Source organism: Streptococcus sp. 27098_8_91, from assembly GCF_041432385.1.
Lineage (GTDB): Bacteria > Bacillota > Bacilli > Lactobacillales > Streptococcaceae > Streptococcus.
Genome location: NZ_JAPVZN010000004.1, coordinates 112,763 through 156,612, shown reverse-complemented (window position 1 = coordinate 156,612; position 43,850 = coordinate 112,763). Strand labels below are relative to the sequence as shown.

The following is a 43,850-nucleotide window of genomic DNA, read 5'->3' as shown; positions in this document are numbered from 1 at the left end:
GACTGCTTCTGGTAACGCAGGTTGAACTTCAGGTTTACCTTTGTCTGTTATAACTGCTTCTGGCAATTCAGGTTGAACTTCCGGTTCTCCTTTATCAGTAACAACTGCTTCTGGCAAGGCGGGTTGAACTTCCGGCTCACCTTTGTCAGTTACAACCGCTTCTGGTAACTCTGGCTGAATTGCAGGCTCATCCTTATCGGTTACTACAGCCTCTGGCAGCGCGGGTTGAACTTCAGGTTCATCTTTGTCACTTACAACTGCTTTTGGCAATTCAGGTTGAACTTCAGGCTCACCTTTGGCGCTTACAACTGCTTCTGGCAATTCAGATTGATCTTCCGGTTCACCTTTGGCGCTTACAACTGCTTCGGGTAATTCTGCTTGGACTGCAGGCTCACCTTTGTCAGTTACAACCGCTTCTGGTAAGGCGGGTTGGACTGCAGGCTCACCCTTGTCACTTACAACTGCTTCTGGTAACTCTGGCTGGATCGCTGGCTCCCCCTTGTCGGTTACCAGAGTTCCAGCTTGTACATCCTTATGTTTGGCTAATTGTTCTTGAGAATCTGAAGATTGTTTCTCTTCTTTTCTTGGATTCGTTAATTCAGTAGAAAGAGGTTTTTCAACTACTTGAACTTCTGTCGGCTTAGTTGAAGAAACAGGTGTTTGTTCCTGAATAGCCTGTACTGTTGATGGATGTTCTACAAAATTTGGTGTAACACTATAATCTACCTTTTGTTGATTTTTAGGAGTAGCTACTGATTTCTCTTGATTGCTTACTTTAGATTCAGAAGTTATGTTTTCCTCTTTGATATATCCGATATATGTGTAACCAGAAATGTCTTTAGGAAGAGGTAATTTTTCTCCTGAGGTTAATTCATAGTCAGTATTGTAATTCAGTAAGAGATTATTTTCTAAAGCATGAGCTGATACTAGGACACCGTTTCCTATCCCTGCAACCAATACTAAATGTAATACTGTTTTATTCTTAACCTTTTTCTTAGAAACGGCAAAAATTAAAATCCCCAGAGCAGCTAAGCTAGCACCAGCAACCAAGGTTTGAACATCATTCTTACTTCCAGTATTTGGCAATTCTCCCAATTGATTTTGGGAATTTAATTTATAAACAAGATAATAAGTTTCATCATCATTCTCCATGTATGTCGGAATGTCATAGACAAGCTGTTTCTTTTCTTCTGATGATAACTCTGACTCTGTCACATATTTATAGTGAACACCTTTAGTCTCTTGAGCTTCTATAGATGAACTAGCTAATACAGACATAAAAAATAAACTTGAAATCGTTGCAGATACAAGTCCTACTGATAATTTTCTAAATGAAAAACGCTGCTGTTTTTCACCAAAATACTTTTCCATGATTCCTCCTTGAAATAAAATTTTAAAAATATGCAAGCTAAAATTTATTATATTAGCTTGTTATTTTATAAAAAGGTAACACACTTTAATTATACTCTTAATTTACAAAAAAGTCTTAAAATTGCGTTACGTTTTCATACTTTGTTTTATATATAAAATACGAAGGAGCAGGGTTTGAATTTCTTATATTCTTTTTGGATAAAAAAATAGGCTCTCCGAAAACTCGGAAAGCCTTATTTTATGCTACTTCTAGCTTCCTCACCTTTACATTTACATTTCAAGGCTCGGGATAAAAAGGTTCACTGGACCTTTTTATTTTGCGATTGGGTAAACAGAAACTTGTTTTTTATCGCGACCTTTACGTTCAAAGCGTACTACGCCCTCAACTTTAGCGAACAAAGTATCGTCTCCACCACGTCCAACGTTTACACCTGGATAGATGTGTGTACCACGTTGACGGTAAAGGATAGATCCACCTGTTACAGTTTGTCCGTCAGCTGCTTTAGCTCCAAGACGTTTCGCTTGTGAATCACGTCCGTTTGATGTAGAACCTCCACCTTTTTTGTGGGCGAAAAGTTGCATGTTAGTAAGAGTCATTTTTAACATAATGTTTTCCTCCGTGTTAGTTTTCTGTGATAACTCTGGTTTGGACGAACTCAGAAGAGTCCTCCGATAAGTTTGCCATTCCTAAGAAAAATGATTCAAAGAATAACTGAGTCATTTCTCTCTGATGTGAAGGGATATCTTTAGGAATTTCCACCATTAGATAACCATCTTCATCTTCGTTTAATTGTAAGATTGGTTCATAGCCTGCAAATTTCTCAATAGAATTGACAAAGTTAGTGGCAAGCGTAGAAACCGATGCACACACGACGTCAAAGCCGTTTTCGCCAATTTTGGCGTGTCCAGTAATCTCCGCACTCCTCAGCTCGCCATCTTCGGCTCTCTCAAAGACTGCTTGTATCATGTGTTCTCCTTAAAATTAAGCGTTGATTGCGTTGATGACAACTTTAGTATATGGTTGACGGTGACCTTGTTTACGGTGGCTACCTTTTTTAGGTTTGTACTTGTAAGTAACAACTTTCTTTTGTTTTCCTTGTTTTTCAACAGTTCCAACTACAGTAGCTCCAGCAACAAGTGGAGTTCCGACAACAGTGTTTTCACCACCAACAAGAACAACTTCGTTAAAAGTAACTTCTTGACCAGCTTCAACGTTCAATTTTTCAACGTAAACTGCTTGACCAACTTCAACTTTAACTTGTTTTCCGCCAGTTTTGATAATTGCGTATGTGCTCATTATGCACCTCCTATGATTTTTTGGGTTTCCCCGTATTTTTGTGAAGACTCGCCTAGCATCGTGGGACGAACCACTTAAAAGAAGAGCTCTAAGTATAACAAAGAATAAACTAGGAATTGAGCCGAAGCCGAAGACATAACTTATGTTAGGCAAGGCGATAATGACGAAGTTTAAATTTGTTATACGACGAGCAACGATGTTCGTGCGGTTGCACAGGATCGTGCATAGTCAACTCTTCAAGTATAGCATGATTCCTAGTTTTTGACAAGTATTTATCATCGAATTTAAACTTTTTCTCTTATTTTTTTCCTCCAAGACGCAAAAAGCATACTTAGATAAAAAATACTCATCATGATTGGAATCCCTAAAATTGTTTTTTCTTCATAAAAAATACTCAGATAAGCTGATACAACAACCCCAAGCACAAAACTCGACAGCAAGCTAACAAAGATGAGACCTTCTCTTAAAAAAGGTGTATGTTTTGTGCGAACATATTCACCAAATGCTAACATGGTTCGTTTGATATTTCCGGTCATAAATGCATTGTTGTATGCAATTCCTGAAACTTCTCCGAAAGCTGTTGTTACAAGTCCCATACAAAATGCTAACGGTGGTACTATATATATATTATCAACCGTCAAGGGAACAAATCCTATAATCAAAGATAAAATTGCTAGTGGGATAAGAGACAGAATTGGTTTTCTTACAATCCTCAACTTTTCTTTATAGACTGTCAAGAGGAAGACACCCACCATGAAAGAAATCAAGGTCATTACCTTGGCGCTGGCATCTGAAACATTGTCCTGAATGAGACCGACGGAAAGGAAAACGACATTCCCTGTTTGACCTGCAACTAGAGTATTCCCACGTATGATAAAGGTATAGGCATCTACATAACCCGCACAAAAAGTCAAAAAAAGCGCCAATCTTTTTGAATGACGAGAAATTTTTCTCATAGGTAATAATCTCATACTACACTCCTATTTTTTCTGAATCTATTGTACCATTTTTTGAGGAAAATTCGAAGTGTCAAATAAAAGAATTGTCTCCCTTTGGCTAGTTTAGTCTATCTGTGATATAATGAAAGCAGTCATTACTTGTAGAAAAGGAGATTTCATGCTTAAACTTGGTATTATCGGCACTGGTGCAATCAGTCACCACTTTATAGAAGCTGCTCACGCTAGTCAGGAATTCCAGTTAGTGGCTGTTTATTCAAGAAAGCTCACGACTGCTCAGCAATTTGCTAGTTCCTATACAGATGTTAGTCTATTTGATAATTTAGAGGATTTCTTCCAGTCTGAATTTAATGTTGTCTATATCGCAAGTCCCAATTCTCTGCATTATACTCAAGCCAAGGCCGCTTTATCTGCTGGCAAACATGTTATCCTTGAAAAACCAGCGGTGACTCAACCACAAGAATGGCAGAATTTAGTTGAAATAGCTCAAGAAAATCAATGTTTTATCTTTGAAGCAGCAAGAAACTATCATGAGGAAGCCTTCACTGTTATTAAAAACTTTTTAGCAGATAAGCAAGTTTTAGGTGCAGATTTTAACTATGCCAAGTATTCTTCTAAGATGCCTGACCTTCTTTCTGGAAACACTCCGAATGTATTTTCAGACCGTTTTGCTGGTGGGGCTCTCATGGACTTGGGAATTTATCCGATCTATGCTGCGGTTCGCTTGTTTGGAAAGGCACTTGATGCGACCTATCAAGCTCAGCAACTTGACAACACTATTGATCTAAACGGAGACGGAGTCTTATCATATCCTGAATATCAAGTTCATATCAAGGCTGGTAAAAACATTACTTCTAATCTGCCTTGCGAAATATATACAACAGATGGAACCTTGACACTCAACACTATTGAACATGTTCTCTCAGCTATTTTTACAGATCATCAAGGTAATGAAACACATCTACCTATTCAGCAGGCACCTCATACCATGACTGAGGAGGTCGCTGCTTTCGCGATCATGATCAAACAGCCAAACCTAGAACTTTACCAAGCTTGGTTGGATGATGCAACACACGTCCATAAGCTACTCTACACCATGCGCCAGACTGCTGGCATTAGATTTGAGGCAGAAAAATGAAAACCAAACTACCTAAAGAATGGCAAGAGCTAACCGAACAACTCGGCTTTCAAGAATTCACCCCCATTCAAACTCAGCTTTTTGATCCGATTTTAGACGGTCAAACCCTCCTTGGAGTCAGTCCAACAGGAACTGGTAAGACCCTTGCTTATCTCCTACCAAGTCTTCTTCGTCTCCAAAAGAAAAAAGCGCAACAACTATTGATTTTAGCACCAAATACTGAACTGGCTGGTCAGATTTTTGAGGTAACTAAAACCTGGGGTGAAGCTATTGGCTTGACTGCTCAGCTCTTCCTGTCAGGTTCGAGTCAGAAACGCCAAATTGAACGACTAAAAAAAGGACCAGAAATTCTAATTGGAACTCCTGGTCGTATCTTTGAACTGATTAAATTGAAGAAGATCAAGATGATGAACGTGGAAACGATTATTCTTGATGAGTTTGACCAGTTGCTAGATGATTCTCAGATTCACTTTGTAGAAAAGATTACTCACTACGCACCTCGCGACCACCAACTCATCTATATGAGTGCCACTACCAAGTTTGACCAAGATAAGATTGCGCCTAACACGCGCACCATCGACCTCTCTGATCAAAAGTTGGACAACATTCAACACTTCTACATGCAAGTAGATCAACGTCATCGAGTAGATATGCTTCGTAAACTGGCACAGGTTGAAGACTTCCGTGGACTCGTCTTCTTTAATAGCTTATCAGACCTTGGAAGTTCCGAGGAAAAATTACAGTATCGCGATGTTTTAGCTGTTTCTCTAGCTAGCGATGTCAACGTTAAGTTCAGAAAAGTTATCTTAGAAAAATTCAAAGATAATCAGCTAACACTGCTTCTTGCAACAGACCTTCTAGCTCGTGGTATCGACATTGATAGCTTGGAATGCGTGGTTAACTTTGACGTTCCTAGAGATATGGAAACCTACACTCACCGCGCTGGACGTACGGGTCGTATGGGCAAAGAGGGCTATGTAATCACACTTGTAACGCATCCAGAAGACCTCAAAAAACTGAAGAAATTTGCAAGTGTACGTGAAATCGTCTTGAAAAATCAAGAACTCTATATCAAATAGAGGCTGGGACAAAAATCCCAACCTCATTTTTTATTAGCAAAAAAACTTTGACCTGCTAGCTGATTTAGAACTAGGAAATCGAAACTTTATCCACTGATTTCTCCTCCACTTTTTATCCCCAAGTAATTTCTAAGCGATAGTCCGCAAATGGATTTCCTTCTTTGTTTTGTAGTTGATAGGCTAGTTCAATCTTTTGTTGTTCAACTTGATAATGGCTTGTTTGGATGATAAACTCCTGTATCCCCATTGGTGTAGGAATATAGGCTAAACTATCAGCTTCCTTCAGAAAACGCATGATGGTCTTAGGATTGGAAAATCGAGACATCACCAACTCTGTATCATTAAACTTGAGTACCACTTTTTCTTTCTCTTCATTGTAAAAAAGGAGATAGGAAAAATCACCTTTCTCACGTAACTCAACGTCATAAAGTTGGTCGATCACTTCCAATTGTTCATCAAATTGGATGGTATTTCTCATTCGAATCTTCACTTCAAGTCCTCTTTCTTCACTCTTATCCTACTATTTTACCAAAAACTGTAGCTTTTTGCTATAATGGTTTTATGAATGAAAAAGTATTTCGTGACCCTGTTCACAATTATATCCATGTTGATAATCAGATTATCTATGACTTAATCAATACCAAAGAATTTCAACGGCTTCGTCGTATCAAGCAGCTCGGAACATCCAGTTATACCTTTCATGGTGGAGAACATAGTCGTTTCTCTCACTGTCTGGGTGTTTACGAGATTGCACGACGCATCACCGAGATTTTTGAGGAAAAGTATCCTAAAGAATGGGATCCTTCGGAGTCCCTCCTAACCATGACTGCAGCACTCCTTCATGACCTAGGACATGGTGCCTATTCGCATACTTTTGAAAATCTCTTTGATACCGATCATGAGGCGATTACGCAGGAAATTATCCAAAGCCCCGAAACAGAGATTCACCAGGTTCTTTTACAGGTAGCTCCAGATTTCCCCAAAAAGGTAGCTAGTGTTATAGACCATACTTATCCAAATAAACAGGTGGTCCAGCTGATTTCGAGTCAAATCGATGCAGATCGCATGGACTATCTCTTACGTGACTCCTATTTTACAGGGGCTTCTTATGGGGAATTTGACCTAACACGTATCTTACGAGTTATTCGCCCTATCGAGAACGGAATTGCCTTTCAACGAAACGGCATGCATGCCATCGAAGACTATGTTCTAAGTCGCTATCAAATGTATATGCAGGTTTATTTCCATCCTGCCACACGTGCTATGGAAGTCCTTCTGCAGAATCTTTTGAAACGTGCTAAAGAACTTTATCCAGACAACAAAGAATTCTTTGCTCGAACTTCTCCTCATCTACTCCCATTTTTCGAAAAGAATGTTAGCTTGGCTGACTATCTGTCCTTGGATGACGGAGTTATGAATACCTATTTCCAACTATGGATGACCAGTTCTGACAAGATTTTAGCTGACCTGTCACAACGCTTTGTCAATCGCAAGGTCTTTAAATCCATCACCTTTTCACAAGAAGATCAAGAACAGCTTGCATCTATGAGAAAACTGGTAGAAGATATCGGCTTTGATCCTGACTATTACACAGCTATTCATAAGAACTTTGACCTTCCTTATGATATCTATCGTCCTGAATCTGAAAATCCACGAACGCAGATTGAGATTATACAAAAAAATGGAGAACTAGCAGAACTCTCTAGCCTGTCTCCTATCGTTCAATCCCTTGCTGGTAGTCGCCACGGAGATAATCGTTTTTATTTTCCGAAAGAAATGTTAGACCAAAACAGCATCTTCGCAAGTATTACCCAGCAATTTCTACACTTGATTGAGAACGATCATTTTACCCCAAATAAAAACTAAAAGAGGAAATTTATGAGTATTAAACTAATCGCTGTCGATATCGACGGAACCCTTGTCAACAGTCAAAAGGAAATCACTCCTGAAGTATTTGCCGCTATTCAAGATGCCAAACAAGCTGGTGTCAAAGTTATGATTGCAACTGGACGTCCTATCGCAGGGGTTGCCAAACTTCTAGATGACTTGAAATTAAGAGATGAAGGTGACTATGTAGTGACCTTCAACGGTGCTCTTGTCCAAGAAACTGCTACTGGCCATGAGATTATCAGCGAATCCTTGACCTATGAGGATTATCTGGATATGGAATTTCTCAGTCGCAAACTCGGTGTCCACATGCATGCTATTACCAAGGATGGCATCTACACAGCCAATCGTAATATAGGAAAATACACTGTTCACGAATCAACCCTTGTCAACATGCCGATTTTCTACCGTACACCTGAAGAAATGGCTGGCAAGGAAATCGTCAAGTGTATGTTTATCGATGAACCAGAGATTCTCGATGCTGCGATTGAAAAGATTCCAGCCGAATTTTACGAACGCTACTCCATCAACAAATCCGCTCCTTTCTACCTCGAACTCCTTAAAAAGAATGTAGATAAGGGTTCAGCCATCACTCACTTGGCTGAAAAACTAGGATTGACCAAAGATGAAACCATGGCTATCGGTGACGAAGAAAATGACCGTGCCATGCTGGAAGTCGTTGGTAACCCTGTTGTCATGGAAAATGGAAATCCAGAAATCAAAAAAATCGCCAAATACATCACTAAATCTAATGACGAATCTGGCGTAGCCCATGCCATTCGAACTTGGGTACTGTAGGAAGATACGGATACATGAAAACCGCTCACCAGAGCGGTTTTTACTATGTTAGAACTCAATTTCCAGTATTGGTTGTACAGTTACTTAAATCTTTATTTTGGTCAAGTTTTGGTCAAAAAATGTAAATATACTATCCTATTTTAAAAAAATAAATTGTGATGATTGCCTATAAATAAACACTTTGAATATTCTTTATGCTTCTTTACGCTTCCCAAAATGCCCCCTGCAGGAATCGAACCTGCAACTACTCCTTAGGAGGGAGTTGTTATATCCATTGAACTAAGGGAGCTAGAGAAAAACTCTGCCGAATAAGCAGAGTTTTTTTGTCGAATTAACGACGGATTTCTTTGATACGAGCTGCTTTACCTTGAAGAGCACGCAAGTAGTACAATTTCGCACGACGTACTTTACCGTAACGAACAACTTCGATCTTCTCAACACGTGGAGTGTGGATTGGGAAGATACGTTCAACACCTACACCGTTAGAGATTTTACGAACTGTGTAGTTTTCTGAGATGCCCGCACCTTTACGTGCAATAACAACACCTTCAAAAATCTGGATACGTTCACGGTTACCTTCGACAACTTTCGCGTGTACACGAACAGTGTCACCAGGACGGAATGATGGGATATCAGTACGAAGTTGACCTTCTGTCAAGCTTTGGATTAATGGATTCATTTTATTCTCCTATCTTTGTCAATCTTGAGGAATCTTCCTCAGCGGATAAACTGTATTTTTGTGCGTCCATTACACACAAGATACAGTTTACCAAATTTCTTAAAAAAAGTAAAGAAATTTACAGTAAAATTCCTAAAAAAATAACAAGCAAACCACCTAAGTAGGTCAAGAGAAAATAACTGTAAAAGACCTTCTTATCAGCCAAGAGTTTTTGGAGTTCATCATTCAAGGTTGAAAAAGTGGTTAGACCTCCACAAAATCCTGTGGCAAGGATAAGATAGACTTCTTTAGACTCCACATGGTTGTAAAATAAGCCAATCAAAAAACAGCCCAGTAGATTAGCTATGAGAGTTCCTAGAGGCAGTACTGAACCCTGATTATAACGTGAAAAGAAATAACGCACAAGAGCACCTAGTCCACAAGCAAGCGCTAGATATAATACTACCATTTCTTCCTCCCTAAACAATAAGCCAATAAAAGACCTCCACCAATGCTTAGAACTAGATAGATTACTAGACTTAGGTAAGAACCTGTATCCAGCAATTTCACGCCATCTAACATGAGGCTTGAAAAAGTCGTTAAACCTCCACAGAAGCCAGTTCCAAGTGCTAAAATGACACCTTTACTGCTACCCTTATAAACTAGATAACCTTTTACTAGATAGACTAAGCAGAAAATTCCTAGATAGTTAGCAAAGAGAGTTCCCCAAGGAAAATCTGGGCTAGCTGGCAACCATCTCGAAATCTGATATCGGACAAGTCCTCCTAGCATGGCAGCTAGAAAGATTCCTAATGGGTAAAATTGTTCTTTTTTCATTTGATGTTTTTATCCTGATAATCGCGCGAACGTTTGAGAATATCTGAAAAAGTCTCAACGATTGTCTCTTCGTATTTTGTATTGCTGACATGACTTCTGACCTTCTCAAAGATAGCTTCTTCTCTTTTAGTATCTAGAATAGCTTTTCCTGAAGCTTTTTTATAAGCAACTACACCCTCAACTAGATGCATTCTTTCTTCTAAGAGTTTTACGATTTGATCATCAATTTGATCGATTTCTTGTCTAATAATATCTAAATCCATAGAGTCTCCTTCTTAATTTGAATCAATTTATAAAAAGCTTCTAAATGGGCTAGTTCATTCCTAGGGACAACTAACAAAAACTGCACTGACAACTTTCATCAGTGCAACTTCATGCTTATCCTACTTTAGCAGCCAATTCTTCTGCAAATTGTTCCAAGCGTTCGATATCTTCTTCTTCTGCAGAGAGGTCCACTTTGACACACTCTGATCCCTTTTCAGCTCCTGTTGCCACAAATACACGATCAAAGTCATCAACAGCTTTACAGAACTCATCGTAGAAAGTATCGCCTGATCCTACCACACCGTAGATTTTGCCACTCAAGTTAAGATCTGCTAGGTCTTCGTAGAAGTCCATCATCTCATCCGGTAACTCTCCATCACCGTAAGTGTAGGTTGCAACGATCGCGATATCTGCTTCAAGAAAGTCAGATGCGTCAACAGTTGTACACTCATCAACATCCACCTCTAAGCCCAATTCACGCAATTTATCTGCTACAATATCTGCAATTTCTTCGGTATTACCGGTCATACTGGCAAATACAATTTTTGCTAATGCCATATCGTCCTCCTCCATTTATCTTTCTCCATTATATCACATCTTTTTCATTTTAAAAATAAAAACTCTTGTGCTACAATGAAATAAGAAAGAATTGAGGTTACTTATGGAAATTTGCCATCAAATTTTAGAAAAAATTAAAGCATATGATACCATTATCATTCACCGTCACATGAAACCAGATCCTGATGCCTTAGGAAGTCAGGTTGGACTCAAAGCACTTCTGGAACACCATTTCCCAGAAAAAAATATCAGGGTAGTCGGTTATGATGAGCCAACCTTAACATGGCTTACAAAGATGGATCAGGTAGAAGACAAGGATTATCAAGGTGCGCTTGCTATCATCTGTGATACAGCAAATACCGCTCGTATCGATGATAAACGTTATACTAATGCTGAAACCATTATTAAAATTGATCACCATCCAAATGACGAAGTCTATGGAGATCTTGTTTGGGTAGATACCAACTCTAGCAGTGCCAGTGAGATGATTGCTCTCTTTGCTGAAGCAACTAACCTAGAATTATCCGACTACGCTGCTAAAATGCTCTGTGCTGGAATTATTGGTGATACCGGCCGTTTCCTTTATCCGTCTACTTCTGCTCGTACCCTTCGAATTGCTAGTAAACTAAGAGAACATAACTTTGACTATGCTGAATTAACACGTAAAATGGACACTATGAGCTTTAAAATTGCTAAACTTCAAGGTTATGTCTATGATCACCTAGAAGTTGATGAAAATGGTGTCGCACGTGTCATACTGACTCAAGAAATTCTAAAAACATATCAAGTAACAGATTCTGAAACAGCAGCCATTGTTGGAGCTCCAGGCCGTATCGATACAGTTAATCTTTGGGGAATATTTGTGGAACAAGCAGATGGCCACTATCGCGTTCGACTTCGCAGTAAATTCGTTCCAATCAATGGTGTTGCAAAAGAACATGATGGTGGAGGTCACCCACTTGCAAGTGGTGCTAACTCCTATAGCCTAGAGGAAAATGAAGTCATCTACCAAAAATTAAAAAACTTACTGAAAAAATAGATAAAAAGCTTGCCAAACTTATCAGAATCTGATAGACTAGTATGGTAACAATCTATGGCTCGCAAAGAGACCATGGCAGAAAGGAAATATTGCAAAATGAAAAAAGATATCCATCCAGAATATCGCCCAGTTGTCTTCATGGACACAACTACTGGTTACCAATTCCTTAGCGGTTCAACAAAACGCTCTAACGAAACTGTTGAGTTCGAAGGCGAAACTTACCCATTGATCCGTGTGGAAATTTCATCAGACTCACACCCATTCTACACTGGACGTCAAAAGTTCACTCAAGCAGATGGACGCGTGGATCGTTTCAACAAAAAATACGGTCTCAAATAATCATAAAAAGAACAGTTCCGACTGTTCTTTTTTTGTTTCTTCAAATTAGGAGTCAACCACAACTGCTGTACCACTACAAGTGACCATTAGCATACCATTTTCAGCACCTAAAGTTTCATAGTCCATTTTTATACCTATAATAGCATTTGCTCCACGTTCACTTGCACGCTCCATCATTTCCGCTAGAGCTTCTTCTCTTGCTTGAGTCAACTCGCCTTCATAACTACCAGCTCGTCCTCCAAAAACATTACGGAAGCCAGCAGCCATATCTTTGAACATATTAACGCCAGCAACCACTTCACCAAAGACGATTCCTTTGTAGGCTAGGATTTTCTTCCCTTCAATTCCCGTAGTTGAAATAATCATCTTCCTTTCCTCCTAACTTCTTTTATTTAATTGTAAACCCTCTCACTAACTCTGTCAAGAAATTCTATAAAGGAATCAGTGGTTGAAAGGAAACTCTTCTCACCATCCTTTTTTGCTATCCATTTAGTGACAATTGTATGGATGGTGGCCTAAATCTTTTCTTTGCAAGTCAAACTTGAGATAGGCTTCTCAGCCTCACTATTCTTACCAATAGTAGAGCTTAAAATCTATGACTGGTATAGAAAATACTGTTCTTTCCTGCCCCTTTTTTGCCCCAAAACTACAAAAAAAGCCTATTGACCAAGCTAGAAAGCTTGATACAATAGGCTTTTTCTAAATTCATTATTTAACAGCGTCTTTAAGAGCTTTACCAGCTTTGAATGCTGGAACTTTTGAAGCTGCGATAGTGATTTCTTTACCAGTTTGCGGGTTGCGACCTTTACGTGCTGCACGCTCACGAACTTCGAAATTACCAAAACCGATCAATTGAACTTTTTCACCAGCTGCAAGGTAATCAGCTACTGCTGCAAATACAGCATCAACTGCTGCTGCTGAGTCTTTCTTTGTCAATTCTGTAGCTTCTGCTACTTTAGCGATCAAATCTTGTTTGTTTGCCATGTTAATAATTCCTCCAAATATTTTCTAATTAACAATTACAATCATATCCTAAATTCTCTTGTAGGTCAAGTCAAAAACGCTATTTCTTGCTATTTTCTTTATTTTTTTAGGACTCGTATCTGACCAAAATAGCCCAAGCATTTTCACCTGTATGGGTCTGGATAATAGAACCTGTTTCAAGTACAGAGATTGGTTTTTCAACGAATGGTTGTAGGATTTCTTTCATCTCTTCTGCCCAGTCCCGAGTTCCAGAATAGGAAATACCAATTTCTGCAACAGAACGCTCTGACAGTTTTGCAACTAGTTCATCCAACCATTTCTTAAAAGTTTTAGCTCCACGTCCTTTAACGATTGGTTGCAATTCATCATCTTTCATCTGCATGACTACTCGGATATTTAATAGAGAGCTTAAAAGACCTGTCACTCGGCCAATACGACCACCTTTAACAAGGTTTTCCAAGGTAGAAACACCAATATAGAGCTCTGTGTTCTTCTTCACTTCTTCAACATGAGCCACAATTGTCTCAATATCTTGTCCTTCTTGAGCTAACTTAGCTGCTTCAACCACTTGAAATTTTAGGGCTTGATCAGTAAAGGAACTATCCAATACGGTCACATTAGCCGTTGACAAACTTGCACCCTGACGAGCTGCTTCGACAGTTCCTGATAAGGCATGAGACATATGAATGGCTAAAATTTGACTACCGTCTTTACTCAACTCATCAAAAATCTCAGCAAAGAGTCCAACAGGAGGTTGACTTGTTTTAGGCAGATTTTTACTCTCTTTCATCAAGCGAAGAAATTCCCCTTCTTCAAGATCAGCATCCGAATAAAGAACACTATCAATCATTACAGAGAGCGGAACGACGGTAATATTTAATTCTTTGACCACTTCTGGTTCAATAGTAACAGAAGAATCTGTTACGATTTTTACTTGTGTCATAATTCAAATCTTTCTATGTTTCACTTTTTGAGTGAGTTTTTTCAATTTAACTATAACAATTATATCAAAAAAAAGCTAAAAATTCATACTGTATCTATTCATTTTTATGATGGAATTTATAGATTTTTAAATCTTTATTTTTATAAAAATAGTCGCCTGCTAAGACGACTACTGTTCATTTATCATAAACGTTCATACAAATCTTGCATTTGTATGTCATCAGGAACCAACTTGAGATAGTGTTGAATCTGTTCTCTTGCTTCTTCAAACCTTCCAAGTTCGCGTAATAGATGAATGTATTGCTCTAAAAACTCAGGATTTTCCTTGAGTTCTGGAACCAATGCCTGATAAGATTCATAGGCAGCATCCAAATCTTCAGTTTCTTGGTAACTCCGTGCAATCATCCACTTAGTCAAGAGATTTTCTGGCTCATATACTTCTAAGGCTAGAATATCCTCATACCGTTCTTGCTCCTGATACATGGTTGCTAGTCGCAAGAGGATTTCTTCTTGGTCTTCCGCATCTTCTTGGGCTTGAAGAAGATAAGCCTCTGCCTGTTCAGGTTGATGCAATTCGTAAGATAATTGTGAAGCAAGGAGTAGTAAACGTGTCTCGAATGGGTTTTTTTCCAAACCTTGTTGAGCAATCAGTAAGGCTTGCTCAGTCTGATGTTCCTTATGTAGAGCCTGACTATAACCATATTCATACCCTTCAAAATCTGGAGATATAGTATCCAGCTGTTTAAAATATAAAACTGCCTTTTGAAATTCCTCTTGATCAAAGTAAAGACTTGCTAATTCAAATGCAGTCTGATCTTCATACTCTAACTCTAAAGCTTTTTCTAAAAACTCTATGGCTGATTCAAACTTTCCAAGTCGAGCATAGGCAGTGCCAATTCGTTGATAGGTCGAAATCCCTGTCTGCTCATATATTTCACGATTATCCAGTTGAGCATAGCCCTTAATCGCTTCTAAATCATTTCCAAGTTCACTATCTAATTCTGCTAGCCCAAAAATCAATAAAGGATCATCAGAGTAATTAAGAGCTTCTAAGAGCTTCTCTCGAGCTACATCCGTCAATCCTTCCATTTGATAGAAATCAGCCTTTAAAACAAGCGCAGATACATAAGAATCGCTATTGGGTTGAATTTCTTCTAGATAGGCAAACGCTTCTTCAATTTGTCCGTCTTCGCTTGCGATACTAGCTAGATTGAGATTAACTTCTGGAAATATTGGAGCTAGTTTTTCATAGATTTGACGAGCTTGTGGATAAAAACCAATACCTTCTAGATAATAAGCCAGTTCCAGAAGAAGATCATCCGAGTCTTCTACCAAGGCTTTTTGAAAATAGTGATCAGCTCTTGTTAAATCTTGCTGATCCAAAGCTTCAAGCATTTCTTGACTATTGCTCACCTTCAACCTCCTCTTCTAACTCATACAGACCACTAACTTTTTTATACCATTCAAAAATCGCTGAAATAACAACTTTTGCTGAAGCATAAACAGGAATTCCTAGTAGGACTCCCCAAACACCAAACATAGAACCAGACGTCAACAAAACAAATAGAATAGTGATTGGATGGATGTTTAATTGACTACCTAAAATCAATGGAGATACAAAACGACCTTCAATTGTCTGCTCTACGATAAAAACGATAATAACTTTCAAGAGCATAACTGGTCCAGCAATTAAACCTAAGACCAGAGCTGGTAGCATGGCAAGGAAACTTCCAAGATAAGGGATAAGATTTAAAACCCCAGCAGTAATTCCAAGAGTCACTGCATATCTCAAACCAATAATCTTAAAGAAGATGATAAACATAATTGCTACGATAACAGCAACAGTAATTTGTCCTCTAACATAGTTAGAAAGTTGTTGGTTCACATCCGTTAGAACCTTACCTACTGGTTCTCTCAATTTATTTGGTAAGAATTGAGTGATATGATCTCTCAAACCTTTTCCATCTCTAAGGAGATAAAAGAGCATAAAGGGCATGATAATCAAAGCAACAATAACTTGTGACGTTCCACTAATAAGAGCACTCACCCAGTTCACAGCTTTTGATGAAATATTACTTGCCCAAGCAGTTGCTTGTGTTGAGAATTGAGCCAGAACCTGTTCTAGTTGAGGTCTAAAGTCATCTGGTAACCGCTTAGTTACAAGATCATCAATAACTCTGTCAGCATCTTCGAGATAATTTGGTACATTTTTCGCAAAAATAACTACTTGACGTTGAAGATTTGGAATCGCAACGGCCAGACCAATAATCAAGAGTATGGCAATAATGACAAAGATAATACTAATGGCTAAGACACGATTTATCTTATACTTCTCCATCAAATCCACCAGTGGATTTAAGAGATAAAAAAGTAATCCTGATAAAATAACAGGCAACATAACCACTGATAAAAAATCAACGACAGGGATAAATAAAAAACTAATCTTACTTAAAATAAAAATATTCAGACCTAGTAACAAGGCTACCAAAAAAACTGTAACAGCCTTATTATCTAAAAACCATTTAAAAAACCAAGATAAATTAAAATGTTTCTCTTTTTGTTCCATATCTACTTCCTTTCCTTTGTCCTTTCATTATACCATTTTTATAGGGAATAAACTGTTTTTAAAGTGTTGAGGTGACGATTGAGAACTTTAACAAAGCGACCTTGCTTTTTACTAATTTTATACTTAGATGTTTCATACTTTTTTCACTATTTTCTTCAGGTCTCCCAATTTATGATATAATAGAAACATCTTTATTTAGAGGTATAGCTATGATTGAAACAATTTATTTCGGAACTTACACACGTCGTTTATCCCAAGGGATTTATCAAGCTGATTTTGATACAGAAACTGGGCAACTATCCAATCTTAAACTATTTGCTGCTGAGCCGAGTCCGACCTATCTTGCATTTGATCAAAAAAATCACCTCTATTCAGTAGGTAGTAAAGACGGGAAAGGTGGTATCGCTGCTTATCAGACTGATGGTACTTTACTAAATCATGTAGTCGAAGAAGGTGCCCCTCACTGTTATGTTGCTGTCGATGAGAAACGTGGCCTAGTATATGGTGCCAACTACCACAAGGGACAAGTTTTGGTCTATAAACGAAAAGAGGATGGCAGTCTTGTATTGACTGACATGGACCAACATAGTGGCCATGGTCCTCATGCAAATCAAACTTCTCCACATGTACACTTTACAGATTTAACACCAGATCAATATTTAGTCACTTGCGACTTAGGTACTGATGAGGTTACTACTTATGATGTCAATCCAGAAGGAAAACTAAATAAGCTAACTACCTACAATTGTAGTCCCGGTGCTGGTGCACGTCACCTTGTTTTTCACAACCACTACAAGATTGCTTATCTCATCTGTGAACTCAATAGTACAATTGAAGTATTGATTTATGATGGTGTTGGTGCATTTGAAAAAATGCAAGTTATTTCTACTCTTCCTGAAGGATTTAATGACTTTAATGGAACTGCTGCCATTCGTCTCTCACAAGATGGAAAATATCTGTATGCATCAAACCGTGGTCACGATTCTATTGTAGTTTACACTATTCTCGCTGATGGTAGTTTAGAATTGTTGGAATTCGTTCCTACAAACGGAAAAACTCCTCGTGACTTTATTCTCTCACCAGACCAAGAATTCCTCATCGCCGTTCACCAGGATTCTGATAATACAACTGTCTTTAAACGTAATCCAGAGACTGGTCGTCTTGCAGAACTTTCCAATGATTTCCACGTTCCCGAAGCGGTTTGCGTCACATTTTAAACATAAAAAATGAACTTGATTTGAGAATCAAGTTCATTTTTTTATAATTTATTTCCGACATTGATTCGGTTAATAGCACGTTGTAATGCAATCTTAGCACGACGCTCTTGGTCAATCAAGTGTTTGTCTTGCGCTTCTTCGATTTCACGTTCTGCACGAAGTTTGGCACGTTCTGCACGGCTAATATCGATATCACGAGCACGCTCAGCTGAGTCTGCAATAATGGTAATGACATCATTAGCAATCTCAATGATTCCTCCGTTTACTGCTATCCAGTTGACATGAGAATCATCATCAATACGTTTGACTTTAACTTCATCAACTGCTAATACCGCAATCATATTTTGATGTCGTGGCAAGATCCCCATCTCACCATCCAGAGTTCGAACCGATACAAAGCTGGCATGGTGATCATAGACGAGGCCATCTGGTGTCACGATCTGGACAGTTAACTGAGCCATAGATCACCTCTTAAAATCCCATTTTTTCAGCCTTAGCAATAACATCTTCGATTGAACCTACTCCACGGAAGGCATCTTCTGGGAGATGATCGTGTTTTCCGTCAAGAATTTCCTTAAATCCACGAACTGTTTCCGCTACTGGAACATAAGAACCTGGTTGACCAGTAAATTGTTCCGCAACGTTGAAGTTTTGTGAAAGGAAGAACTGAATACGACGGGCACGAGCAACCAAAGTCTTTTCTTCATCAGAAAGTTCATCCATACCAAGGATCGCAATGATATCTTGCAACTCATGGTAACGTTGAAGAACACGTTTGACCTCAGCCGCAACTGCGTAGTGTTCTTCTCCAACGATTTCAGGTGCCAAGGCACGTGAACTTGAAGCAAGTGGGTCAACGGCTGGGTAGATACCCAATTGAACCAATTTACGTTCCAAGTTGGTAGTTGAATCCAAGTGAGCGAAGGCTGTTGCTGGCGCTGGGTCAGTATAGTCATCCGCTGGCACGTAGATAGCCTGGATAGAGGTTACAGAACCTTTCTTAGTTGAAGTGATACGTTCTTGCAATTGACCCATTTCAGTTGCGAGTGTTGGCTGGTAACCAACGGCTGAAGGCATACGACCCAAAAGGGCAGATACTTCTGAACCAGCTTGTGTGAAACGGAAGATGTTGTCAATGAAGAGAAGAACGTCTTGGCCTTCAACATCACGGAAGTATTCAGCGATTGTCAAACCAGTAAGAGCAACACGCATACGTGCTCCTGGTGGCTCATTCATCTGACCAAATACCATGGCTGTTTTCTCGATAACGCCTGATTCTTTCATTTCCCAATATAGGTCGTTCCCTTCACGAGTACGTTCCCCAACACCAGTAAATACTGAGATACCACCGTGTTCTTGGGCAATGTTGTGGATCAATTCTTGGATCAAGACTGTCTTACCAACTCCGGCACCACCGAAGAGCCCGACCTTACCACCTTTAAGATATGGGGCAAGAAGGTCGATAACCTTAATCCCTGTTTCGAGGATTTCTGAAGAGGTAGACAACTCATCAAAAGTAGGTGCTTTTTTATGAATTGGCTGGCGCTCTGCGTCTTCTCCAAAAGGAGCTTCCAAGTCAATGGTATCTCCCAAAACGTTGAAGACACGTCCCAAGGTTTCTTTACCTACTGGTACAGAGATTGGACGACCTGTGTCCAATACTTCCATTCCACGAGTCAAACCATCTGTTGATTCCATGGCGATGGTACGAATCATACCATCTCCCAACTCTAAGGCTACTTCAAGGACGATTTTTGTTTTCTTTTCGTCATTTTTGTAGACGACAAGTGCATTGTTAATCTCAGGTAGTTTTTCACCTGCTGCAAACAAAACGTCTACAACGGGTCCGATAACCTGAGCAATTTTACCTGAACTCATCTCCTTCTCCTATTCTATATAAGATACTGTCGGTTCCTAGTTTTGCTAGGTCCTAAGTTCATTGATATGAGCAGGATGGCTTTATTCTAAAGCGCTAGCTCCTGCCACGATTTCTGTGATTTCTTGTGTAATCGCCGCCTGTCTGGCACGGTTATACTGGATTGTCAAATCATTAATCACTTTTTTTGCATTATCAGTCGCTGTTTGCATGGCTGTCATACCGGCAGCATTTTCAGCTGTCTTGGCATCAATAATAGCACCATAAATCATACTTTCTGCAAACTGTGGTAGCAATTGATCCAAGATTTCTTCACGACTTGTTTCAAGGTCAAAGGTCAAGCTATAGTTATCATCTGCTTCATTTGGATCCAAGTCCACGATTGGAAGCATCTGTTCTACACGCATTTGACTTGTCAATGTATTCACGTGGTGGTTGTAGCAAACGTAGAGCTCATCAAAAAGTTCATTTTGATACATTTCAATCGTTTTAGAGATAATCTTACGAACTTCATCAAAACTTGGTTGGCTTGCAAGTCCACGCAATTCATAGATAGGTTGAATACCACGTGATTTGAAGAAATCGGCTCCCATACCACCAATACAGATGACTTCAAAATCATCACCTGAAGGATGGTATTCTTGCTGGATTTCCATGACAGCTTTTAAGATTGAAGAATTATATCCTCCAACGAGACCACGGTCAGATGTAATGACGATATAGCCTGTTTTTTTGACGGGGCGACTGATCAACATTGGATTCGTTGATCCGCCAGCGCCATCTCCGTGAAGGATATCTGTAACCAGTTTACGTACTTTTTGTGCATAAACTTGGAAGTTACGAGCTGCTTCTTCAGAACGACCTAACTTAGCTGCAGAAACCATCTGCATAGCGTTAGTAATTTGACTAGTATTTTTTGTTGAGGCGATTTTTGTTTTAATATCATTTAGAGATACTGCCATCTGACACCTCTATTCTTATTGGAAGCTTGATTGATTGAGAAACTCAGTAATCGCAGCATCCAAGACTGCTTCATCTGGCAAGTCTTTTGTTTCACGAATGGTTTCCAAAATCTCAGGATGTTGAGCATCAAAGAACATATGGAACTCTTCTTCGAAACGAACGATATCGTCTACAGGAATTGTATCCAAGAAACCATGGGTCAAAGCATAGAGAATAGTAACTTGTTTCTCAACAGGTAATGGTTTGTGAACAGGTTGTTTCAATACTTCTACAGTACGACGACCACGGTTCAATTTAGCCTGAGTAGCCGCATCCAAGTCAGAACCAAATTTAGTGAAGGCTTCCAACTCACGGTATGAAGCAAGGTCGATACGGAGTGTACCAGCAACTTTCTTCATGGCCTTAATCTGTGCAGAACCACCAACACGAGATACGGAAGAACCTGCATCAATAGCTGGACGGATACCTGCATTAAAGAGTCCATCGCCAAGGAAGATTTGTCCATCTGTAATAGAGATTACGTTTGTAGCGATATAGGCTGAGATATCTCCGGCTTGTGTCTCGATAAACGGAAGGGCTGTGATAGATCCTCCACCCAATTCATCCGAAACTTTAGCTGAACGTTCAAGTAGACGGCTATGAAGGTAGAAGACATCCCCTGGGAAGGCTTCACGACCTGGCGGACGACGGAGCAAGAGAGAAAGTTCACGATAAGCTACCGCTTGTTTAGATAAGTCATCATAAACGATCAAGACATGCTTACCTTGGTACATAAATTCTTCGGCCATAGCAACCCCTGCATAAGGTGCAAGGAAAAGCAATGGAGAAGGTTGTGAAGCTGACGCTGTCACGACGATTGTGTAATCCAAGGCTCCGTACTGGCGAAGTGTTTCTACTTGTGTACGAACTGTTGATTCTTTTTGACCAATCGCTACATAGATACAAATCATATCTTGACCTTTTTGGTTCAAGATTGCATCGATAGCGATGGTGGTTTTCCCTGTTTGACGGTCACCGATAATCAACTCACGTTGTCCACGACCGATTGGAACAAGGGCATCAATAGCTTTCAAACCAGTTTGCAATGGTTCTGATACTGATTTACGTTGCATTACCCCAGGTGCTGGTGCTTCAACTGGACGAGTCTTGTTTGTGTCGATTGGACCAAGCCCATCTACTGGACGACCAAGTGGATCCACGACACGTCCAATCAAGCTATCACCAACTGGAACTTCCATGATTTTCCCTGTACGACGAATGGTGTCGCCTTCGCGGATATCTGTAAAGTCTCCAAGGATAATAATACCAACATCAGTTGATTCTAAGTTTTGCGCCATACCATAAGAGCCGTTTTCAAAAATCAACAACTCTCCACTCATGGCATTTTCAAGGCCATGAGCACGCGCAATTCCGTCACCGATGTAGGTTACAACACCAGTTTCAGTCACATCAAAATTGGGTTTGAAATTTTCAATTTGTTGCTTAATTAAAGCGCTGATTTCTTGTGCGTTAATTGCCAAAAGAACACCACTTTCTATTTCAAATTTTCCTTAACAACTTTAAGTTGTTGTTTAATACTAACATCAATTGTCTTGTGATTGGCGATAATAACAAAACCACCGATTAAACTATCGTCGATTTCTTCTTTAATGCTACGCACTTTTAAAGACATCTTTTTCTCTATAATTGGAAGCAAACGTTCTTTTTGTTCATCCGTTAAAGGATGAGCAGACATAATCGTTACTTCAAAACGATTCGTTTCTCTCTCAAGACGGTTTAAACAATCTACAATCACATCATAAAAAAGATTTGATCGATGATTGTACAACAGAACTTGAATGAAGTTTTGTAATAATGGCGATGCAGAATCTTGGAAATAACTGACTGTTTTTTCCTTGTCAGACTCATCAACATCTACCTGAGCCAAAAAAGAAGGCAAGTCTGTTTCTTCAGCGACTTGCTTAATCTGGGTCAAGTCTGAGAAGATAGAATCTTCTTCTCCTTTTTCAATCACCAATTGGACAAAAGGCATGCTGTATTTTTCAATTACCTTTACTGTCTTTTTGTCCATTAAGCTTCTCCTAGCTGATCGATATACTGATCAATGAGTTCTTTATGGGCATGACCGTCAAGGTTTTGTGAGATAATTTTTCCAGCTAGACTAACTGTCAAATCTGCTACCTCACCTTTAACGCTTTGTAAAGCCTCAGCTTTGTTTTGCGCAATTTCTTGGTTAGCTTTTTCTTTCAAGCGGCCAGCTTCTAGCTTAGCTTCAGCCAGAATATCTGATTTGCTCTTTTCAGCTGTCTCCTTAGCATTTTCGATGATAGTTTTAGCTTCGCTTCGGCTACCTGCTAATTCATCTTCACGCTTTTGAGCAAGAGTTTCTGCTTTTTGACGAGCTTGTTCAGCACCATCAATATCAGCAGTAATCTTTTCTGCTCGTTCTTCGAAGACACTTGTCAAGTTTGACCATGCGAATTTTTTGACTAAGACGATCAAAAGGATAAAAGAGCCAGCAATTAAAATAAAGTTACCAATCAATTCACCTACTGTTACGTGCATCATTTACTCCTTTCTACTCTTCATCATTAATTTTATTTCCTAGATACATAGAAGACAAGACTGTGAATACATAGGCCTGAACACAGGAAATAAACACAGAAAATGCCGTCCAGACAAGATTGGTAACAAATGCGACTGGATACCAATAAAGTGCCTGATGAGAGAGAGTAATCAGCAAGCTTGCCATCACTTCTCCGGCAAAGATATTCCCGAACACCCGCAAGGCAAGTGATAGGAAATTCGTGACTTCTTCAAGGAGATTCATCGGTGTCATGAAACCTGGGGTTACAAAACCTTTTAGATATTTTTTAACACCGCGACGACGAATTCCTTCAATATGGGTCATCAGGATAATTCCGAATGACAAAGCCAAGTCAAACTGGAGATTTGCTGTTGGCGATGTCCAAAGGTTTGTCCCATCTGTAGTTTGAAGTTTCGCCATCAAACCAAGATTATTTGCGATAACCATAAAAAGAAATAAACACAAGTAAAAGAGTGAGTAATCTTTCATGTACCGTGAACCTACGTTAGGTTCTGTAAATCCGACTACAAAGTCATAGAGATACTCGAGTACATTTTGCTTTCCTTTGGGTTTTACAGTCATATTACGACTTGCCCAATAGATAAAGCTAAAAATAAGTGCCACAGACAACAAAGTCAATGCTGTCAAGGTTAAATCAAAGGTAACAGGACCAATATTGATGGTTGGATTGATACTTTCTTCCATCTAGAATCCTCCCTTTTCCATTTTATACTTCTCTTTATTTGATGATAAATGAAAATACGAGAGTTACAAAGAATGTTCCTTCGATAAAGGCGATCCCCATGATCATCAAACTACGCAATTGTGGGATGATATCTGGTTGGCGTGCTGCAGATTTGAACAAACCGTTCATCAAAAATCCTTCTGCAAGAGATACACCCATACAGGCAAGACATAGACCGAAAAATGTTAAATTCATGACGAATTCTCCTTTTTTAAATAAATTTACTTCCCTAGTTTAGTCCTAAAATTTGCTTTTGTCAACTTTTTACTAGCATTGAAAGCGTTTCTAATCATTTATTTCTATTTTTACGATTTTCAAGTCAATTTTATAGAAAATTTTAATGTCTTTTCAGATTGTTTTCCTTATCTTTCCTGTTTTTCTGAAAACAAAAATCCAAGTTTTACAACCTGGATTTATCGTTTCTTATTTAAAATAATAGGAATGGTGACTCTGGCAAGCTGGATTAAAGAGTGCTGCACAATAAGGACAGCTCCCCTTTTCTCTATACTCCTCATAAGTTAGTGTCTTCTTACAGGAACCACATAAGATGGGTTTATCCTGTTTAAGTCTTAAAGGGTAGGGAGAAAATGTGTGTGTTTCTAATGCATTGTGGCATTGATAACAAGCATAGTATTTCTGACACTCATAACACTGGAGCGCAACGATATCTTTGTCAGTATGATAATGAACACATCTGCTTTCATCATCTACCAGTAATCCCTGAGCTTGAACCATGATTTTCCCTTATCTAGGCACGAACAGTAACGCTTGTTCCATCTTCTTTGTAAAGATTGATCAAGCCTTCTTTCAAAGCACGCACCATATCACCTGCTTGTACTGGTTGAGGAACCTTGATGGTCAAGAGTTCCATTGGGTTTGGTGCACGGTCGATTTTATTTCCTTTTGAATCATGAAGGTCTTCGATGTAGGTTTCAAAATGACGGAAACCTGGACCGTAAAACTCAACTTGGTCACCTTCGTTGATAACGTTACGTTGGCGAATAGTTGCTGTTTGTGTTGCATCATCATAAGCTACTACTTCAGCAACAAACTTGTATTCTGGAATCTTACGACGAGCACCAAACAATTGTTCATTTTCAGATGGTGTCCCGTAGTAGAAACCTGTAGCCAATTCACGTTGGGCAACCTTCCACATTTCATCAATCAAGTCTTGCTTGATAGCTTCAAACTTTTCAGGACTTTCAAGGTAGGCATCAACCGCAGCCTTGTAGCAGTTTGTCACCGTTGAAACATAGTGGATAGACTTCATACGACCTTCAATCTTCAAACTATCCACACCATTTTCAATCATATCTGGAATATGGTCAATCATCGACATATCAACCGCAGACATAGAGAATTCTTCAGGAATTTCTCCCTTGAGACTCTTACGTTCTTTACCAAATGGCATATCGTAAAGGTCATATTTCCAACGGCAAGATTGTGAACATCCACCACGGTTGGCGTCACGCATACTCATATGGTTAGAAAGGGTACAACGACCAGAGTATGAAATACACATCGCACCATGTACGAAGGCTTCAATCTCTACGTCTGTACGTTTGCGAATTTCTGCCAATTCTTCCATAGAAACCTCACGCGCCAAAACAACGCGAGTCAATCCAAGTTCTTTCCAGAATTCAAGAGTTTCATAGTTGGTCGCACTAGCTTGTGTTGAAAGGTGAATTTCAAGTCCTGGTGCTTCTGTTGCTGCAATCATGATTAAGGCAGGGTCAGAAACGATAACAGCTGCAATTCCAATATCACGCAACTTACGGAACCATTCTCCGGCACCTTCTTCATTTCCTTCGTGCATAACCATATTAGCAGCCACATATACCTTAGCTCCATACTTAGCCGCGAACTGAACTCCTTCTTCCATTTGTTCGAAAGTGAAGTTACCAGCACGGCTACGTAGACCATAGGCCTGACCACCGATAAAGACAGCATCTGCTCCGTATTGAACAGCTACTTTTAGTTTTTCAAGAGTTCCTGCAGGTGATAGAACCTCAGGACGTTTCAAAGTTTTTGTCATTTTTTCTCCTATTTGCAATATAAAAGTTTGACACCAATCTTAACTATTTTATAGTAAACAGGATTCAAAATCAAGCCTTGAATGATTGTTTAGACAATTTTAATGTTTAGTTGTCTCTGAAAACATTATTGAACAGTTTCAACATTCCAAGTAGTCCAGCCTTTAAAACGTATAGCACCCTTTTTATCAGTTTTTAATACCAAATTCTCAAGTTCTTTATCTTCTTGGTTATTCTCCCCATTTTTAAGTTTAAATGATTTTTTCTTGTCTATTGAAATGACTGTGATTTTAGCTTGTAAAGTTTTGAAGACCTCACCATCTGTCTTTTTCTTCGATGCTTGCTGATGAGTTATTACTACATCTGCTTGGAGTTTTGAGGAATGACTCGTCAAGAACTTTTCCTCTGTATTTCCAGTAACTAGAAAGGTTTGGTTTAGTAACTTTCCATACATTGTAATTGAATCACTTTTATCCTTATTTTGAGTTGCGATTACTTCCAAATTACTCCCAAAAATAGGTAACTGCTGTCCAGTTTTGATGGCAACTATCTTGACTTTGCTCTCCTTCAACTTATCCATAAATTCTCTCTTAGATAAAGTTTCTTCAGTTACTAGAATCTCTCCAAGATTGAAGGCTTTACTAATTTCTAACACATGATCTAGTTGCTTAGGTTCACTTTTCGTTAAAACAAGCTGATCAATCTTGGCCACTCCTCGACTTTTCAGATAAGGGATTAAACTACGTTTGGCATTGCTGGTAATAGCTTTCTCCTGCCAGACTTCTTTCTTTTCAACTGCTAGCTTTTCACCAACATCCAGTAGTATGGTCTTCCCTGACATGTCTCTTAGGAAAATGCTTCGCCCCTGTTCCATATCTAGGACTGTGATTTCATTTTCTAGTGGATGCTTGGTTACTAAAAAGAGTGAGCTGGCAACTATGACAAGCATAGATATTTTTTTCAAATTCTTTCGATAGTCGTAGATGAGAGCTAAAGAAATCAAAAGAAGGATTAAAATCCAAAGACTCGGCTGACCAAAAACAAGAGGCCTCGTAGATAGCTGAGAAATATAGCGTATGATGTTTTCTAGCCATTCAAATAGAAAGTTGAACTGGGTGATGGGATATATAAATGACAGACAGAAGAGAATCGATAAAAGTGGCAATAGGAACATGTCAAACAAGAATGAAAAGACAAATGTCAAGAGAATGGACCATGGTTGAAATTCTGAAAAATAAAAAGATAGAATTGGCAGAATTCCCAAGGAAATAATACAACTCTCTCTAATCAAACCTTTTATCCCTGCTACTTCCTCACCAGTCATTGTCAGAATAAAGGCATACGCACAGGAAAGAACTCCCCCAGCAGTTAAGAAAAAGTTCGGTATGATTAAAAATAGAATAAGAATCGTTAAAGCAAAATTATCCAGTGACTTAAAGCCATGCTGAGCCAATAGCTTTTGTAGAAGACTACGAATAACTGAAGCTGAAAATCCTGTCAAGCCTGCATAAAACAAAGAAAAGGGATAAGTTAGCCATTTGAACTTCTCTTGTGTCAAGCCCAATCGCAAGAGTGACTTTTTAAAAGCATCCATGAAAAATCCCACTTGCATTCCAGATAAAGCAAACAGGTGAATAATCCCTAGACTGGAATAAAGTTCGTTCATTTCCTCAAAGTCTGTATCTAAGTGTCCCAATAAAAGACCTGTCATATAGTTGCGCATGGGGTCAGGAAAATTCCGTTTAATCCAGACAACTGCTTTTCTTCGCAAACTAGATAGATTTTCTCCAATATCCCAACTGGAAATTTGCTTTAATTCCACAATTTCGGATATGGTTAAGGTCTGATAAATTCCTTGCGTTTTGAGATAGTTTCGATAATCAAAACCCGCAAAATTACTGGCTCCTTGAGGACTAGCTAACTTGCCTTTCACAACCATTTCATGCAGATCAGACAACTCTTGATATTTTTCCTTTTCAGCTTCTGACTGGAGTTTATAATAAACCTGAAAGAGTCTGCCCTCAGCCTTGCCACGAAAAGATAAGCTATCTCCATTTACTTTGATGGTATCCGGTAATATTCGCACTGTATCAACCGTGTCTACAAGATTCCGATTGGCTTCTTCTTGCTGCCATTTTTGAAAAATAAACCAACTCCCAAATATGCTGCAAATCAAGAGGACCTTGGTTACCGTCTTCCATGGAAATTGGAAAAAGAGGCAAACTAGTAAAAAGACAAAGCCCAAAAGTGCTAAGAAATTTGCTGAAAAGATTGCATAATAGAGCCATAGCAAAAGAAAACTAAGATAGATTTTTGGAATTGGAAAGCGACTAATCCACTGTAACATACTCTTTTAACTTTTCTATCGTTTTTGCACCAATACCAGAAACCTTTTTGAGCTCATCAACTGACTTAAACTTACCGTTGGAATCACGATGGTCAATAATATCTTGAGCACGTTTAGCACCTAAGCCTTTGACTTGTTTCAGTTCCTCTAAACTGGCTTTATTGAGATTGACTTTCTTATTTTCCTTGCTGTTAGAAGCATTTGATTGTGTTGCTTGACTGGTAGCTTCTTCCTTAGTTGGAACATAGACAAGTGCTTCGTCACTAATTTTCTGAGCAAGATTGATAGATTTATTGTCTGCATTATCTGTCAGTCCACCAGCTTTTTGAACAGCATCATTGATACGACTTCCAACTGGCAAATCATAAATCCCTGGTGTTTTGACAGCCCCTTTGACATCGACAGTAATCAGATCTTGCTCCACCACTTCTTCCTTCTGATTTCCATCTTCCTTTTCATCCGTCGAATCCTTTGGAACAGCTATAACTTCAGACTGCAAATTACTTTCCTTAGCAGGTGTTTGAGCGACTGGTTTTAGGAGGAAAAATCCACCCAAGACCAAACCCAAACTAACACAGATAACGATAATTTTATATTCTTTGATTTTCTCAATAAGTTCTTCCATATTTTCTCCTCTCTTAGCTTATTCGTAAGAGAAAGAAAAAACAGCTGAAAAATCTTTTCAACTGCTTACTTATTTGCAAAATAATCCTCCTTGGTTAAAATGTAATGTACACGTGTTACAATTCGTCCTGGTTCTTTATAGTCCATTCTAGCATATGGTTCTTCGTGGGAGAAGTGCATACCTGATTTCTCCATGACTTTTCCTGACGCAGGATTATCCTTATCGTGAAGGGCCGTCAACTTATTCATCCCAATCTTTTCAAAAGCCAGTTCAATTACAGCTCTGTTGGCTTCTGTCGTCAAACCTTGATTCCAATATTTTTGATGGATAATATAACCAATGGCTGCCTTCTTAAGAACAGTGTCCATCTTGTGCAGGTCAATAGTTCCGATAAACTCTCCAGTACTTTTTAGTTCAATTCCCCATCGCCCCAAGGGATTGGCTAGATAAAACTGGGCAATATTATTCTTGGTTTCCTCTAAACTTTGATTGGTTGGAAAAGTATAGCGTGTATTTTCTATATCTGAGGCATACTCAAACATAGCTTCTGCATCATCGAGCGTTACTGGTCTAAGCACTAAGCGTTCTGTTTCGATAATTGGATGCTTAGCTAGTTTGATAAATAGTGATTCCATGATTACACCTCCGAAAATAGGTTGCTAAAAGAATAGCATAAAAGAAATAGGTTTACAAGTTTTTCATGTGGATAATGAAAAAAACACTTCTTTCAAAGATATTTTCTAATTATAAAAATGTTACTCTCTTAGTTTCATTCATAAACTTCCAATTATTGTTACCTATTTTCCAAATAAATCTTTAGTAATTAAGGGTAATCCTCCAAAACCTATAAAGCCTGTGTTCCTATCGTCAAAATAACCTTCACGAAATAAAACTATTCCACCACTACCAACCACATTTTCAATATACTCGCTATTTTCAGCTATTATCTTTGAAAAACCTGACTGTAAAAAAGTTGTAACTTCAAGTCCCTCTGGCAACAATAATAAATGAGCCGTTTGTTTTGCTAGCAAGATTGAAACAATATCTGGAACAGACTCTCTACCTAATATTTGAATTCCACCAAAAAATTTCACTTTATGATTTTTCGTAATCATAATCTCATCAGAATAAATTGAATTTCTAACTTCTAGGTGTTGCTTTTTTAGCAATTTCCAAAGTTTATAATATTGGGATATTCTAGTATTATCATTAAAGTAATCATCTCCTAATACTAAATATAGATTAAATTTATTTTTAGTTGAATAATCATATAATTGCGAAATCAAATACTGTAAATACTCCTCCCTTCTTCTATAGTCACCAATAATCTCCCATCGTCCCGCATAGATATTAAATGCGGATGTAAAGTGAATAAGAGAAGAATCTATATTGGCATCTTCATAAATAATCACGCAGCTTGTCCCTCACTAAATTAAGTTTATTTTCTAAAAGCTTAACAAAAAATACAATACAAATCAATAATTTCCCTTGCCTTTTAAAACGGTTTCATATACAATAAAGTCATCACAAAAACTCTGACGAATGATGTGATACATAAATTGAAACAGCTTAATAGAAAGTGAGTTATCCTATGTTAATTGGAATTCCAAAGGAAATTAAAAATAATGAAAATCGTGTTGCTTTGACACCTGCTGGTGTACAGAGTCTTGTTGGTCGTGGTCACCGAGTCCTCATCGAAACAAATGCAGGTCTTGGATCTGGCTTTGCTGATACTGACTATGAAAAGCAAGGAGCAGAAATTGTCGCAACTGCTGCTGAAGCCTGGGCAGCAGAATTAGTGGTCAAAGTAAAAGAACCCCTTGCTAGTGAGTACCAGTTCTTGCGTGAGGATTTACTTCTTTTCACCTACTTACACATGGCTGCTGCTCCAGAATTGGCTGATGCTATGCTTGCAGCTAAAACAACTGGTGTTGCTTATGAGACAGTCCGTGATACTCAAGGACAACTCCCACTTCTTGTTCCAATGAGTGAGGTAGCTGGTCGTATGGCAGTCCAAATCGGAGCCCACTTCTTGACGAAACAAGCTGGCGGTTCAGGAGTTCTACTCGGTGGTGTCCCTGGTGTTCCTAAAGGAAAAGTAACCATTATCGGTGGTGGTGTCGTTGGTACACACGCAGCTCGCATTGCGCTAGGTTTGGGAGCTCAAGTAACCATTCTTGATATCAGCGCTAAACGCCTCTCAGTCCTTGAAGACGTCTTTGGTCACCAAATCCAAACTTTGATGTCTAACCCATTTAATATCGAAGCAAGTGTGCGTGAAGCAGACGTTGTGATCGGTGCTGTCTTGATTCCTGGTGCCAAGGCACCAAAATTGGTAACAGATGAAATGGTCAAACAAATGCGTCCTGGTTCTGTCATCGTCGACGTTGCTGTAGACCAAGGTGGTGTTATTGCAACAGCTGACCGTGTGACAACTCATGATGAACCTGTCTATGAAAAACATGGTGTTCTTCACTATGCGGTTGCCAACATTCCTGGAGCTGTTGCTCGCACATCTACCATCGCCCTTACAAATGTGACTCTTCCTTATATCGAAGCCTTGGCAGGGAAAGGATTTAAGAAAGCTATCCTTGAAGACGCAGGCTTGCTTGAAGGTGTAACAACCTATCAAGGATACCTCACTAGCCAACCAGTTGCAGAAGGCTTGGATCGTGACTTCACTTCAATCAGTGAACTTGTCTAAAACAATTTATAAATTAAAACTACAAAAATAAGAAGCTACATAAAAACTAGCTTCTAAATCTCAAAAACGAGCATTTCCGTTCTTGGAGATGCTCGTTTTCTCATGTCATGGTTTATAATTTAAATTTTGATAGACTCTATTTTCTAATCAATGTGATCAATATTTGTCAATACTAACCCTTTCAATCAATTCATTACTTACCTAAACTAAGTCCATTCATAAATCCAAAAAGGGTATCAATATCAAAGCAAACTAACTAATTGAGTTAAAAATGGCTATTTTCACAAAACTGTTTCATTATCACACTAGCTAATCTCAGTACATAAACCATTTTTTATCTATAGCTTTTGTCTTAATCTTGATCTTTTTTCTTCAATCCAAGAAATGCACCTACGGTAAATATTATTCCGGCAACTAATAACGTGAAGACTTCTCTAACTGTTCCAGTTTTTGGCAACCTATCAGAATTGTTAGTAGTTGATTTACTATCGATATCGGTATATTTATTAGCTATGCTGTCTTGTTCATTAAGATAAACATCCTTCTTAATTTCAAAGTTTTTATCATTTTTATCAGGAACAATACTGTTGACATCATTAGTTGAATCAGATTGTGTTTTTTCTTTCTTTTTGGATACATCAAAAGTAGGTTTATTTTCCTCCTCCTTTTTCTCCTCTATTTTCTTGAATACAGGTTTTATAAGGATATCTTTTGACACATTAATAACATAGCCAACGTCTTTTTTCCCTTCGACACCAGAAATTTCCCAACCATCAAATTGATAGCCTTTTTCTAATTTACCCTTATAGACAGGTAAAATGAAATCTTCTTCCGACACTATCGTTGAACTCATTTCTTTTCCATTTTGAATGGTCACAGTCACCGTATGAGCTTTTAATTCGCTCACCTCTCCCGTATCTTTGTTTAAAATGAATTCTTTTACGGTCGTATTTCTTGCAAAATCTTTTACAACAATCTTAATGTTTAGTGTCTTATCTGTTAGTTGTTTAATATCATCAAATGATTTATATTCTTTTCCATTTACATAAATATGTTTGTCTTGAATCTCACCATCGAATCCATTATTTCTTTTATCATTGATGTTAAAGACTACAGATTTTCCGTCAGCATATTCAATACTAGTATTTCCCTTAGGATCAATGTTTACTTCGGGTTTGACATTATCATATAAAAATTGATAGTGTACTCCAACCGCTTTCGCATTCAAATCGCTATAGCCAGTTTTAAGATAAACATTTCCATCCATATCTGTTACCTTATCTGGGAATCCGTTTGCTTTATAGTCTTTCATTCCCCAGTCCATGATGTCACCGTCTTTAACATTAAGCTTAACGTTAAAATCTCTAGTGTTATCAATGTGTAAATCTCCGTAGATTAAATAATTATCTACAACAGATTCATTAACTCTCAACTCCCAGTTAAAACCACCCTTATCAGAAATCTTACCTCTTAAATAAAATTCTGGATTTCGTACATAAATTTTATTAGATTTAGATGGATTAAAGTAGTTCTTGTCCATTGAAAGATTTACTGGTTTTGCATCAATAAATAACGTAGAGCCATCTTCTTTTATAGCTTCTACATTGGACATATCCTCTCCTGTATACTCTTTATCATCCTTACCAAATAATACAAGTTTAGAGGAATCTGTCACAAGATTTCCATCTTTATCGATTGCTTCCCCTTTATCATTCATTTTAAATGTAAACACTTGATACCTTACAATGTTAAAACCGTCCAAAGCCGACATTAATACTGATTGAGTACTTCTTCCATCTTCAACATTTCTACTATCAGCATAAATTGTTTTTTCTGATAAGACTCTTAGATTAGGATTGGCCTTTTGGATTTTTGCTATATCTTCCTTGTTATAGACTCCATTTCCTTCTAACATATCTGTTTTTCCAGGATTATAGGTAGTCACTTTTAGTGCATAGCCTTTTCTTAGAATGATGTTATCCTTTAACAGATATTGTTGTTTTTCTGAATCAGAATAGATTTTACCAGATTCCATGTCCGTTAAATTGTTTGGTTTGTTTTTTGAAAGATCTCCTTCTCCTAATTCTATTACATTCCCATAACTTGATGCATAGGGATATTCTGTCTTAGTTTCCTTATTTTTTTCAGGCATTCTAATTTTAGTTTCAGCTTTTATCTGATCATCATCTTTCACAAAGAATCTCATATCTCCTGAAAAAGCTAATCCATCCACAATATCATTAATATTAGCGTATAAATCAAATGTCATCGTTTTTGAGTGGGAATCATACTTGGTCGTTTTGATTTCTATCGATTTATATTTATTACCATAATATACCTTGGCATTTTTAGAAACATTACTTATCTTTCCAAGAATTTCAAAGTGTCCATCTTTAGACGGGCTTAGAACACCATAAATTTTTGATTTGATTTCGTCAAGTTTTTCAGTTTCATATTCTAAGGCGCTACCATCGTCATAAGCAATGATATTTCCCTTATCATCGTATTTATAATCGTATTCTTCTGTCCTCTTACCAGTTTCACTTGTAAAGTCATCAACTTCTCTAAATTTCTTTTTAATGAGTTTTTTCAAGTCTTTACTTTCAAACTCTCTAATTGTTGAAATCGTTTTATGAATAGTCAAACTAGATTTTTCTTCGATAGATTCTTCATTTTCTTGATGATGTTCTACTTCAGTTGTATCTTTTTTAAGACTATCCTCTTTTCTATTTTCTAAATTTTTAAATTTAGATTCGGCAATCTCGCCAAGTTTTTGGTATTTAGATGAATCTTGATCAGGATCTACTAGATAATAGGAAATCATTCCCCTTTCATCAGCATGATCAGCAAATTTAATTCTATGAATCTTTGTAAAATTGCTAGATCCATCTAATGCAATGACTTCAATGATTTTTCCTCTTAAATCTCCTGCACCATTAATTTCATAAATGGTATTTCCATCTTTGTCAAGTTTTCTGTTTCTTCCTTGACCCTCACCTGCATAAGTTACTTCAAGATTTTTCTCAACCTCTCCATCTTCATTAACAAGAGCGGCGCCAGCATACCAAACTTCGTTTGCAATCTCTTCAAATTTTTCAGGATGTTCTTTCTGATCTCTCGCAAATAAAGTTTCATTCTTGTATTGCTCTTTTACCTTGTGATAAGTATCCTTTGTGATCAGCTTAATTTTTTCAGGATTTGAAAAATCAACAGAAACAATCTTAGGTGCTGTGTTATCAATTTTTACAGGAATATAGGAAACTTGCCATGGATAATCTTTAGTTAATCTATATTTAAATTTATAGAAATATTGACCTTCCGCAATCGGTTCAAATTGACCTCTTATCTTAGTAGCAGGATCTTTGCTATCCTTGCTTTCTGGTGCATTTTCTTCTCTACCTCTAGGGTTATAGATGAGTCCATCCCACTTCAAGTCACCCCAAACTTTTAGCTTAGAAGATTTGATTCCCTTTGCATCATTTCTTTTAGAGTTTAAAATTCCTTTAATAAAGTGTTCTCTCGAAATGACTTTTAAGTCAATTTGATTTTCTCCCTCTTTATTTGTATTTACTATTGAAATCAATCCTTCTTCTGCACTTCTTAATACAAGTGGAGAAGGTGTTAATCCTCTCTCAAGTTGAGCATCTTGAGGATTTCCATTTGAATCTAAAGGATAAATTTTAGCAATATTAGAACCACTTGATGATGGTGCGTTGATCCCTTCGTTATTGAAAGCAAATAATTCTGGATTTTGATCTAGGGATGTTGTATTTTTATCTTTTCTATTTTGTATAACTCCTGCTGGATTAAATTTATCTATACCATGTTCTCCACCAATTCCCTTATTTAAGGTTCCTGGAATTTTTGGTTTACCATCATCATCATAACCTTCCATTGTTTTTGATTTTGAACCTTCTTCCCAGGCCCATTTATCAAGAATTGGTTCCTTGTTCCAATTTCCAGCAAATCCCATTAGAGGCATCGATAAAGAAGGTTGGAAATTTGTTTTCTTCCCGTTAGAGTTTAAAGCTTCCATTTCTTCCACTGACTCAAAATGAATAAATGATTCTACAAATTTATTTTTGTTTTTAGCCTCTCCAACGTTTATAACCGCATTTAAATCAAAGCTAGAATTTGGGCTTATAGTGAAAGTGTCATGCTCAAATGTAATATTTGCTCCTTTGATTTTTTCTGGGTGGATTTCTGGAACAATTTGCTTACCATCTGGAGATTTTTCATCTTTGTATGTTTCATCGAGTTTTAGTCTGTCAGTTAGAGCATCTGTAGTTATAGCAGATGCTGAAACTTTAAAGGTCAAAGGTCTGTTTGATGTATTGTGAAGCTTAATTGTAAAGTATTTTTTATCTCCTTTTATTTCTTTAAGAGAAATAGAACCATAAGAGTTTACCAAACCTTTAGAATCCGTATTTTTGAAAGTCGCTACGACCTCATTTCTTAAAGCATTGGCAACATTAATTAGACCTGCTCCCTGTTGTCTAGGTGATGCAAAGTATTGACTTTTTTCTTTCCAAGACGTTGCGTCCATCATAGGTCGCGCAGTATTTTGTAGGGCAATTTTTGTAAGACTTGTAAGATCTATTTTGTCATCTCCCTTAAGATTTTTCAACACAGGTCTTTCAAGCATTTCCTTTAACTTGGGTTTAATCAAAACAGTAGAAGCTGCTACGATTGGAGTTGCCATACTAGTCCCTGACATATAACCATAAGTTGATTTTCCATTAATGACATTAAGAGTAGATTTAATATTTTTACCAGGTGCTGAAACATCCGGTTTTAAAAGTAAATCTATTCTTGGCCCCCAAGATGTGGACCCTGCTGGAACTATGATATCTTCTTTATAGAGTTCTTTGTCTGTGTCAGGTGCAAACTTAAAGTCAATCTCTTTTTCGTCACCTACATTCGGTTTATTAGAATTATAACTTTCCATATCAATTGGATAGTATTGCTCCAATTTATCTTTAAAGTCTTCCTTTTTATTTCTTTTGACCTCTGTTTTTTTACCAGGGTTAATCATGTTCCATAGCTTTACACCATCATCTCCTGAAATTGAGAAAACTTGACTAGTAGTTCCTTCATCCTCCTCATATCCCATAGCTGGGAGCTCTGTCCAATTATCTCTATTGTAGTAATTTACAGTATTTACAACCATAATGGCGCGTGCGCCCTTATCCGTTGCTCGTTTAAAAGCATTTTTTAAATCCTTGGTATAAATTCGATCCATTACTGCAATTTTGCCCTTAAGATCCAATCCTATCAAATCTTTGTCTTGACCTTTGCCTATATATACAAAGTTTAATTTACTAGGAGCTTTTGAACCGTCTTCATTTGTTGTGATTTTATTCTTATCAAAAAAGGCTCCTATATTTCTGTATTTAAAATTTTCTCCACCTATGTTGACTTTATCAAACTCAACTGTCTGATTTTTAGCAGAAGCGACCGCTATCGCATCTTCATGTGCTGCAGTTCGCGTTACATTTCCAGTATCTGTCATTTTCAGATTATTATTTGCCACTAAATCCCATGAAGAACTTGAAGCAGAAGTCGCATAGTTCCCCGTAGCTACAACCATTGGAATGCCTGCTTTTCTTAACGCTCTAATAGCTTCCCAATATTTCTCACCTACAAGACCTGTTCCTGTAAAGCCAGATGATACTGAAACAACATCGACATTGTGTTTGATGGAATCTTCAATAGCATGAAACATTGTTTCATCTCCTGCGAAGCCAGATCCTGCGTCAGAGTACATTTTATAAGAGAAAATCTGTGCATTAGGCGCAATTCCATCTATTCCGTTAAAGTTTTTGATATCTTTTTCAGTATCATTTCCCGCAAGAATCCCTGCAATATGCATTCCATGTGGATCAAAATAATCGCTTCCATCATCAGCTTTTTCTACAGTAATTTTACCACCATTATAATAATTGAAAGCATGAGGGATTTTATCACTCAACCAGAAATTTTTATCAGTACCTTTTAAGTCTTCTTTTTTGAATCTCATTGAGCCTTTAGCATCATCATCAATCCTCATGGCCTTATGCCTATAATCTGTCCCGGTATCGATATTTGAAATGACCATACCTCTACCATCAAAATTTTTACCAAATGGAGCATTGATAGACTTTAGGTAATCAATTGCCTCTTCAACTCCAATTTCCTTTCTAGCATGATTCATCATTGGCTGGACTTTTTGTGATCGTTCAACCGATGAGATACCTTCTATTAGTTTAATTTTGTCCAGATTATCTGGAGTTGTTTCTATTGCAACACCATTAAAAACCGTATCATAAGTATATAAAACTTTTGTATCCTTAAGATTTGATAGTTCCTTGATTGCTTTTTCTCCAGATTCTTTATCTTTAAATTCAGCAATATAGACAAGTCTATCTTCTTTTTGGGGATTTTCTGTGTTTTTATTTACAAATGATTCCGCACGATTTCCTTGGAATTGATTGGAATCTTCTTTGATTTTTTCTTCTTCATTGCTAGTTTTGTTATCTATCTCAGGATTTTTACTAACAACTTCTTTTTCCTCAATAATTGTTGTTTTCTTCTCTTCGGTATCCTTTGAAGTCTCTATAGCATTATGAATATTTTCATGTTTTTCTTTATTTTCTGCTTCCTTATCTACTACTACTTTTTCTGTATCAGAGATAGTTAAAGTATCTTCAGAGCTAGATGTGTCTGCTAAGACTACCTCATTAGGGACATATGCTGCTAAAATAACTGCAGCTGTAGTTAATGACAATACTGTACTTTTTTTCATTTTAATTCCTTACATATTTATTTAAATTCCAATAGATAGTAAACTTTAACTTTGCTAGCCTTTGTTATAAAAAGTTTTATGAAGTATTATCTAGGAAATAGAGTAGTACATTTATATATAATTGTTAGCTCTCTGAAAAATAGTATATCAATTAAAAAAAGTTAAGTCAAGAAAAAATTAATACAGGTTAATTTTTTTATTAATGTGTGTTAATTTTGTAGAGTCCAAAGCTTTCGTGGTTAACTGGAATACATTATAAATACATTCACACCATCAAAAGTAGTAGCAATCAAGTTGAACCACTACTAAAACCACCAAAAACTCAGTTAAGTTTGGAAGTGAATCTTGCCTACGATATTCCATCAACTCACGAAGCGAGAATGATTAGCCCATTTGTTGACAATATCCCTTAGTCAAGTATTACTGAAATAGACCTCTCACACTGGCCGCCCTGCCTTTCATCCAACCATGCTCATGAAGATGACCATATTCGCTTATGGTCGTCAAGTGTTCTTTGGACGTAAAATCGTTCAAATGAACGAAGAAGTCATTCCCATGAAATGATTGAGCCAAGATACCTATGTTAGCTATAAAACGATTAATAACTTCCGCTCCAGTAAACATGCCAACAACCTAATCAAAATTGACTAAAAAGTACTAAACGAGTAGAGATACCCCAATGAACTGGGAATATCTTGAAGACACGGACCAGTTTATAAAGCCCGATGGCCTAGTTTATTCCTTTAAGAACTACTCTAGTCAAACCGATAAGTATGATTTTCAACGTGATTTCAAGATTTATGAGGCGGATAAAGTTCAAAACACTCCTGAGTTAGAACACTTGGCTAAAACGGATAGTGGGAATCAGAAACAAATCCATTATAATCCAACTTGGAATTACTTTAAGGAACTCCTTACGCAAACATTACATAGTGAAGAAGGCTCTCAAATTTATGCCAAACGGAAAATTGATGTTGAACCCGTTTTTGGTAGTTTTCGGCGTGCGCAGAGTGCATGTCAGAGGTAAACAAGCTGTCGCAACAGAGATAGGATTCATCTTCATGAGCATGAATCACACCAAATTGGCAAAGAATCTAGCATCTAAAACGTCCACCTATTCAAAAACCACACAGTGTTTCTTTCAGCTTGATTGTATTCACGACTGAAATCACTGTGTGGTTTTATTTAGAAGCTAGTTTTTGCCTAGGTCCTTTTTCCTTATTCTGTTTCTTCTTGGTTTTCTTCAGCTTTGACAGGTAGAGGTTCATAGGCTCTGATAATCTGAGCAACAACCGGATGACGAACCACATCCTTAGCCGAGAAGTGTACAAAGTCAATCTGGTGAATGCTCTTAAGTTTTTCTTGAGCATCAATCAAACCTGACTTGACGTTCCGAGGTAGGTCAATCTGGCTAATATCCCCATTGACAATCATTTTCGAGTTAAATCCAAGACGAGTCAAGAACATCTTCATCTGCATGATGGTTGTATTTTGCGCTTCATCCAAGATGACGAAGGCATCATCCAAGGTACGTCCACGCATATAGGCTAGAGGAGCAATTTCAATAATTTCACGTTCCATGAGACGGGTTGTTTGATCCTTCCCAAGAATCTGGTACAAGGCATCGTAAACAGGACGAAGGTAAGGATCTACCTTTTCCTTGAGATCACCTGGAAGAAATCCAAGGCTCTCTCCCGCTTCCACTGCTGGACGTGTCAATATGATTCGCTTGACTTGTCCACGCTTGAGAGCTGTTACGGCCAAAGTCACTGCTAAGAAGGTCTTACCTGTTCCTGCCGGCCCAATCCCAAAGGTCACATCGTGTTGCTTGACACTATCCACATAAAGCTTTTGACCCAAGGTTTTAACACGGATGGGCTTACCTGTATTATCCTTGATAATCTCTTCTTCATAGAGGGCGACAAACTTATCGATTTCATTATTCTTAACCATGGTAATGGCTGTCACCACGTCAGGAGTTCCGACAGTCATTCCACGATTAACCAAGACCATTAAGGCTTGGATAACTTGGCGGGCTTCCTCACAAGCATTCTCTGCTCCCAAGACTTGTACAATCTCTGTACGGGCATGGATGATGACATCTAACTCATCTTCCATCAGACGAAGGTGGCGCTCATTGGATCCAAAAAGGTGAAATAGGTCATCTGGATGACTCAGTTGAATATCTATTGAATGTTCCTTCAAACAAAGAACCTCTCTAATTCTCTTATTTCGTTTTATCATTTTGTTTTCTTTTAAGTATGAAATAACTTTCAAAAATCCTATCACTCTGACAATTCGTAATGGTAAACGAAACTTGTCAAAATAAGGAAAATCCTCATAAAAGATAAACTGAATGACTATATTATAGCAAAGAGGCTGAGAAATTACTATCCCAAACCTCATCTAGTAGCCTTAATGTTCTAAATATTCCTGCCAGATACGATCGAAGTCTCCCATATTAAAGGAAAAGCTAGCATGTTCCTCTAAAAAACGACTCACTTGATCGAAATCATCTGTATGTTTCGGAAAGGCGGACTCCTCAAAAGCCAGATCCGCTAAAATGGCTTTAGGACTATTACTTTTAGGATTTCGTTCTGTCATGAGCCAAGTATAAAATGATTTTCTCATAAGCCTCCCTAAATTAATTCGGTACCAAACTGATCTTGCTTGATTTTGCCAGCCTTCATCAAACCACCGAGTGCTTTTTTAAACTGACCTTTTGAAATACCGAAAGTAGCCTTGATATCATCTGGTGATGACTTATCATTCAAGGTCATGAAGCCACCATTGCTTTCCAAATAAGTCAAGATCATCTGCGCATCATTTTCCAACATCTCAAAAGAGCGTGGTTTTAAAGAGAGATTAAGCATTCGGTCAACCTCACGGAAACCAATGACACGCGTATCTAGCACTTGGCCCAAACGTGGTTCTGCATAGCGCTCACTTGGATGGATAAATCCAAGCATGTTGTTCTCTGGTAAATAGACGAAGGTTCCTGATAATTTGAGACGGTATACAATTGCAGGCCAATTTTGATTCTGCATGTTATTGTAGGCAGGACGTGCCAATCGTTGGAAATCTTCCTGATAAGCTAAGATTCCCCAGATACGGTCCTTCTTATCCACTTCTAGACGAATATAAAGTCGATCACCCTTCTTAGGCCAGAGCTCTTTAAGTTCAGGAAGAATATCTAGTGACACAACGATTTCCTTGTCTGGTAATCCTGTATCAACAAAAACCCCAAGGTCCTTACGAACCTCTGTTACTGTTCCCCAACCAAATTGTTCCTGAGTTGCAGTCACTTCTGTAGTAGTGAGACGCAATTTTTGCTTCATATCTGTGTAAGCAAAACCTTTGACCGTATCACCAACTGTATGCTGACCTTCTTCTTTAGCTAGGGCATATGTTTGACCATCCTTTTGAACAAAGTAAAAACGGTCATTTTCATCGATGATGAGTCCAACGATAAAACTTGCAAGATTTGTATTCATATTTCCTTCTTTCGAATAAAACTCAGCCAGCAATGCCAACTGAGTTTTTCTGTTTATTTCTTAGACTTCCAAGATTTCTTTTTCTTTGTTGGCAGTCATTTCATCGATGTGTTTAACAGCATCGTCTGTTGCTTTTTGAATATCTTTTTCAAGAGTCTTCAATTCGTCTTCAGTGATTTCTTTTGCTTTTTCTTGTTTCTTAGCTTCGTCCATAGCATCACGACGGATATTACGGATAGCAACTTTAGCATTCTCACCCACTTTTTTCACTTCTTTAGCAAGGTCGCGACGAGTTTCTTCTGTAAGAGCTGGGATTACCAAGCGAATAACAGAACCATCGTTAGCTGGTGTGATACCTAGGTCTGAAGCATTCAAAGCACGTTCGATATCTTTCAAAGATGATTTGTCAAATGGTGTTACCAACAAGACACGCGCTTCTGGGATTGTGATAGAAGCAATTTGGTTAAGTGGTGTTTCAACACCATAGTACTCAACGTGGATGCGGTCAAGCAAGCTAGCATTAGCACGTCCAGCACGAATACTTCCAAACTCACGAGCAAGTGAGTGGTGAGATTGGGTCATTCTCTCTTTTGCTTTTTCTACGATTGCGTTTGCCATAATGATTTCTTATTCCTTTTCTTCGATATTATTTGAAACTGTAGTTCCGATATTTTCACCAAATACAACACGTTTGATGTTGCCTGGTTGGTTCATATTGAAGACAACCAAGTCAATGTCGTTGTCCATTGAGAGGGTTGAAGCTGTTGAGTCCATGATACGAAGACCTTTGTTGATAACGTCACGGTGGGTCAATTCTTCAAACTTAACGGCTGTCTTATCTTTCTTAGGATCGGCATTGTAAACACCGTCGACACCATTTTTAGCCATAAGGATGGCATCTGCTTCGATTTCAGCTGCACGAAGGGCCGCTGTTGTATCTGTTGAGAAGTATGGTGAACCAATTCCAGCACCAAAGATAACGATACGGCCTTTTTCAAGGTGACGAAGGGCACGTCCACGTACATAAGGCTCTGCTACTTGTTGCATAGCAATAGCTGTTTGTACACGTGTATCAACACCGACTTGTTGCAATGAATCTGCCATCACAAGAGCATTCATAACAGTCCCAAGCATTCCAGTGTAATCTGCCTGAACACGGTCCATACCTGCTTCTGCAGCAGGTTCTCCACGCCAGAGATTTCCTCCACCGATAACAAGGGCAATTTCGATACCTAAGCTATGAACTTCTTGAATCTCTTTTGCGATTGTTTGAACTGTTTGGATATCAATCCCTACGCCACGTTCACCGGCAAGGGCTTCACCTGATAACTTAATTAAAATACGTTTATACTTGGGATTCGCCATTTTCACTCTCCTTTTTTTATCCTACCTATTTTATCACAATTTCTAAGATTTTTATAGTATCATGAGCAATTCTTTCAAAAAAATTAGACCGTTAAAAATTCCTCTAAATCGTTAAGGGCACGCTCTGCAATTTTTTCATAACGAGCCTTCTTATCACGGATACGCTCGCCTTCCAACTCTTTGATAATCCCAAAATTGACATTCATTGGTTGAAAATGTTTGCTATCAGCGTGAGTGATATAATGAGCCAGACTTCCAATCGCTGTGGTCTCTGGGAAGATAGCTTCACTTTCACCCTTGAAAAGACGAGCAGCGTTAACCCCAGCAACTAAGCCTGATGCTGCTGATTCAACATAGCCTTCCACACCCGTCATTTGACCAGCAAAGAAGAGGTTTG

The 43,850-nt window shown here is 38.1% G+C and carries 45 protein-coding genes, 1 tRNA gene and 1 pseudogene (1 of these 47 cut by a window edge); 9 read left to right on the top strand and 38 right to left on the bottom strand.

Features of this window, described 5'->3' with window-relative positions:
• From O3611_RS05500 to O3611_RS05480, 5 genes are all read right to left on the bottom strand, one after another.
• The coding region (locus O3611_RS05500) for a YSIRK-type signal peptide-containing protein (RefSeq protein ID WP_371608046.1) at positions 1–1,371 on the bottom strand (1,371 nt) is incomplete at its 3' end.
• Positions 1,372–1,683: 312 nt separating this feature from the next.
• On the bottom strand, positions 1,684–1,977 hold the full coding sequence (gene rpmA / locus O3611_RS05495) for a 50S ribosomal protein L27 (RefSeq protein ID WP_075229047.1): 294 nt from the start codon (positions 1,975–1,977) through the stop codon (positions 1,684–1,686).
• Between the two features lie 16 nt (positions 1,978–1,993).
• On the bottom strand, positions 1,994–2,338 hold the full coding sequence (locus O3611_RS05490) for a ribosomal-processing cysteine protease Prp (RefSeq protein WP_075229048.1): 345 nt from the start codon (positions 2,336–2,338) through the stop codon (positions 1,994–1,996).
• 15 nt (positions 2,339–2,353) lie between these two features.
• A complete protein-coding gene (gene rplU / locus O3611_RS05485; RefSeq protein ID WP_000109141.1) occupies positions 2,354–2,668 on the bottom strand; it encodes a 50S ribosomal protein L21 in 315 nt (104 codons plus the stop codon).
• A gap of 284 nt (positions 2,669–2,952) precedes the next feature.
• Positions 2,953–3,639 (bottom strand): YoaK family protein, encoded by a 687-nt coding sequence (locus O3611_RS05480; RefSeq protein WP_153224971.1) that lies wholly within the window; start codon positions 3,637–3,639, stop codon positions 2,953–2,955.
• Between the two features lie 145 nt (positions 3,640–3,784).
• Between O3611_RS05480 and O3611_RS05475 the strand changes: the two genes are divergently transcribed.
• Together O3611_RS05475 and O3611_RS05470 are read left to right on the top strand one after the other, a co-directional pair.
• Positions 3,785–4,762 carry a Gfo/Idh/MocA family protein gene (locus O3611_RS05475; protein WP_371608045.1) on the top strand — a complete coding sequence of 326 codons (978 nt, stop codon included), beginning with the start codon at positions 3,785–3,787 and terminating at the stop codon, positions 4,760–4,762.
• A complete protein-coding gene (locus O3611_RS05470; protein WP_371608044.1) occupies positions 4,759–5,841 on the top strand; it encodes a DEAD/DEAH box helicase in 1,083 nt (360 codons plus the stop codon). Before O3611_RS05475 ends, O3611_RS05470 begins: the two co-directional genes overlap by 4 nt.
• Before the next feature lie 112 nt (positions 5,842–5,953).
• Here the strand turns inward: O3611_RS05470 and O3611_RS05465 are convergent, their stop codons facing one another.
• On the bottom strand, positions 5,954–6,331 hold the full coding sequence (locus tag O3611_RS05465; RefSeq protein ID WP_148131838.1) for a DUF1934 domain-containing protein: 378 nt from the start codon (positions 6,329–6,331) through the stop codon (positions 5,954–5,956).
• A 71-nt stretch (positions 6,332–6,402) separates the two neighbouring features.
• On the opposite strand from O3611_RS05465, the gene O3611_RS05460 reads away from it, so the two are divergent.
• Positions 6,403–7,707 (top strand): HD domain-containing protein, encoded by a 1,305-nt coding sequence (locus O3611_RS05460; RefSeq protein ID WP_371608043.1) that lies wholly within the window; start codon positions 6,403–6,405, stop codon positions 7,705–7,707.
• 12 nt (positions 7,708–7,719) lie between these two features.
• Positions 7,720–8,526 (top strand): sugar-phosphatase, encoded by an 807-nt coding sequence (gene yidA / locus O3611_RS05455; RefSeq protein WP_371608042.1) that lies wholly within the window; start codon positions 7,720–7,722, stop codon positions 8,524–8,526.
• 217 nt (positions 8,527–8,743) lie between these two features.
• Here yidA and O3611_RS05450 read toward each other — a convergent pair.
• The 6 genes from O3611_RS05450 to O3611_RS05425 form a co-directional block, all read right to left on the bottom strand.
• A tRNA-Arg gene (locus O3611_RS05450) sits at positions 8,744–8,815 on the bottom strand.
• 42 nt (positions 8,816–8,857) lie between these two features.
• The gene (gene rplS / locus O3611_RS05445) at positions 8,858–9,205 is read right to left on the bottom strand and encodes a 50S ribosomal protein L19 (protein ID WP_001068669.1); all 348 of its coding nucleotides are present in this window, start codon (positions 9,203–9,205) and stop codon (positions 8,858–8,860) included.
• Between the two features lie 118 nt (positions 9,206–9,323).
• Complete coding sequence (crcB, locus tag O3611_RS05440) at positions 9,324–9,653, bottom strand: fluoride efflux transporter CrcB (RefSeq protein WP_281334922.1); 330 nt, start codon at positions 9,651–9,653, stop codon at positions 9,324–9,326.
• Positions 9,647–10,021: a fluoride efflux transporter CrcB gene (gene crcB / locus O3611_RS05435; RefSeq protein ID WP_049528198.1), complete on the bottom strand. Its 375-nt coding sequence runs from the start codon at positions 10,019–10,021 to the stop codon at positions 9,647–9,649. Before crcB (O3611_RS05435) ends, crcB (O3611_RS05440) begins: the two co-directional genes overlap by 7 nt.
• Positions 10,018–10,284 carry a chorismate mutase gene (locus O3611_RS05430; RefSeq protein WP_371608041.1) on the bottom strand — a complete coding sequence of 89 codons (267 nt, stop codon included), beginning with the start codon at positions 10,282–10,284 and terminating at the stop codon, positions 10,018–10,020. Before O3611_RS05430 ends, crcB (O3611_RS05435) begins: the two co-directional genes overlap by 4 nt.
• 115 nt (positions 10,285–10,399) lie before the next feature.
• Complete coding sequence (locus tag O3611_RS05425) at positions 10,400–10,843, bottom strand: flavodoxin (protein ID WP_001162134.1); 444 nt, start codon at positions 10,841–10,843, stop codon at positions 10,400–10,402.
• Positions 10,844–10,946: 103 nt separating this feature from the next.
• Between O3611_RS05425 and O3611_RS05420 the strand changes: the two genes are divergently transcribed.
• Together O3611_RS05420 and O3611_RS05415 are read left to right on the top strand one after the other, a co-directional pair.
• Positions 10,947–11,882, top strand: coding sequence for a bifunctional oligoribonuclease/PAP phosphatase NrnA (locus tag O3611_RS05420; protein WP_371608040.1), 936 nt, complete (start codon positions 10,947–10,949; stop codon positions 11,880–11,882).
• Positions 11,883–11,978: 96 nt separating this feature from the next.
• Entirely contained in the window at positions 11,979–12,221 is a 243-nt protein-coding gene (locus O3611_RS05415; protein ID WP_000710764.1) for a type B 50S ribosomal protein L31, read from the top strand.
• A 45-nt stretch (positions 12,222–12,266) separates the two neighbouring features.
• Here O3611_RS05415 and O3611_RS05410 read toward each other — a convergent pair whose 3' ends face one another.
• The 5 genes from O3611_RS05410 to O3611_RS05390 all read right to left on the bottom strand — a co-directional run bounded on the left by O3611_RS05410 (position 12,267) and on the right by O3611_RS05390 (position 16,713).
• The gene (locus O3611_RS05410) at positions 12,267–12,587 is read right to left on the bottom strand and encodes a heavy metal-binding domain-containing protein (protein WP_315638985.1); all 321 of its coding nucleotides are present in this window, start codon (positions 12,585–12,587) and stop codon (positions 12,267–12,269) included.
• Between the two features lie 342 nt (positions 12,588–12,929).
• Entirely contained in the window at positions 12,930–13,205 is a 276-nt protein-coding gene (locus O3611_RS05405; RefSeq protein ID WP_001284633.1) for an HU family DNA-binding protein, read from the bottom strand.
• Between the two features lie 106 nt (positions 13,206–13,311).
• The gene (locus O3611_RS05400; RefSeq protein ID WP_061863182.1) at positions 13,312–14,148 is read right to left on the bottom strand and encodes a DegV family protein; all 837 of its coding nucleotides are present in this window, start codon (positions 14,146–14,148) and stop codon (positions 13,312–13,314) included.
• A 182-nt stretch (positions 14,149–14,330) separates the two neighbouring features.
• Positions 14,331–15,560 (bottom strand): tetratricopeptide repeat protein, encoded by a 1,230-nt coding sequence (locus tag O3611_RS05395; protein WP_371608039.1) that lies wholly within the window; start codon positions 15,558–15,560, stop codon positions 14,331–14,333.
• A complete protein-coding gene (locus tag O3611_RS05390) occupies positions 15,550–16,713 on the bottom strand; it encodes an AI-2E family transporter (RefSeq protein ID WP_223139852.1) in 1,164 nt (387 codons plus the stop codon). Before O3611_RS05390 ends, O3611_RS05395 begins: the two co-directional genes overlap by 11 nt.
• 209 nt (positions 16,714–16,922) lie before the next feature.
• On the opposite strand from O3611_RS05390, the gene O3611_RS05385 reads away from it, so the two are divergent.
• Positions 16,923–17,930, top strand: coding sequence for a lactonase family protein (locus O3611_RS05385; protein WP_315638981.1), 1,008 nt, complete (start codon positions 16,923–16,925; stop codon positions 17,928–17,930).
• A 41-nt stretch (positions 17,931–17,971) separates the two neighbouring features.
• On the opposite strand, the gene O3611_RS05380 is transcribed toward O3611_RS05385, so the two are convergent.
• The 14 genes from O3611_RS05380 to O3611_RS05315 form a co-directional block, all read right to left on the bottom strand.
• Entirely contained in the window at positions 17,972–18,391 is a 420-nt protein-coding gene (locus tag O3611_RS05380) for a F0F1 ATP synthase subunit epsilon (protein WP_049503620.1), read from the bottom strand.
• Positions 18,392–18,401: 10 nt separating this feature from the next.
• On the bottom strand, positions 18,402–19,808 hold the full coding sequence (atpD, locus tag O3611_RS05375; protein WP_000094353.1) for a F0F1 ATP synthase subunit beta: 1,407 nt from the start codon (positions 19,806–19,808) through the stop codon (positions 18,402–18,404).
• A gap of 81 nt (positions 19,809–19,889) precedes the next feature.
• The gene (locus O3611_RS05370; RefSeq protein WP_049549330.1) at positions 19,890–20,768 is read right to left on the bottom strand and encodes a F0F1 ATP synthase subunit gamma; all 879 of its coding nucleotides are present in this window, start codon (positions 20,766–20,768) and stop codon (positions 19,890–19,892) included.
• 15 nt (positions 20,769–20,783) lie between these two features.
• Positions 20,784–22,289, bottom strand: coding sequence for a F0F1 ATP synthase subunit alpha (gene atpA, locus O3611_RS05365; RefSeq protein WP_000996628.1), 1,506 nt, complete (start codon positions 22,287–22,289; stop codon positions 20,784–20,786).
• A gap of 14 nt (positions 22,290–22,303) precedes the next feature.
• Positions 22,304–22,840: a F0F1 ATP synthase subunit delta gene (locus tag O3611_RS05360; protein WP_049549329.1), complete on the bottom strand. Its 537-nt coding sequence runs from the start codon at positions 22,838–22,840 to the stop codon at positions 22,304–22,306.
• Positions 22,840–23,334 carry a F0F1 ATP synthase subunit B gene (gene atpF, locus O3611_RS05355; RefSeq protein WP_153224986.1) on the bottom strand — a complete coding sequence of 165 codons (495 nt, stop codon included), beginning with the start codon at positions 23,332–23,334 and terminating at the stop codon, positions 22,840–22,842. The genes O3611_RS05360 and atpF overlap by 1 nt, the downstream gene beginning before the upstream one ends.
• A 13-nt stretch (positions 23,335–23,347) precedes the next feature.
• Complete coding sequence (atpB, locus tag O3611_RS05350) at positions 23,348–24,061, bottom strand: F0F1 ATP synthase subunit A (protein WP_153224987.1); 714 nt, start codon at positions 24,059–24,061, stop codon at positions 23,348–23,350.
• Positions 24,062–24,095: 34 nt separating this feature from the next.
• On the bottom strand, positions 24,096–24,296 hold the full coding sequence (locus tag O3611_RS05345; protein WP_001054552.1) for a F0F1 ATP synthase subunit C: 201 nt from the start codon (positions 24,294–24,296) through the stop codon (positions 24,096–24,098).
• A gap of 228 nt (positions 24,297–24,524) precedes the next feature.
• Positions 24,525–24,836, bottom strand: a complete 312-nt coding sequence (locus tag O3611_RS05340) for a CHY zinc finger protein (protein ID WP_153224988.1) — start codon at positions 24,834–24,836, stop codon at positions 24,525–24,527.
• Positions 24,837–24,849: 13 nt separating this feature from the next.
• Positions 24,850–26,136 carry a U32 family peptidase gene (locus tag O3611_RS05335; protein WP_006150948.1) on the bottom strand — a complete coding sequence of 429 codons (1,287 nt, stop codon included), beginning with the start codon at positions 26,134–26,136 and terminating at the stop codon, positions 24,850–24,852.
• A gap of 125 nt (positions 26,137–26,261) precedes the next feature.
• The gene (locus O3611_RS05330; RefSeq protein WP_371608038.1) at positions 26,262–28,481 is read right to left on the bottom strand and encodes a ComEC/Rec2 family competence protein; all 2,220 of its coding nucleotides are present in this window, start codon (positions 28,479–28,481) and stop codon (positions 26,262–26,264) included.
• A complete protein-coding gene (locus tag O3611_RS05325; protein WP_075231238.1) occupies positions 28,465–29,106 on the bottom strand; it encodes a helix-hairpin-helix domain-containing protein in 642 nt (213 codons plus the stop codon). The genes O3611_RS05330 and O3611_RS05325 overlap by 17 nt, the downstream gene beginning before the upstream one ends.
• Before the next feature lie 65 nt (positions 29,107–29,171).
• Positions 29,172–29,741 carry a GNAT family N-acetyltransferase gene (locus O3611_RS05320; protein WP_075231239.1) on the bottom strand — a complete coding sequence of 190 codons (570 nt, stop codon included), beginning with the start codon at positions 29,739–29,741 and terminating at the stop codon, positions 29,172–29,174.
• Between the two features lie 162 nt (positions 29,742–29,903).
• The gene (locus tag O3611_RS05315; protein ID WP_153224990.1) at positions 29,904–30,518 is read right to left on the bottom strand and encodes a hypothetical protein; all 615 of its coding nucleotides are present in this window, start codon (positions 30,516–30,518) and stop codon (positions 29,904–29,906) included.
• Positions 30,519–30,697: 179 nt separating this feature from the next.
• Between O3611_RS05315 and ald the strand changes: the two genes are divergently transcribed.
• On the top strand, positions 30,698–31,810 hold the full coding sequence (gene ald / locus O3611_RS05310) for an alanine dehydrogenase (protein ID WP_371608037.1): 1,113 nt from the start codon (positions 30,698–30,700) through the stop codon (positions 31,808–31,810).
• A gap of 352 nt (positions 31,811–32,162) precedes the next feature.
• Here the strand turns inward: ald and O3611_RS05305 are convergent, their stop codons facing one another.
• Positions 32,163–38,594 (bottom strand): S8 family serine peptidase, encoded by a 6,432-nt coding sequence (locus tag O3611_RS05305; RefSeq protein ID WP_371608036.1) that lies wholly within the window; start codon positions 38,592–38,594, stop codon positions 32,163–32,165.
• Between the two features lie 272 nt (positions 38,595–38,866).
• Here O3611_RS05305 and O3611_RS05300 point away from each other — a divergent pair.
• Positions 38,867–39,854: pseudogene (locus O3611_RS05300) on the top strand (transposase).
• On the opposite strand, the gene O3611_RS05295 reads toward O3611_RS05300, so the two are convergent.
• The 6 genes from O3611_RS05295 to trmFO form a co-directional block, all read right to left on the bottom strand.
• Positions 39,813–40,799, bottom strand: coding sequence for a PhoH family protein (locus tag O3611_RS05295; protein ID WP_371608048.1), 987 nt, complete (start codon positions 40,797–40,799; stop codon positions 39,813–39,815). The pseudogene O3611_RS05300 and the gene O3611_RS05295 sit on opposite strands and share 42 nt — an antisense overlap.
• A gap of 210 nt (positions 40,800–41,009) precedes the next feature.
• Positions 41,010–41,225, bottom strand: a complete 216-nt coding sequence (locus tag O3611_RS05290; protein ID WP_001232087.1) for a YozE family protein — start codon at positions 41,223–41,225, stop codon at positions 41,010–41,012.
• Between the two features lie 8 nt (positions 41,226–41,233).
• Positions 41,234–42,088, bottom strand: coding sequence for an RNA-binding virulence regulatory protein CvfB (gene cvfB / locus O3611_RS05285; protein ID WP_371608035.1), 855 nt, complete (start codon positions 42,086–42,088; stop codon positions 41,234–41,236).
• A 60-nt stretch (positions 42,089–42,148) separates the two neighbouring features.
• A complete protein-coding gene (frr, locus tag O3611_RS05280; RefSeq protein WP_001262232.1) occupies positions 42,149–42,706 on the bottom strand; it encodes a ribosome recycling factor in 558 nt (185 codons plus the stop codon).
• A gap of 9 nt (positions 42,707–42,715) precedes the next feature.
• Positions 42,716–43,453 carry a UMP kinase gene (gene pyrH, locus O3611_RS05275; protein ID WP_000002996.1) on the bottom strand — a complete coding sequence of 246 codons (738 nt, stop codon included), beginning with the start codon at positions 43,451–43,453 and terminating at the stop codon, positions 42,716–42,718.
• 83 nt (positions 43,454–43,536) lie between these two features.
• Positions 43,537–43,850: the 3' end of a methylenetetrahydrofolate--tRNA-(uracil(54)-C(5))-methyltransferase (FADH(2)-oxidizing) TrmFO gene (gene trmFO, locus O3611_RS05270; RefSeq protein ID WP_371608034.1), read on the bottom strand. The gene runs 1,021 nt beyond the window's last position; 314 of the gene's 1,335 nt are visible here — the last part of the coding sequence; its start codon lies off the right edge, out of view — the gene reads right to left on this strand; the stop codon is at positions 43,537–43,539.

Bases quoted from the DNA above. Each gene is read 5' to 3' on its own strand.
- O3611_RS05290 (WP_001232087.1), bottom strand. From the start codon at position 41,225: ATGAGAAAATCATTTTATACTTGGCTCATGACAGAACGAAATCCTAAA.
- O3611_RS05470 (WP_371608044.1), top strand. From the start codon at position 4,759: ATGAAAACCAAACTACCTAAAGAATGGCAAGAGCTAACCGAACAACTC.
- O3611_RS05305 (WP_371608036.1), bottom strand. From the start codon at position 38,594: ATGAAAAAAAGTACAGTATTGTCATTAACTACAGCTGCAGTTATTTTA.
- O3611_RS05340 (WP_153224988.1), bottom strand. From the start codon at position 24,836: ATGGTTCAAGCTCAGGGATTACTGGTAGATGATGAAAGCAGATGTGTT.
- O3611_RS05400 (WP_061863182.1), bottom strand. From the start codon at position 14,148: ATGACACAAGTAAAAATCGTAACAGATTCTTCTGTTACTATTGAACCA.
- atpF (WP_153224986.1), bottom strand. From the start codon at position 23,334: ATGCACGTAACAGTAGGTGAATTGATTGGTAACTTTATTTTAATTGCT.
- O3611_RS05370 (WP_049549330.1), bottom strand. From the start codon at position 20,768: ATGGCAGTATCTCTAAATGATATTAAAACAAAAATCGCCTCAACAAAA.
- crcB (WP_049528198.1), bottom strand. From the start codon at position 10,021: ATGAAAAAAGAACAATTTTACCCATTAGGAATCTTTCTAGCTGCCATG.
- O3611_RS05320 (WP_075231239.1), bottom strand. From the start codon at position 29,741: ATGGAATCACTATTTATCAAACTAGCTAAGCATCCAATTATCGAAACA.
- cvfB (WP_371608035.1), bottom strand. From the start codon at position 42,088: ATGAATACAAATCTTGCAAGTTTTATCGTTGGACTCATCATCGATGAA.
- rpmA (WP_075229047.1), bottom strand. From the start codon at position 1,977: ATGTTAAAAATGACTCTTACTAACATGCAACTTTTCGCCCACAAAAAA.
- atpB (WP_153224987.1), bottom strand. From the start codon at position 24,061: ATGGAAGAAAGTATCAATCCAACCATCAATATTGGTCCTGTTACCTTT.
- O3611_RS05415 (WP_000710764.1), top strand. From the start codon at position 11,979: ATGAAAAAAGATATCCATCCAGAATATCGCCCAGTTGTCTTCATGGAC.
- yidA (WP_371608042.1), top strand. From the start codon at position 7,720: ATGAGTATTAAACTAATCGCTGTCGATATCGACGGAACCCTTGTCAAC.
- frr (WP_001262232.1), bottom strand. From the start codon at position 42,706: ATGGCAAACGCAATCGTAGAAAAAGCAAAAGAGAGAATGACCCAATCT.
- O3611_RS05460 (WP_371608043.1), top strand. From the start codon at position 6,403: ATGAATGAAAAAGTATTTCGTGACCCTGTTCACAATTATATCCATGTT.
- O3611_RS05475 (WP_371608045.1), top strand. From the start codon at position 3,785: ATGCTTAAACTTGGTATTATCGGCACTGGTGCAATCAGTCACCACTTT.
- O3611_RS05405 (WP_001284633.1), bottom strand. From the start codon at position 13,205: ATGGCAAACAAACAAGATTTGATCGCTAAAGTAGCAGAAGCTACAGAA.
- O3611_RS05430 (WP_371608041.1), bottom strand. From the start codon at position 10,284: ATGGATTTAGATATTATTAGACAAGAAATCGATCAAATTGATGATCAA.
- O3611_RS05345 (WP_001054552.1), bottom strand. From the start codon at position 24,296: ATGAATTTAACATTTTTCGGTCTATGTCTTGCCTGTATGGGTGTATCT.
- O3611_RS05360 (WP_049549329.1), bottom strand. From the start codon at position 22,840: ATGGACAAAAAGACAGTAAAGGTAATTGAAAAATACAGCATGCCTTTT.
- O3611_RS05490 (WP_075229048.1), bottom strand. From the start codon at position 2,338: ATGATACAAGCAGTCTTTGAGAGAGCCGAAGATGGCGAGCTGAGGAGT.
- O3611_RS05335 (WP_006150948.1), bottom strand. From the start codon at position 26,136: ATGACAAAAACTTTGAAACGTCCTGAGGTTCTATCACCTGCAGGAACT.
- ald (WP_371608037.1), top strand. From the start codon at position 30,698: ATGTTAATTGGAATTCCAAAGGAAATTAAAAATAATGAAAATCGTGTT.
- O3611_RS05410 (WP_315638985.1), bottom strand. From the start codon at position 12,587: ATGATTATTTCAACTACGGGAATTGAAGGGAAGAAAATCCTAGCCTAC.
- crcB (WP_281334922.1), bottom strand. From the start codon at position 9,653: ATGGTAGTATTATATCTAGCGCTTGCTTGTGGACTAGGTGCTCTTGTG.
- O3611_RS05380 (WP_049503620.1), bottom strand. From the start codon at position 18,391: ATGGCTCAGTTAACTGTCCAGATCGTGACACCAGATGGCCTCGTCTAT.
- pyrH (WP_000002996.1), bottom strand. From the start codon at position 43,453: ATGGCGAATCCCAAGTATAAACGTATTTTAATTAAGTTATCAGGTGAA.
- O3611_RS05390 (WP_223139852.1), bottom strand. From the start codon at position 16,713: ATGGAACAAAAAGAGAAACATTTTAATTTATCTTGGTTTTTTAAATGG.
- O3611_RS05420 (WP_371608040.1), top strand. From the start codon at position 10,947: ATGGAAATTTGCCATCAAATTTTAGAAAAAATTAAAGCATATGATACC.
- O3611_RS05480 (WP_153224971.1), bottom strand. From the start codon at position 3,639: ATGAGATTATTACCTATGAGAAAAATTTCTCGTCATTCAAAAAGATTG.
- rplS (WP_001068669.1), bottom strand. From the start codon at position 9,205: ATGAATCCATTAATCCAAAGCTTGACAGAAGGTCAACTTCGTACTGAT.
- atpD (WP_000094353.1), bottom strand. From the start codon at position 19,808: ATGAGTTCAGGTAAAATTGCTCAGGTTATCGGACCCGTTGTAGACGTT.
- O3611_RS05325 (WP_075231238.1), bottom strand. From the start codon at position 29,106: ATGGAAGAACTTATTGAGAAAATCAAAGAATATAAAATTATCGTTATC.
- O3611_RS05385 (WP_315638981.1), top strand. From the start codon at position 16,923: ATGATTGAAACAATTTATTTCGGAACTTACACACGTCGTTTATCCCAA.
- O3611_RS05330 (WP_371608038.1), bottom strand. From the start codon at position 28,481: ATGTTACAGTGGATTAGTCGCTTTCCAATTCCAAAAATCTATCTTAGT.
- O3611_RS05425 (WP_001162134.1), bottom strand. From the start codon at position 10,843: ATGGCATTAGCAAAAATTGTATTTGCCAGTATGACCGGTAATACCGAA.
- rplU (WP_000109141.1), bottom strand. From the start codon at position 2,668: ATGAGCACATACGCAATTATCAAAACTGGCGGAAAACAAGTTAAAGTT.